The organism is Arenibacter palladensis, from assembly GCF_900129275.1.
In the GTDB taxonomy this organism is placed as follows: Bacteria; Bacteroidota; Bacteroidia; order Flavobacteriales; family Flavobacteriaceae; genus Arenibacter; species Arenibacter palladensis.
Genome location: NZ_FQUX01000009.1, coordinates 1 through 57671, shown reverse-complemented (window position 1 = coordinate 57671; position 57671 = coordinate 1). Strand labels below are relative to the sequence as shown.

The 57671-nt window shown below is 39.0% G+C and carries 62 protein-coding genes and 1 riboswitch (1 of these 63 running past the window's edge); of the genes, 36 read left to right on the top strand and 26 right to left on the bottom strand.

Going from position 1 to position 57671, the window contains the following annotated elements; all coding sequences use genetic code 11:
* The 5 genes from BUA60_RS19035 to BUA60_RS19015 all read left to right on the top strand — a co-directional run.
* Positions 1–523, top strand: partial view of a 2TM domain-containing protein gene (locus BUA60_RS19035; protein WP_072864532.1) — the end only. 815 nt of this gene lie to the left of the window's left edge; 523 of the gene's 1338 nt are visible here — the last part of the coding sequence; the start codon falls outside the window, past its left edge; it ends in the stop codon at positions 521–523.
* A 90-nt stretch (positions 524–613) separates the two neighbouring features.
* The gene (locus BUA60_RS19030; RefSeq protein WP_072864531.1) at positions 614–916 is read left to right on the top strand and encodes a 2TM domain-containing protein; all 303 of its coding nucleotides are present in this window, start codon (positions 614–616) and stop codon (positions 914–916) included.
* Positions 907–1245, top strand: coding sequence for a 2TM domain-containing protein (locus BUA60_RS19025; RefSeq protein WP_072864529.1), 339 nt, complete (start codon positions 907–909; stop codon positions 1243–1245). The genes BUA60_RS19030 and BUA60_RS19025 overlap by 10 nt, the downstream gene beginning before the upstream one ends.
* Positions 1245–1568: a 2TM domain-containing protein gene (locus BUA60_RS19020; RefSeq protein ID WP_072864527.1), complete on the top strand. Its 324-nt coding sequence runs from the start codon at positions 1245–1247 to the stop codon at positions 1566–1568. The genes BUA60_RS19025 and BUA60_RS19020 overlap by 1 nt, the downstream gene beginning before the upstream one ends.
* A 46-nt stretch (positions 1569–1614) precedes the next feature.
* Positions 1615–2370, top strand: coding sequence for a LytR/AlgR family response regulator transcription factor (locus tag BUA60_RS19015; protein ID WP_072864526.1), 756 nt, complete (start codon positions 1615–1617; stop codon positions 2368–2370).
* 91 nt (positions 2371–2461) lie between these two features.
* On the opposite strand, the gene BUA60_RS19010 is transcribed toward BUA60_RS19015, so the two are convergent.
* Complete coding sequence (locus BUA60_RS19010) at positions 2462–3649, bottom strand: LETM1-related biofilm-associated protein (protein WP_072864524.1); 1188 nt, start codon at positions 3647–3649, stop codon at positions 2462–2464.
* A gap of 175 nt (positions 3650–3824) precedes the next feature.
* Here BUA60_RS19010 and BUA60_RS19005 point away from each other — a divergent pair, with 175 nt between their 5' ends.
* From BUA60_RS19005 to BUA60_RS18995, 3 genes are all read left to right on the top strand, one after another.
* Entirely contained in the window at positions 3825–4505 is a 681-nt protein-coding gene (locus BUA60_RS19005; protein WP_072864522.1) for a DUF4331 family protein, read from the top strand.
* 26 nt (positions 4506–4531) lie between these two features.
* Positions 4532–5299, top strand: coding sequence for a DUF4331 family protein (locus tag BUA60_RS19000; RefSeq protein ID WP_072864521.1), 768 nt, complete (start codon positions 4532–4534; stop codon positions 5297–5299).
* A 246-nt stretch (positions 5300–5545) separates the two neighbouring features.
* Entirely contained in the window at positions 5546–6823 is a 1278-nt protein-coding gene (locus BUA60_RS18995) for a tetratricopeptide repeat protein (protein ID WP_072864519.1), read from the top strand.
* A 119-nt stretch (positions 6824–6942) separates the two neighbouring features.
* Here the strand turns inward: BUA60_RS18995 and BUA60_RS18990 are convergent, their stop codons facing one another.
* Positions 6943–7224 (bottom strand): hypothetical protein, encoded by a 282-nt coding sequence (locus tag BUA60_RS18990; RefSeq protein ID WP_072864517.1) that lies wholly within the window; start codon positions 7222–7224, stop codon positions 6943–6945.
* Positions 7225–7467: 243 nt separating this feature from the next.
* Positions 7468–8874, bottom strand: coding sequence for an NADP-dependent phosphogluconate dehydrogenase (gene gndA, locus BUA60_RS18985; protein ID WP_072864515.1), 1407 nt, complete (start codon positions 8872–8874; stop codon positions 7468–7470).
* A 189-nt stretch (positions 8875–9063) separates the two neighbouring features.
* Between gndA and zwf the strand changes: the two genes are divergently transcribed.
* Together zwf and pgl are read left to right on the top strand one after the other, a co-directional pair.
* On the top strand, positions 9064–10596 hold the full coding sequence (gene zwf, locus BUA60_RS18980) for a glucose-6-phosphate dehydrogenase (RefSeq protein ID WP_072864513.1): 1533 nt from the start codon (positions 9064–9066) through the stop codon (positions 10594–10596).
* A 25-nt stretch (positions 10597–10621) separates the two neighbouring features.
* On the top strand, positions 10622–11332 hold the full coding sequence (gene pgl / locus BUA60_RS18975; protein WP_072864511.1) for a 6-phosphogluconolactonase: 711 nt from the start codon (positions 10622–10624) through the stop codon (positions 11330–11332).
* Here pgl and BUA60_RS18970 read toward each other — a convergent pair.
* From BUA60_RS18970 to BUA60_RS18945, 6 genes are all read right to left on the bottom strand, one after another.
* Entirely contained in the window at positions 11329–11880 is a 552-nt protein-coding gene (locus tag BUA60_RS18970; RefSeq protein ID WP_072864509.1) for an acyl-CoA thioesterase, read from the bottom strand. The two genes, pgl and BUA60_RS18970, sit on opposite strands and share 4 nt — an antisense overlap.
* Positions 11881–11885: 5 nt before the next feature.
* Positions 11886–12242: a 6-phosphogluconate dehydrogenase gene (locus BUA60_RS18965; protein WP_072864507.1), complete on the bottom strand. Its 357-nt coding sequence runs from the start codon at positions 12240–12242 to the stop codon at positions 11886–11888.
* Positions 12243–12259: 17 nt separating this feature from the next.
* Positions 12260–13609 carry a DNA recombination protein RmuC gene (rmuC, locus tag BUA60_RS18960; RefSeq protein ID WP_072864506.1) on the bottom strand — a complete coding sequence of 450 codons (1350 nt, stop codon included), beginning with the start codon at positions 13607–13609 and terminating at the stop codon, positions 12260–12262.
* Between the two features lie 64 nt (positions 13610–13673).
* Positions 13674–14468: an ABC transporter ATP-binding protein gene (locus tag BUA60_RS18955; protein WP_072864504.1), complete on the bottom strand. Its 795-nt coding sequence runs from the start codon at positions 14466–14468 to the stop codon at positions 13674–13676.
* Positions 14469–14577: 109 nt separating this feature from the next.
* Positions 14578–15555: a FecCD family ABC transporter permease gene (locus tag BUA60_RS18950; protein ID WP_072864502.1), complete on the bottom strand. Its 978-nt coding sequence runs from the start codon at positions 15553–15555 to the stop codon at positions 14578–14580.
* 51 nt (positions 15556–15606) lie between these two features.
* Positions 15607–16752 carry an ABC transporter substrate-binding protein gene (locus BUA60_RS18945; RefSeq protein WP_245802591.1) on the bottom strand — a complete coding sequence of 382 codons (1146 nt, stop codon included), beginning with the start codon at positions 16750–16752 and terminating at the stop codon, positions 15607–15609.
* A gap of 125 nt (positions 16753–16877) precedes the next feature.
* On the opposite strand from BUA60_RS18945, the gene BUA60_RS23415 reads away from it, so the two are divergent.
* From BUA60_RS23415 to BUA60_RS18935, 3 genes are all read left to right on the top strand, one after another.
* Positions 16878–17009 carry a hypothetical protein gene (locus BUA60_RS23415; protein ID WP_262483049.1) on the top strand — a complete coding sequence of 44 codons (132 nt, stop codon included), beginning with the start codon at positions 16878–16880 and terminating at the stop codon, positions 17007–17009.
* Position 17010: 1 nt separating this feature from the next.
* A riboswitch (cobalamin riboswitch) is annotated at positions 17011–17227 on the top strand.
* A 33-nt stretch (positions 17228–17260) separates the two neighbouring features.
* On the top strand, positions 17261–19105 hold the full coding sequence (locus BUA60_RS18940) for a TonB-dependent receptor (protein ID WP_072864498.1): 1845 nt from the start codon (positions 17261–17263) through the stop codon (positions 19103–19105).
* Between the two features lie 14 nt (positions 19106–19119).
* On the top strand, positions 19120–20175 hold the full coding sequence (locus BUA60_RS18935) for a YncE family protein (RefSeq protein ID WP_072864496.1): 1056 nt from the start codon (positions 19120–19122) through the stop codon (positions 20173–20175).
* Between the two features lie 162 nt (positions 20176–20337).
* Here BUA60_RS18935 and BUA60_RS18930 read toward each other — a convergent pair whose 3' ends face one another.
* Both BUA60_RS18930 and BUA60_RS18925 read right to left on the bottom strand, forming a co-directional pair.
* The gene (locus BUA60_RS18930; RefSeq protein WP_072864494.1) at positions 20338–21810 is read right to left on the bottom strand and encodes a S41 family peptidase; all 1473 of its coding nucleotides are present in this window, start codon (positions 21808–21810) and stop codon (positions 20338–20340) included.
* Between the two features lie 94 nt (positions 21811–21904).
* Positions 21905–23398 carry a S41 family peptidase gene (locus tag BUA60_RS18925; RefSeq protein ID WP_072864768.1) on the bottom strand — a complete coding sequence of 498 codons (1494 nt, stop codon included), beginning with the start codon at positions 23396–23398 and terminating at the stop codon, positions 21905–21907.
* A gap of 242 nt (positions 23399–23640) precedes the next feature.
* Between BUA60_RS18925 and BUA60_RS18920 the strand changes: the two genes are divergently transcribed.
* The 5 genes from BUA60_RS18920 (at position 23641) to BUA60_RS18900 (ending at position 27636) form a co-directional block, all read left to right on the top strand.
* Positions 23641–24150, top strand: a complete 510-nt coding sequence (locus BUA60_RS18920) for an RNA polymerase sigma factor (protein ID WP_072864492.1) — start codon at positions 23641–23643, stop codon at positions 24148–24150.
* Complete coding sequence (locus BUA60_RS18915) at positions 24137–24559, top strand: hypothetical protein (RefSeq protein ID WP_072864490.1); 423 nt, start codon at positions 24137–24139, stop codon at positions 24557–24559. Before BUA60_RS18920 ends, BUA60_RS18915 begins: the two co-directional genes overlap by 14 nt.
* A gap of 10 nt (positions 24560–24569) precedes the next feature.
* Entirely contained in the window at positions 24570–25115 is a 546-nt protein-coding gene (locus BUA60_RS18910) for a DUF4252 domain-containing protein (RefSeq protein WP_072864766.1), read from the top strand.
* A gap of 69 nt (positions 25116–25184) precedes the next feature.
* Positions 25185–25730, top strand: coding sequence for a DUF4252 domain-containing protein (locus BUA60_RS18905; protein ID WP_072864488.1), 546 nt, complete (start codon positions 25185–25187; stop codon positions 25728–25730).
* A 364-nt stretch (positions 25731–26094) separates the two neighbouring features.
* Complete coding sequence (locus BUA60_RS18900; protein WP_072864486.1) at positions 26095–27636, top strand: GH3 family acyl-acid amido synthetase; 1542 nt, start codon at positions 26095–26097, stop codon at positions 27634–27636.
* Here BUA60_RS18900 and BUA60_RS18895 read toward each other — a convergent pair.
* Positions 27633–28241, bottom strand: a complete 609-nt coding sequence (locus tag BUA60_RS18895) for a hypothetical protein (protein ID WP_245802590.1) — start codon at positions 28239–28241, stop codon at positions 27633–27635. The genes BUA60_RS18900 and BUA60_RS18895 overlap by 4 nt on opposite strands.
* Positions 28242–28474: 233 nt before the next feature.
* On the opposite strand from BUA60_RS18895, the gene BUA60_RS18890 reads away from it, so the two are divergent.
* Positions 28475–29290, top strand: coding sequence for a mechanosensitive ion channel family protein (locus BUA60_RS18890; protein ID WP_072864484.1), 816 nt, complete (start codon positions 28475–28477; stop codon positions 29288–29290).
* A gap of 115 nt (positions 29291–29405) precedes the next feature.
* Here the strand turns inward: BUA60_RS18890 and purB are convergent, their stop codons facing one another.
* The 3 genes from purB to BUA60_RS18875 all read right to left on the bottom strand — a co-directional run bounded on the left by purB (position 29406) and on the right by BUA60_RS18875 (position 32234).
* Positions 29406–30749, bottom strand: a complete 1344-nt coding sequence (gene purB / locus BUA60_RS18885) for an adenylosuccinate lyase (RefSeq protein ID WP_072864482.1) — start codon at positions 30747–30749, stop codon at positions 29406–29408.
* Between the two features lie 105 nt (positions 30750–30854).
* Positions 30855–31349 (bottom strand): adenylosuccinate lyase, encoded by a 495-nt coding sequence (locus BUA60_RS18880; protein WP_317043217.1) that lies wholly within the window; start codon positions 31347–31349, stop codon positions 30855–30857.
* Between the two features lie 192 nt (positions 31350–31541).
* Positions 31542–32234 (bottom strand): SIR2 family NAD-dependent protein deacylase, encoded by a 693-nt coding sequence (locus BUA60_RS18875; protein WP_072864478.1) that lies wholly within the window; start codon positions 32232–32234, stop codon positions 31542–31544.
* Positions 32235–32295: 61 nt separating this feature from the next.
* Between BUA60_RS18875 and BUA60_RS18870 the strand changes: the two genes are divergently transcribed.
* From BUA60_RS18870 to BUA60_RS18860, 3 genes are read left to right on the top strand one after another with little or no spacing between them, the layout of a single operon-like run.
* Positions 32296–32952 carry a TrmH family RNA methyltransferase gene (locus BUA60_RS18870; RefSeq protein WP_072864476.1) on the top strand — a complete coding sequence of 219 codons (657 nt, stop codon included), beginning with the start codon at positions 32296–32298 and terminating at the stop codon, positions 32950–32952.
* 47 nt (positions 32953–32999) lie between these two features.
* Positions 33000–33527, top strand: a complete 528-nt coding sequence (locus BUA60_RS18865) for an SRPBCC family protein (RefSeq protein ID WP_072864474.1) — start codon at positions 33000–33002, stop codon at positions 33525–33527.
* A 7-nt stretch (positions 33528–33534) separates the two neighbouring features.
* A complete protein-coding gene (locus BUA60_RS18860; protein WP_084532691.1) occupies positions 33535–33912 on the top strand; it encodes a VOC family protein in 378 nt (125 codons plus the stop codon).
* Positions 33913–33915: 3 nt separating this feature from the next.
* On the opposite strand, the gene BUA60_RS18855 is transcribed toward BUA60_RS18860, so the two are convergent.
* From BUA60_RS18855 to BUA60_RS18830, 6 genes are all read right to left on the bottom strand, one after another.
* On the bottom strand, positions 33916–34731 hold the full coding sequence (locus tag BUA60_RS18855) for a metallophosphoesterase (RefSeq protein WP_072864473.1): 816 nt from the start codon (positions 34729–34731) through the stop codon (positions 33916–33918).
* A 138-nt stretch (positions 34732–34869) separates the two neighbouring features.
* The gene (locus tag BUA60_RS18850; protein ID WP_072864471.1) at positions 34870–36564 is read right to left on the bottom strand and encodes an alpha-amylase family glycosyl hydrolase; all 1695 of its coding nucleotides are present in this window, start codon (positions 36562–36564) and stop codon (positions 34870–34872) included.
* Between the two features lie 143 nt (positions 36565–36707).
* On the bottom strand, positions 36708–37487 hold the full coding sequence (locus tag BUA60_RS18845) for a carboxypeptidase-like regulatory domain-containing protein (RefSeq protein ID WP_072864470.1): 780 nt from the start codon (positions 37485–37487) through the stop codon (positions 36708–36710).
* Between the two features lie 76 nt (positions 37488–37563).
* Positions 37564–39369, bottom strand: a complete 1806-nt coding sequence (locus BUA60_RS18840; protein ID WP_072864468.1) for a DEAD/DEAH box helicase — start codon at positions 39367–39369, stop codon at positions 37564–37566.
* Between the two features lie 159 nt (positions 39370–39528).
* Positions 39529–40173, bottom strand: a complete 645-nt coding sequence (locus BUA60_RS18835; protein ID WP_072864466.1) for a DUF4337 domain-containing protein — start codon at positions 40171–40173, stop codon at positions 39529–39531.
* Positions 40160–40750, bottom strand: coding sequence for a non-canonical purine NTP diphosphatase (locus BUA60_RS18830; RefSeq protein ID WP_072864465.1), 591 nt, complete (start codon positions 40748–40750; stop codon positions 40160–40162). Before BUA60_RS18830 ends, BUA60_RS18835 begins: the two co-directional genes overlap by 14 nt.
* Positions 40751–40860: 110 nt before the next feature.
* Between BUA60_RS18830 and BUA60_RS18825 the strand changes: the two genes are divergently transcribed.
* The 4 genes from BUA60_RS18825 (at position 40861) to serA (ending at position 44865) form a co-directional block, all read left to right on the top strand.
* Positions 40861–41313 (top strand): methyltransferase family protein, encoded by a 453-nt coding sequence (locus BUA60_RS18825; protein WP_072864464.1) that lies wholly within the window; start codon positions 40861–40863, stop codon positions 41311–41313.
* 85 nt (positions 41314–41398) lie between these two features.
* On the top strand, positions 41399–42010 hold the full coding sequence (locus tag BUA60_RS18820) for a SatD family protein (protein ID WP_072864462.1): 612 nt from the start codon (positions 41399–41401) through the stop codon (positions 42008–42010).
* On the top strand, positions 42007–42708 hold the full coding sequence (locus BUA60_RS18815; protein ID WP_072864460.1) for a DUF3307 domain-containing protein: 702 nt from the start codon (positions 42007–42009) through the stop codon (positions 42706–42708). Before BUA60_RS18820 ends, BUA60_RS18815 begins: the two co-directional genes overlap by 4 nt.
* A 264-nt stretch (positions 42709–42972) precedes the next feature.
* The gene (serA, locus tag BUA60_RS18810; protein WP_072864459.1) at positions 42973–44865 is read left to right on the top strand and encodes a phosphoglycerate dehydrogenase; all 1893 of its coding nucleotides are present in this window, start codon (positions 42973–42975) and stop codon (positions 44863–44865) included.
* A gap of 157 nt (positions 44866–45022) precedes the next feature.
* Here the strand turns inward: serA and rlmH are convergent, their stop codons facing one another.
* Positions 45023–45496 (bottom strand): 23S rRNA (pseudouridine(1915)-N(3))-methyltransferase RlmH, encoded by a 474-nt coding sequence (gene rlmH / locus BUA60_RS18805; protein ID WP_072864457.1) that lies wholly within the window; start codon positions 45494–45496, stop codon positions 45023–45025.
* A gap of 214 nt (positions 45497–45710) precedes the next feature.
* Between rlmH and nadC the strand changes: the two genes are divergently transcribed.
* From nadC to priA, 4 genes are read left to right on the top strand one after another with little or no spacing between them, the layout of a single operon-like run.
* The gene (nadC, locus tag BUA60_RS18795) at positions 45711–46568 is read left to right on the top strand and encodes a carboxylating nicotinate-nucleotide diphosphorylase (protein ID WP_072864454.1); all 858 of its coding nucleotides are present in this window, start codon (positions 45711–45713) and stop codon (positions 46566–46568) included.
* On the top strand, positions 46569–47555 hold the full coding sequence (locus BUA60_RS18790; RefSeq protein ID WP_072864452.1) for a YihY/virulence factor BrkB family protein: 987 nt from the start codon (positions 46569–46571) through the stop codon (positions 47553–47555).
* Complete coding sequence (locus tag BUA60_RS18785; RefSeq protein WP_317043216.1) at positions 47530–47979, top strand: DUF2147 domain-containing protein; 450 nt, start codon at positions 47530–47532, stop codon at positions 47977–47979. The genes BUA60_RS18790 and BUA60_RS18785 overlap by 26 nt, the downstream gene beginning before the upstream one ends.
* Before the next feature lie 13 nt (positions 47980–47992).
* A complete protein-coding gene (gene priA, locus BUA60_RS18780; protein WP_072864451.1) occupies positions 47993–50449 on the top strand; it encodes a replication restart helicase PriA in 2457 nt (818 codons plus the stop codon).
* Positions 50450–50453: 4 nt separating this feature from the next.
* Here the strand turns inward: priA and BUA60_RS18775 are convergent, their stop codons facing one another.
* Entirely contained in the window at positions 50454–51146 is a 693-nt protein-coding gene (locus BUA60_RS18775) for a LytR/AlgR family response regulator transcription factor (protein WP_031444569.1), read from the bottom strand.
* Between the two features lie 234 nt (positions 51147–51380).
* Between BUA60_RS18775 and rpsF the strand changes: the two genes are divergently transcribed.
* The 5 genes from rpsF (at position 51381) to hisS (ending at position 54542) form a co-directional block, all read left to right on the top strand.
* The gene (rpsF, locus tag BUA60_RS18770) at positions 51381–51719 is read left to right on the top strand and encodes a 30S ribosomal protein S6 (protein ID WP_031444568.1); all 339 of its coding nucleotides are present in this window, start codon (positions 51381–51383) and stop codon (positions 51717–51719) included.
* Between the two features lie 2 nt (positions 51720–51721).
* A complete protein-coding gene (gene rpsR, locus BUA60_RS18765) occupies positions 51722–52021 on the top strand; it encodes a 30S ribosomal protein S18 (protein WP_176225701.1) in 300 nt (99 codons plus the stop codon).
* Positions 52022–52034: 13 nt separating this feature from the next.
* Complete coding sequence (rplI, locus tag BUA60_RS18760; RefSeq protein ID WP_072864449.1) at positions 52035–52490, top strand: 50S ribosomal protein L9; 456 nt, start codon at positions 52035–52037, stop codon at positions 52488–52490.
* A gap of 140 nt (positions 52491–52630) precedes the next feature.
* Complete coding sequence (locus tag BUA60_RS18755) at positions 52631–53101, top strand: DUF6495 family protein (RefSeq protein ID WP_072864758.1); 471 nt, start codon at positions 52631–52633, stop codon at positions 53099–53101.
* A gap of 64 nt (positions 53102–53165) precedes the next feature.
* Complete coding sequence (gene hisS, locus BUA60_RS18750) at positions 53166–54542, top strand: histidine--tRNA ligase (protein ID WP_072864447.1); 1377 nt, start codon at positions 53166–53168, stop codon at positions 54540–54542.
* Here the strand turns inward: hisS and BUA60_RS18745 are convergent.
* Positions 54537–55085: an NUDIX hydrolase gene (locus BUA60_RS18745; protein WP_072864445.1), complete on the bottom strand. Its 549-nt coding sequence runs from the start codon at positions 55083–55085 to the stop codon at positions 54537–54539. The genes hisS and BUA60_RS18745 overlap by 6 nt on opposite strands.
* A gap of 79 nt (positions 55086–55164) precedes the next feature.
* Positions 55165–56253: a M42 family metallopeptidase gene (locus BUA60_RS18740; protein ID WP_072864443.1), complete on the bottom strand. Its 1089-nt coding sequence runs from the start codon at positions 56251–56253 to the stop codon at positions 55165–55167.
* A gap of 105 nt (positions 56254–56358) precedes the next feature.
* Between BUA60_RS18740 and BUA60_RS18735 the strand changes: the two genes are divergently transcribed.
* Positions 56359–57045 (top strand): DUF4294 domain-containing protein, encoded by a 687-nt coding sequence (locus tag BUA60_RS18735; RefSeq protein ID WP_072864441.1) that lies wholly within the window; start codon positions 56359–56361, stop codon positions 57043–57045.
* Positions 57046–57388: 343 nt separating this feature from the next.
* Here the strand turns inward: BUA60_RS18735 and BUA60_RS23085 are convergent.
* Positions 57389–57671 (bottom strand): hypothetical protein (locus BUA60_RS23085; RefSeq protein WP_178347034.1); only part of this gene is annotated, 283 nt, incomplete at its 5' end.

Below are 57671 nucleotides of genomic sequence, written 5' to 3'. Positions count from 1 at the left end.
TAACGTGGCAACCGTTCTAAGGCCTTTGCGGATAAAAGTATATGAAGAGGAGGGTATGCTTTGTGTATCCAATAATCTTCAGGAGAAACAGGTGGTTAAAAAAACCAGTGGGGTTGGACTCAGGAATATTCAGGAACGATACCAAATGTTATCCAATAAAGATGTTCAGATCGGAAAATCTGCTACCGAATTTACGGTAAAACTCCCGATACTCAGGGAGCGGATTGGAGTTATGGAAACACATGAAGTGTTTTTGGAGGACAAACGATATCAAAAAGCTAAAGAGCAGGTAGAGGCTATAAAGGGGTTTTACGGTAATCTGATATCATATTGTGTGGTATTGCCCATCTTGGCTATACTCAACTATAAAACCACTAGTTTTCCCTGGGTGCTTTTTCCTGCCGTTGGATGGGGGTTTGGTGTGGCCCTTCATGCTATGGAGGTTTTTGGTTATAATCCGTTCTTAGGTAGAAACTGGGAAGAACGGAAAATTCAAAAGTATATGGATGATGAGAACTTTTAGGGTTACGGTACATCCTGTAAATTCAACAATTCAGAAGTTTATTTTTGAAAAACTATATGCTGTTACCGAATTTTGAATAAAATTTAAATCATGGAAAATATAGATAAGGAAAACAAATATTTCAGGGCCAAAGAAAGGGTTGGTGCCATTAAGAAGTTCTATACGAGCCTAATGTCCTATTTTGTTTTCATAGGGTTTTTGGCGGCCTTAAATTACTGGACCAACCAATGGCGATACCCGTGGTTCCTATGGGCGGCCTTTGGTTGGGGGATTGGCCTGGTGTTTCATGCCGTAAAAGTATTTGGTTTAAACCCTTTCTTTGGAAAGAACTGGGAAGAACGGAAAATTAAGGAGTATATGCAGGAGGAAGAAAGGAGGGACAGATGGAAATAATGGATTACGATAAGGAAAATAAATTGGAGCGCGCCAAAAAACAGGTGGCGGAGTTAAAGGGGTTTTATGTTCACCTTGTGGTGTATCTGGCTGTTAATGTGTTTGTTACTGTAGTTATGATTTTGGAAAATTTAGGCAATGGGGAGTCCTTTTTGGAGGCATTTTGGGACTTTGGGACTTTGGCAGTGTGGTTATTCTGGGGTATCGGGCTCCTGTTTCATGGTTTAAAGGTGTTTTCTTATAATCCATTTTTCAACAAGGAATGGGAAGAAAGGCAGATCCGCAAGTATATGGAGAAAGAAAAACGTGAAGCTGAAAAATATAAATAATGGCAATGGATAAGGGTAATTTGGAGAGATATATTAGGGCTAAAAAGCGAGTGGATATACTTAAGAATTTTTATGCACATATTGCTGTTTACTTGGTTATGAATGTGCTTCTTTTTGTTTTTAAAGGGAGGATCGTGAGTTTCTTTGTAGATAATGGAGTGGAGGATCAAGGGTTTTTGAATTGGATGGAATGGAATATGGTCTTTATTCCTATTGTTTGGGGGGTAGTCCTTTTGGTGGCCGGGATTTATTTTTTGAAATTGAAACCCGGGTTCATTAAAAAATGGGAGGAAAAGCAATTGCGAAAATACACAGAGGAATAAGAATAGGGGAATCGTACCATAAACTAAAAACCAATTAACCACTATAATGAACGCAATTATAATTGAAGATGAAAAGCCTGCCGCCAGAAGATTAGGGCGATTATTGACCAATTTAAAGGTAGAGGTTTCCATTATGCTACATTCTGTTGAGGAGGCCATTGAATGGTTTCGGGATAATAAACATCCAGACTTGATTTTTTTGGATATTCAACTTTCGGACGGTTTGTCGTTTGAGATTTTTGAGGCTGTGGATATTCAAAGTTCGGTAATTTTTACCACGGCATATGATGAATATGCCTTGCAGGCATTTAAGTTGAATAGTATAGACTATTTGTTAAAACCTATTGATGGGGAGGAGTTGGAAAATGCCGTAAAAAAGTACCTTGTTTTTAGGCCTGAAAAACAGAAATTATCGCTCGATTTCGAGGATATAAAAAAGTTGTTGGTAAACCCATTGGAGCGGGAATACAAAAAGAGGTTTACAGTGAGTGTAGGTCAGCATCTAAAAATTATTAATGCGGAAGAGATAGAATGTTTTTACAGTGAGAACAAAGGCACCTATGCTTCTACTACTGATGGAAGAAATTACCTGCTGGACCTTACTTTGGAAAACTTGGAATCGGAACTTCACCCTAACTCCTTTTTCAGGGTGAGCAGAAAATTCTACGTGAACATAAGCCATATAAAAGACATTGTTTCCTATACCAATTCTAGGTTGGAAATCAAATTAAACCGCTTTAATGGTCAGGAAATAATAGTTAGTAGGGAAAGGGTAAAGGACTTTAAGTTGTGGTTGGAGTAATGTTGGTTAATATATTGATTTTTAATATTTTAAGTTTAAAATAAAATCACTATAGGTTTTTCTTATAGTAGTGTTTTGGGGTAATTTGGGGCTATTCTTCAACCCTGTTATCGTCAAAAGAGGAAGGTAGTAATTTAGGAATTAATTTAATGAATATTGGCAAAAGAACTGCCCCTCCTGGGAGAATGAAAATTGCCAACGAAGGGATACTTTTAAAAATATCCACTAGGTGATTTTGTACTTTTTTCTTCTCTTCGGGGCTAAGATCCCTGACTGTTGATTTTGATAATAAGGTGACCAATTCCTTACTTTCCGAAAGTTCTTTTTGTAGACGTTTGCTGTTTCTTAGAATCAGTTTGTTTACTATTTTGGACATGCTATCATAAAATTGGACAGCCAAATTATGATCTTTTAGATGGGGTATTTTGTCGACATTTAATTGAAAAAATCCGGTAACATCGTGTAGCGATTTTGCTATATCATTTTGGTCAAAACCAAGGTCCGTTCCCAAGCCAAAAATAAATTCCGATTCAGTATAATCCAATGACTGATCTTCCCATACCGTCAAGCATGCCACATCCAAAAAATATCTGTTTTCCAAAGTGGAATATTTGTTGACCAGTTCATTTCTATAGGAGCCATCAAAATCCTCTTTTACACTTTCAATAAAGGTCAGAGAGGAGGCAAAAAGTTGCGCCAATCTTTCGTCACTCTTGTTTTTCTCTTTAGAATTTAAGGTGTGATATGTAATATTTATGGTAATATGTTCCAGCCGTTGGGCATACTCTTTTATGGATGTTTCACCTTCAAGATATCTTTTAAAACTAAGAACATCTATAAAAAGCAGTGAATTGGTTATGATGTTATTGAAGGTCTTGCTGATAACGTTGTCCTCCAGATATATCCTGGAATTTAATAGGTTTTCCAGTTTGGAAGATGTTTTCTTTCCTGTCAGGAATTTGTTTAAAAAGGAAATTCTGTTAATTCCCAAGTCTTTATAAAACATAAAGATGTATCCCAAAAAGGCTTCAAAATTGGATTCCTTGTGTTTAAGCTTATAGGTGAAATAGAGGGCGGTTATTAAATTGATCTTTGCTTTTTCATCTTCGGACAAGGGAACCTCCTTTATGATAAAAGGAGGGATATCCAAGTTGATCCCATAAACAAAGCCGGTACTTTTTAGAAGGGAATATAAATCTTTGAAGGAGTCAAAGTAATCATTATTGTCCTTAACAAGATACCCAAATTTATCTATCCAACCAGAGGCCGAAGGATTCATAGATCCAAATTTTAGAGGGTAAAATTAAATTAAAATATGGGACTACATTCTTAATGGGTCTTTTTTTTGGTGGATGGCGCTATTGATGCATTAACATAATATTAACAATTAAAACCAAACCCTTGGAATTGAACCTCCGTAGGTAAGGATGATTTTAATCTAAAAATAACTTATTATGAAAAAGACAAAATTATTATTTGGAATTGGCTTGCTAGGGGTAGCAGGCGCTATTTTGGTAGCGGCAGATCACATAGACGCTCCGTCCTCCATGGGCACTTCAGCGGATATTGCGGATTTTTACGGATTCGAACCTTCCGAAGGATCGGATAATACAGTTTTTGTGGTGGACCTGCAGTCCAATGTACTACCGGATTTGGCTTATGGAAGCTTTGATGAAATGGTTTTAACCGAAATCAATATCGATACGGATGGGGATTTGGTAGAGGACTTGGTAATCCAGGCCATACCTAAAGATGGTAAAATGTATTTTTTTGGACCTGTAAAGCCAACAAATACTGGATTGGACAGTCAAGTTATGGTAAACTCGCCTTTAGGAAGTGTTGAAATTTCCGGGACAACGGCCATTAAGGCATCAACTGCGAATGGGGCAACATTATTTGCCGGGCCTAGGCAGGATTCATTTTTCTTCGATTTCTTTCAGTTTAATGCCGTTATCGGCGGAATGGCGCCAGGTGGATTTAAATCAGCGGATGAGGCAGTGGATACCTTTGAAGGTAAAAACACCATGTCTATTGTAGTAGAGGTGCCAAACTCCTTATTGGGAGTGCCTACTGGCCAGAATGCATTGGGGTTGGGGGTTTATAAGACTTGGGTTACAACAAACAAAAAACAATAATCATTTAACTAATTAAAATTATAATTATGAAACTAAATACAATAAAATTTGCGTTACTGCCAATCTTAGGATTGGCTATGATGACTTCCTGTAATAATGATGACGACATGATGGATCCAATAGCTATGGCCACTTGTGATGATGGAATTATGAATGGAAGTGAAACTGGAGTTGATTGTGGTGGTTCCTGTGAACCTTGTATAACGGCAGTGGATTTTTCTGGCAACTATACACAAGTAGACCATATGGGGAGACCTGGTATAAACACGGTTTTCGGTTTTGACATGGAGGGCCAGCTCAGTGTAAAAGATGCACATAACAGGACTATTCCTTCTGAAATGGCAGCTACTTTCCAAGCAGGTTATGAAGCTCGATTGGAGCAATATTATGACGTGTATGCCGATCTTTTGGGAATTGACCCTGCCGCCCTTAATTATGAGAATAATATTTTGGGACTGGATGCCGCTACCCTTACGACGTACTTGGCGGCAGATGTATTGGAGATTTCTCCCAATTTGCCCACCACTTATTTTGATCCGAGAACAGATTTTGACAACGATGGAAGGATATTGGTTCCGGACGGGGATGAGGTTGCTTTAACTGGTAGAAAGTTGACAGACGATGTTATTGATGTGTCCTTAATACTATTGTTTGGTGGGGCTGAAGGAGATCGTTTTGACGGGTCCGATAAAAATATGGATGGTAGCCCGGACACCCCTAGGTTAACTTCGGACGGTGTTGCCTTAACAGCTACTGTCTCTGCAAGTTTTCCCTATGTGGGCAATCCGGAATAGGCTTTTATCTATGAACTTGGCCATGATAATTTTTGACAGCGCGCTATAATTAGGTGGACGAAACATTTAATGGCGAATTGCAACTGCCTGTCCGCCCGTTCCGATACGGACGGGAATGAAGAAGTCGGGCAGGTCTGATTGAAAAATAAACAATAAAATTTAAGCAGATGAAAAGGAGGATAGGGGAGGACGGTAATAGTTCTCCCTTGTTTAAAAATCATCAATTAGAAATTTAAACCTGCAACTATGAAATATACACTTCTATTAATGGTACTGCTTATGGTGGTATCCTGCTCGCAAGAGTCCCCGGAGAAAATTACGGACATCCAGGATTATAATATTTTTCTCAGTGATGTAGAATCCAAGAAAACATCTAAATATTTTGAACAATGGAATTCCATGATCAAGCCAGATAGCATGCAGCTTATGAGTTTTGGAATCGTTGCTGGGGAATATAGTAGATATTTTCAGGAGACTGGAGATATTTCTCAACTTAAAATGGCTGAAAAAGCCCTGAAAAAAGCGGTTGATATCGCAGCCATCGGAAAATCTGGATATCAGAGGGCTTTGGCCCGCAACTATATTTCACAACATCGCTTCAAGGAGGCATTGGAACTTGCCAATTCGTCCAGGAGTATTGGCAGTGGGGTTATCGAGTCGCAGAAATTACTTTTTGATGTCCATATGGAACTGGGTAATTATGTAGATGCCGAACAATATCTGGATAGTATAAAGAATATGTCCGATTTTGATTATTTGATTCGATTGGCCAAATGGAACGATCACAAAGGAGATTTGGAAACAGCCATTAATTTTATGGAGAAGGCAAAGGAAAATGCCGAATCTTCAAAAAATTCCTCCTTAATGTTGTGGTCCTATACCAATTTGGCGGATTACTATGGTCATGCCGGAAGAATACAGGATTCATATGAACACTACTTAAAATCACTGAAATTGGATCCCCAAAACGCTTATGCCAAGAAAGGAATTGCTTGGATTGTCTTTTCATATGAAAAAAATCCAGAAGAGGCATTGCGTATTTTGGATTCCATTACCAAAAATTACAGGTCTCCGGACTATTTCCTGTTGAAGGCCGAGATAGCGAATTATATGGGGGACACCTTGCAATTGACTCATAATTTGGACACCTACGCCATAGCCGTAGACAATCCTAGTTATGGCGCTATGTACAATGTTTACAATGCAGGCATGTATTTGGAACTAACGGAACAGTTCCATAAGGCCCTGAAGGTGGCAGAAATTGAAGTGGACAATAGGCCTACACCGGAATCCTATCATCTTTTGGCCTATAGTTATTTTAAACTTGATGAAAATGAGAAGGCCCTAGAGATTGTTAGAAAGTATATTGAGGGCAAAACCTTTGAACCAACAATACTTTATCGTACCGCGGAGATTTATAAGGCCACTGGGGAGTATTCCAAACTTGCGGAAATAAAGGAGGAATTATTGGGTGCGATCTATGAACTTGGTCCTTCTATGGAAAGTAAAATTTTGAATCTGTAAATACGGGAAATTGGATTGAACCATACACTTTATGTATAAGGTGGGGTTTAATCTTGTGAATGTGTGTTTAGTGGTTTTTTAGGTGGAAACACCATGGCAAATACTGTTGTGGTGTTTTTTTATTTGAGGAGTAGGATTAGCAATCCCAACAGGGCCACAACAATAAAAATATAAATATAAGTTTCCTTTGTACGATCTCTTAGGGCCCTATTTTTAATTCTTTCCTTGATTTTCTTTAATTCTATTTCGGAAACTGTTTTGAAGTTTAGTTTTGTAAGTGCGGGCACAGAATCGGAATATATATTGTCCCTATTGCTATCCCTAAACTTTGCCCTATTGGAAGGTTTTAAAGAGCGATTCTGATTCACTCTATTATTCATGTCTTGAATACTTCCGCTCATATCAAAGTTTTTGGGCTACTTTTAATTTAACTTAAAAATAGCCCAAAAAAGATTCAAATACAAAGTTTTATTAGTGAAACACAATTTTGAGAAGTCAGTAAGCCGCACTGAAAATTGCAAGTTGAACTAATCCCGCCTTTTTCGGCGGGATCTATGTTCAATACCTCGACCCTTGGGTCGATTCCTATTATTGGGTTCAGGGTTTGCCCTGAGGTTTAATACCTTTTATTTTATTCCTATAGCTTACTCCCATTCTGTATGGAAGATGCCTTCCATATCTGTCCTTTCATAGGTGTGCGATCCAAAGTGATCTCGCTGCGCCTGGATAAGGTTTAAAGGTAATCTGCCAGAGGTGTAGGCATCAAAATACGTCAATGAGTTGGAAAGACCTGGCAATGGAATGCCATTTTTGGCTCCATATGCCACAAGATTTCTGGTGGCCCCTACGGTAGATTGTACCTTGGGGACAAACTGGGACGATAAAAGTAGGTTGGGTAATTGCTTGTCCTTGGTAAAGGCTGTGGATATGTCTTCCAACAAACCGGCACGGATAATACATCCCGCTCTCCAAATTTTGGCTATTACGGATAGGTCCAGATCATAACCGTATTCCTTGGAGGCATCCGCTAATTGATGAAGTCCCTGTGCATAAGTGGTAATAAAGGAAAAGTACAGGGCTTCCTCCGCCCATTTGGCCATCTCCTTTTTATCCATTATGGCTGGTTCCGGCCTGTTATACAACTTGTCGGCCAAAACCCTTTCTTCTTTTAAGGCCGAAATTTCCCTCATGCTTACGGCTATGTCTATACTGGGAATTGGAATACCAAGGTCCATTGCATTTTGGGATGTCCATTTTCCAGTACCTTTTTGTTTGGCCTTGTCCAAGATTTTATCTACCAATCTGCCGTCGCCTTTGTCGTCTTCCTGCTTAAATATTTCTGCTGAAATTTCTATTAGAAAAGATTGTAGTCTGCCCTTGTTCCATGAATCGAATACGGCATGAAGTTCATCATTGCTGTACTTGCCTGCTTTTTTAAGGAGGTCATATATTTCGGAGGTAAGTTGCATTAGGCCATATTCAATGCCGTTATGTACCATTTTCACATAGTTTCCTGCAGATTTAGGTCCCAAATAGGCTACGCAGGGCTCCCCTTTAAATTTGGCGGAGACAGCTTCAAATATAGGTTGTACCTCCTTGTAAGCTTCTTTATTTCCTCCAGGCATTATGCTGGGACCCCTTCTGGCACCTTTTGCACCTCCAGAAACACCGGAACCAAAAAAGTGTATTCCCTTGCCTTGTAGATAAGCTTCCCTTCGATCGGTATCGGTAAAAAAGGAATTTCCACCATCTATGATTAGGTCGTTTTTATCCAAATATGGTAATAGGCTTTCAATTACGGAGTCCACAATTTTACCGGCAGGCACTAAAAGCATGATTTTTCTTGGCTGCGATAAGGATTGTACGAAGTGTTCGATATTTGTGGTTGCGTTTACTTTTTTGGTATCCTGTCCTTCTACGATCAGTGCATTTACTTTTTCATCATCAAGATCGTATCCCATTGCCGAAAAGTTGTTGTCCGCAACGTTCAAAATAAAATTGCGCCCCATCACACCTAGGCCGATCAATCCAAAATCATATGTGTTTTCCATGTTTTTTCCTTAAAGTTATTTAACAAAATAAAGTGGCTTTTGTTAAGTGTCCTTGTTTATAAATGTATAATCTAAATTAGTTTTATCTTCGCACGATAATTCAAAAATCAAAAATAGTCAATTAAACGGTTTTTAGAACCAAAGTTTTAAAATCCCAACAAATTGCACAAAACTTCCAATAATTATAATATGAACAAAACAGCAAATCAAATGCTTGTTATTTTTGGGGCATCAGGAGATTTAACTGCTAGAAAGCTGGTACCAGCGCTATTTAATTTATATAAGGCAAAACAACTTCCTGAAAACTTCGTGGTATTGGGAGTGAGTAGGAGTAACATGACCGATGGTGAGTTCCGGAGAAAGGTGGTCCAGGAAAGTACTTACTTAAAGGATAAGGTAAAGGATGCTTCCTCAGATTTTATAAACACTTTTGCCGATAAGTTTTTTTATGAGGACCTGGGCGAGGATTACAATAAGGTATACAATAAGTTGGCAACCAGAATATCGGATCTGAACAATAAATTCAGTACCGGGGAAAACTATATCTTCTATCTTTCAACCCCTCCAAGTCTATACGAGGTAATTGCAAAAAACCTTTCTGAGCAAGGTTTAAATAACGAAACCAACGGATGGAAGCGTATTATTGTAGAAAAGCCTTTTGGTTACAGTTTGGAAACGGCCAAAAAACTTAATATAGGTCTCCAAACGTACTTTAATGAATCCCAGATTTATAGAATTGACCATTATTTGGGCAAGGAAACAGTTCAGAATTTATTGGTGACCCGTTTTTCCAACAGTATTTTTGAACCATTATGGAACCGAAATTACATACACCATATAGAAATCACCAATGCCGAAAGTGTTGGTGTTGAAAAAAGGGGTGGCTATTATGATAAATCGGGTGCGCTTCGGGATATGTTCCAGAATCATTTATTGCAGATAGTCTCTTTAATTGTAATGGAACCACCAATAGATGCCAGCGCCCAAGAAATTAGAAACGAAAAGGTGAAGGCTTTAAAATCATTGCGAATTATGCGCGATGAGGAAACCTTATATAATAATACGGTAAGGGGGCAATACCTGGCATCTGTTATAGACGGTAAAAAAGTTAAAGGATATAGGGAAGAGGAAGGTGTAGATCCCAACTCCAAAACGGAGACCTATGCCGCTATTAAATTTTTTGTGGATAATTGGAGATGGAAAGACGTTCCCTTCTATGTGCGCACCGCCAAAAGAATGCCTACCAAGGTAACCGAAGTGGTAATTCATTTTAAATCGCCACACCACCAAGTATTTAAAAATTCTGATATGAACAATAAGGACAACCAGTTGATCATCAGGATTCAACCAGATGAAGGTATCCTTATTAAGTTTGGGGTAAAAGTTCCGGGACAAGGTTTTACGGTAGAACGTGCCAATCTAGATTTTTACTATTCCAATTTGGCAGATAACAATGTCATGGACGCTTATGAAAGATTGTTATTGGATGCCATGCAGGGCGACGCTACCCTTTATGCCAGAGCGGATGAGGTGGAAGCGGCGTGGGAGTTTGTAGATCCTATCCTGGACTATTGGAAGAATGGTTCGGATGTTAACATATACGGTTATTCCTCTGGAGTTTGGGGTCCAACCAATTCGGACCGTTTGTTGGAAGGGGACTTGAAGTGGAGGAATCCAGGAGAAAACTTGGCCGACGATCCAGGTTTCTGTGTTATAAAGTAAATATCAAATAAAAAAAATATAATAGATGCACATTAATATAGCGCCTACCAAAACAGAAGTTGCCAAAAATTTTTCCGATTATCTGGAAGAACTGATAAAAGAAAATAATACAACCCATATTGCCTTGTCCGGAGGCAGTACCCCTAAGGTGGTCTTTGATTATATGGCAGTGCATTATAAGGATGTGGATTGGTCTACGGTTCATTTGTATTGGGGCGATGAACGATGTGTTCCTCCTACGGATTCGGAAAGTAATTACAAAATGACGGTAGACCATTTATTGTCCAAGATTGATATACCCAAGGATAATATTCATCGTGTTCTCGGGGAAGACATACCGGAATTGGAGGCCGGACGATATGGAAAGATCCTGGAGGAGGAATTGCCCATAGTGAACAACATCCCTCAATTTGATTTGGTGATCCTTGGTATGGGTGATGACGGACATACGGCATCAATATTCCCTCATGAAATTGGTCTATGGGATTCAACAAATAACTGTGAAGTCGCAATACATCCGGATTCCGGTCAAAGAAGGATTACCATTACCGGTAAGCTGATCAATAACGCCAAAACGGTAGCGTTTTTGGTGACGGGTAGTAGTAAGGCGGAAAAAGTAAGGACCATACTCACAAAGGAGGAAGGCCATGAGAATTATCCGGCATCCTTGGTAGCACCTTCATCCGGTGAATTAATTTGGTTCTTGGACGAGGAGGCCGCTGCCCATATCAACTAAGCGGTATCCAGATTAATTTTTACATTTTCGTTGTCCAAATCCTTTAAGTGGTCATTCATTTTAAATTGGGATGATTCAAATTGACTGCTGCGGGACATTGCCTGTTTCTTTCGTTGAATACTTCGGCAGAACCTTCGAACCCCCTGTTCGTCTTCAATGATTAGGCCGGGTACAGGGGTACTGCGACCGTCCGCATCTTTGGCTACCATAGTAAAATAGGAGCTATTGCAATGTTTCTTTTTACCAGTGGTTACATTTTCAGATTCCACACGAACACCTATAACCATAGAGGTGCGTCCAGTATAATTTACCGAGGCCTTAAGTGTGATCAGTTCGCCAACTTCAATGGGATTTAAAAAATCTACCTTGTTCACGGACGCTGTTACACAATATTTTCTTGAATGCTTTGAGGCGCAGGCAAAGGCTATTTGATCCATTAGGTTTAATATGTGGCCACCGTGTACCTTGCCGCCAAAATTGGAATGGGACGGCAGCATTAACTCGGTTATGGATATTCTGGATTGTCTGGCAGTTTTAAATTTGTCCATTGTTTTTAGTTTAAGTGGGGAGAGTTTTCCTTTTCAACAGAAGTGATAAAATATTTGGTATCACCTAACCAAAAAAAGGTCCTGTAGCGCTCAATATAAGTCACTTTAACATACGACCCCTGATATTCCTTCAACTTGTCAATTACATCGTCCTTTATGACCGAGAAGGAAAATATTTGTGCCCCGGATATTCCTTGGCTAATCTCACCTTCCCATGTCTTTATGAGTACTCCTTTATGACTAATTTTAATTAGTTCCCCCGAACGGATACCTTCGCTATAAGGAACAAAATATACAAAGGAAAAATAGGCTGCCATAATTAGGACTAGGCCAAGTACGGTTAATCCGAGTATCTTTTTCATATTAATTCTTCATTAGGTTATAGCAGCGTTAAGGGTTCCTCGTTTTCGTCATCATCATCCTGTGCTCTTTTAAGTAAGGATTCGGGGATGGATTTTTTTGCCTTGGCACCCATTTTCTTTAATTTCTCAATACTGGTAATGATATTCCCTCGGCCATCTACCAATTTGTTCATAGCTCCCTTGTATTCGGATTTTGCTTCGTCCATCTTTTTGCCCACCTTCATCAAATCCCCAACAAAACCCTCAAACTTATCATATAACGCTCCGGCCTGTCGTGCAATTTCAATGGCGTTGCGCTGTTGTTTTTCATTGTTCCACATCGTATCTATAGTGCGTAAGGTAGCTAATAGGGTAGAAGGGGTAACTATAATTATGTTCTGTTCAAATGCTTTGTTGTACAGGGAGTTATCGTTGTTTATTGCAATGGCAAATGCAGGTTCTATGGGAACGAACATCAGTACAAAATCCGGACTTTCCATTTCATAAAGGTCCTCGTATTTCTTGGCCGAAAGTTGGTCTACATGTCTTCTTAAGGAATTGATATGATCTTTAAGGAATTTGTCCTTTAGTTCATCCTCGGCGTTTACATATCGCTCATAATCCGTAAGGGAAACCTTGGAATCCACGATCATTTTTTTGCCATCGGGCAGGTTAATGATAACATCGGGCAGCACTCGACTTCCATCTTCACGAGTAAAGCTTTGTTGTACCGTATATTCCCGATCTTTTTCCAGGCCCGACTTTTCCAGGACACGTTCCAATACCAATTCTCCCCAATTCCCTTGCATTTTACTGTCTCCTTTTAGGGCTTTGGTAAGGTTTTCGGCTTCTTGCGTAATTTTGAGGTTTTGTGTTTGAAGATTGGCCAATTGTTCCTTTAAGGCAGAATGCATACCTACGCTTTCTTTTTGGCTGTCCTCTACCTTTTTTTCGAAAAGAATTATTTTTTCTTGTAAGGGGGTCAATATATTTTTAATGTTTTCCCTGTTCTGTTCAGTGAATTTAGTGCTTTTTTCATCCAAAATCTTATTGGCCAAATTCTCGAATTCCTTGGTGAATTTTTCCTGTAATTTTTCTACCTCCCCTTTTTGTTCCCTGTTTTTTAGGTCTAAATTCTCTATTTCCGCCTGATAGCGGACTATCTGATTGCCCAATTGTTCCTTTTCGGATTGTAATCGTGCCTTGTACTCCTCAGCAGCCAATAGTTTCTGTTCCAGGGCGCTCAAGTTGGTTCTCAACTGTTGTTCCCGCTCCAAAAGTGCGCTTTGGCTGGATTTTGTTTTTAGATTTTGGATATAATTCCCTAAGAAATATCCAATTGCAAGGCCAACTATGGCAAGGACTGCATATACTAGCAATTCATTCATTTAATTATTGATCTTTGCTGTAAAGATAGTGGATTGTGTTAAAAAAAAGTGATGTTCACTTTTATTACTTATTAACTCTAAAAGAACCTGTTTCGGCATCGAAAGTAATGGTATTTGAGGGGAACAGATTTTCAAAACTTTTCATTCGAATCAATTCGCAAGGTGATCCAAAGGTGCTCTGGTTTTTTTCCAATATCAACATTTTGTCGCACAGTTGGATTGCAATTTCAATTTCATGGGTAGTAAAGAGAATGGTCTTTTTTGTTGTATGGGCAATAGATTTGAGCAGTTTCAATATTTGGACCTTATGGTATAGGTCCAAATGTGTTGTAGGCTCATCCAGTAAAATTAGCTGGGTGTCCTGGGCTATGGCCCTGGCTATCATTACGCGCTGCAATTGTCCATCACTAAGCTCATAGCATTTTTTGGACCTTAATTCTGAAATCTGTACCATGTCCATGGCCAAGGAGATCTTTTCCTTATCATCCTCAGTAAGGGTCCCTATCCAATTGGTGTATGGTTGCCGTCCTAAGCTGATGAGCTCCTTCACCGTTAAATTTTTGGAAGCAATGGGTTCTGTTAAAACAACACTTATTTCAGCAGCCAGTTCGGCTATAGTATGTTGTTCCAAAGGCAGCTTGTTCAAAGTGATACTACCGGATAATTTGGGCTGTACATTGCCGAGTGTGCGCAATAAGGTGGATTTTCCTATACCATTAACACCAACAATGGCCGTAAGTTCACCTTTGGCCAAGGAAAAATTGATATCCTTGGCAATGCAGGACTGTTGCTTCTTGTTGGAATAGCCAATGCTTAGGTTTTCCGTTTTTAGGGCGATATGGGGAGTACTTGTATCTATCTGAGGTGAATTTTTGTTGCTAAGTTATTGGTTTTTGCCGTTTTATTATCTCTTTATACTGAACTTATCCATAGAAGTTGCTCTACTTCTGCCCGAAATTAATCGGAAGTTAAAAAATCATTTTCCTTTTTCTTAGTAGCAGCCAAATAACCACCGGTGCCCCAATGATCGATGTTATGGCGTTGATGGGTAAAACACTGGCCGAATTGGGCATTTGGGCAATTGTATCGCAGATCAGCATCAAAATGGCACCGTAAATCAATACGGCCGGAACCAAAACTTTATGATCGGTGGTGTTAAAAATTTGTCGGGTCAAATGGGGTACCGCCAGGCCTATAAAGGCAATGGGTCCGGCAAAAGCCGTTACACCACCTGCCAACAGTCCCGTGGCAACAATGATGGAATATCTGGATCGCTTCATATTTACGCCCAGACTCTTGGCGTAACTTTCTCCCAATAATAGGGCGTTCAATGGTTTTATGGAAAAAATACTGATCAAAATCCCGATCGCTATTATCATTAATAACAACAAAAGTTGATTCCACGATAAATTTCCTATACTTCCAAAAGACCAATATACATATTGCTGTAATTTTTCGGCTGAGGAAAAATAAGACAGCACGCTCACTACTGCGGTGGTAATGCTACCGAACATTAGGCCAATGATAAGAAGGGCCATGGTGTCCTTTACCTTTGCGGCAACTACCATGACCGCCAAAAGCACCAGAAAGCTTCCTATACTGGATGCCAATGCCAAAGAAATATCATTTACCATACCCAAAAAAATACCAGAGAATAGGGCGGACCCTAAAATCAATAGGGCAGCGCCTAAACTTGCGCCGGCGCTTATACCAAGGACAAAGGGCCCGGCCAATGGGTTTCTAAATAAGGTCTGCATCAATAAACCGCTCAAGGCCAAACCACTGCCCACCAATATGGCGGTAAACGCTTTGGGAATACGGTAGTTCCAAATAATATAGCTCCAAGAATCCACTTTGGTAGTTCGGCCAATTATCGCATTCAATGTGTCCTCTAGGGGAATGGATACCGAGCCCAAGCTGATGTTCACCATGAAACAAATCGACATAACCAACAGCAGTAGGATAAAATAGATTCTATATGTCTTTAGTTGCAGCACTTAATCCAAGGGTTTAAAAAAGGTAGGTGCATAGTTCGGAAGCAGCTCCGGGTGAAAAATATATATCAGGTCTTTTAGTACCAAATCAGGTCTGTTTGGTGCCAATTCAAAATAGAGCAATCCCCCAGTTTCCCCTTTGGAATTGGCATAGGTAAAAACGTTCTTATTTCTGAAAGCGGAAAATTGGGTATAATGTCGGTTGGCCTCCCTTAGTTCCGAATAGCTACCAAACTGTGAAGGGGAGATCCAAAAATCGGCATCATGGCCTCGTTCAATTACACTTTCCAAACTTAAGGATAGACTTCCGGTTGAGGTGTTGCTGTTCCATAAATACTCGGCGTTTGCATCCTCTATAAAAGTGGAGGCCCAACTCTTTCCGCCGGGAAGGTACCATATGTCCTTATATAGTGCGCCACTTAATACCTTAGGCCTATTTTTTGCCTTTTCTGCCAAAACCTTGGCATTATTATAATTGTCCTTAATGGAATTGAAAATGCTATCCGCTTCTTTTTCCTTTTGAAAAAATGGGGCGAAAAATTTTATCCATTCTGCTTTTCCCAAAGGTGTTTCTTCCGTCCAATCCCCGTTGTATACTACCGGAATATTGGATCGTTGAATAGTTTCGTAGGCCTTGTTTTCATGGTTAATACTAAACCCTACAACTACTTCCGGATTTAAGGCAATCACCATTTCTGAATTTAGGGATTCATTGTTGCCCAATTCCTGCACCAATCCCTCATTTATTCTTTTTCTGGTCTTTGGGGATGATATGTACTTCGTATCCGGGAAGCCTATCAATTTACCGGTCTCTCCCAGTGCTTCCAATGCCGGGATATGGGTTGTAGAGGTCACAACTATGTTTTGGACGGGCACTCCAATAATGGCATTATACTCATCACTGTTTAAGATAATGGTCGACAATTTTTCTTTAGGTACCAAAGCATAGGTAAAACTTTCTTCCGATTCTGGCCAAGGTGAGGATACCCTTATAATGGTAACATCGGGCGATGTCTTTTCAATAGTAAAACCTTGGGCATAATCTATATTTGTGGGCAGCGTTAAAAAAGTACTGGAAATAGTCTCTTTTTTAGGCTGTTTGCAGGAATAAATGCATAAAAGGAATAAAAAAAGAAGGGCTTTGTTCAAGAGTCTAAAAGTTTGTTTAGGAATTCAAAAGTAGCATTAATTTCTTGAATCAAAATTTCTAAAAGCCTAACAATGGTCATAATATATTACATGTAGAGTATTTACTTTTGGGCAAATAAAAAATTATGAGAGGAGAGTCCAACACCTTAATATATATTATTGCCGCTGTCATAGCCTTGCATTTTATTGTTGGTTTTATCTGGTTGGCCTATAAGCTAAATAGAAAAAATGACAGTGGTACTTCCAAAAAAAAGTAGTAGTTTCGCAGCGAATTTTGGTTTCTATTTCCAAATATTTAGGGAATAGGATTAAAAGGGAATTCGGTGAAATTCCGAAACTGTTCCCGCAACTGTGAGCTTAATCCATATTTATTGGATGGCTATCATTTCTTCTAATACCACTGCCCTATATTCCAGGGTGGGAAGGTAAATGATAGTACGCAAGTCAGGAGACCTGCCATATTCAGCACTAAATAGAATAGATCTTCGGGAAAAGGGTCTTCTTGAATATGGAAAAAAAGCAAATATTTTTATTTTTTATTGGACTATTGGCTTTTGCCCAAGTTTTTGGGCAGAGTGACGGTGTTATTGTTTTGGACGAAGTTGTTTTGAGTGATGCCAAGCTTCTACATTTCTCCAAGGGTGCCAAAATAAGGGTTGTAAATGATTCCATACAACAAAAAAGTGGGTCGTCACTAACCGATTTATTACGCTATAATTCCAATATATATTTTAAGGAAAATGGTTATGGAATGGTTTCCTCGGCTTCATTTCGGGGTACCAACGCCCAACAGACCGCAGTAGTTTGGAATGGGATAAATATAAATTCCCAACTTACCGGTCAGACAGATTTCAATACTTTAATTCCAGGGAATTACGGCGATGTTGTTGTAAGGAGTGGCGGGGGCTCGGTGCAATACGGGAGTGGCGCAGTTGGAGGGACTGTTCTATTAAACGACAGCTTTAAGTTTAATGAAGGTTGGAGAAATAGTTTAGAGACAAGTTATGGCAGCTTTAACACCAGTAAACTGGCATTTAATACTTCGCTTGGTAAAGAAAAAACATTCTTCCATATCGGAATCAACCACATAGCTTCAGATAACGATTATAAGTATCTGGGAACAAACAGAAGAAACGAGAATGGTGCATACGATCAACTTAATTTAAATGCCAATGTTGGCTTTATTTTGTCCGATCAAAAAGTTATAAAACTGTACCACAATACCTTTAGCGGTGACAGGGATTTTTCGGGGACCTTGACGGCCCCGGCCGATGAAAATTATAGGGATTTAAATCACAGGTCCCTCATAGAATTGAGCAGCTTTAATGAACGGAAGATCGCTCGTTTAAAAGTGGGGCATTTATATGAACGTTATCGGTATTTCCCAAATAAGCAAAGGGAAGAGTTTAGCTTTGGGCAAGCCAATACCGTTTTGGCCAACTACGATTACAAATATCAATTGAACAAAATTACCTTAAATGGGATCATCGATTTTTCTTCCATTTGGGCCAAAGGGACTTCTATTGAAAATGCCCAAAGAAATTTTGTTTCCGGCACTTTTCTATTCTCCCATGAACTCTCGGATAAGTTTAATTATGGCCTAAACCTGAGACAAGAGGCGGTAAGCGATTATCAAAGCCCCTTTCTTTTTTCATTGAGCAGCAGTTATAAGGTAACGGGGAACAATACTTTAAGCTTGAACGCATCCAAAAATTATAGGGTTCCTACCTTTAACGACCTTTACTGGACAGGAGCCGCGGCTAGTGGTAATTTAGAGGTTTTGCCAGAAACCTCTTGGCAAGTGGAACTTGGGCAAACCATTCAAGTAAAAAACATAGCTCTTTCATTAAATGCCTATAGTATAACAACCGATAATTTAATTCAATGGCGACCCAATACACAAGGAATTTGGATGGCGATGAATGTTCAGGATGTTTCCCAATACGGCCTAGAACTGGGCTTTGATTGGAAATGGAAATGGGAAGATCAAGAATTGGCCTGGGAAAGTGAATATGCCTTTACCAAATCATTGGACAATGCAACAAAAAATCAATTACTGTATGTGCCAGAGCATTTGTTGAGGTCAAATGTGGCCTATCAATTTAAGAAGTGGGTAGCCTCTTATCAATTTTTATATAATGGGTCTGTCTACACCACAACCGATAATAGTGATAGCTTGCCCTCTTATACCCTTGGCAACTTAGGATTGGATTACCATTTGTCGGACATTTCCAAAATCAAATTTATTTTAGGGATGAGGGTGAATAACCTGTACAATAAAAATTATCAGAATGTGGCCTATAGGCCCATGCCCAATAGAAATTTTCAACTACAATTAATTACTAAATTTTAAAACAGCTAAAACAAATGAAGATTAGAAATGTATTTTTTTCCTTGTTGATTATCGGCCTTTCATGGTCATGTTCCAATGATGATGAGGTGATTCAGGAGCCTATGGGCGATTATGAAAATGGAATATTGGTTTCCAACGAAGGTCCCTTTAGCAACGGAACAGGAACGGTCACTTTTATTTCCGAGGATCTGTCCGTGGTAAATAACGAAATTTATAAGATGACCAACGATGAAGATCTTGGCAATGTTGTGCAGTCGATAGGTTTCACGGAGGATGAGGCGTTTATAGTGGCCAATGTCTCCAACAAAATAAATGTGGTAAATAGATATACTTTTGAAAAAATTGCGAGCATTACCGAGGGATTGAACAATCCAAGGTATTTCATTGAAGCTAATGGAAAAGGGTATGTTACCAACTGGGGCGATACCGCAGATGAGACTGATGATTTTGTAGCCATTATCAATCTTCAGAGTTATACCGTGGAAGGCACCATATCTGTGGTGTTGGGACCTGAAGCTATTTTAGCCAATGGCAATATGGTTTATGTGGCCCATCAAGGTGCTTGGGGACAGAACAATAAAGTTTCGGTAATCAATACCGCTTCCAATGAGGTAATAAAAACACTTACAGTAGGGGATGTGCCCAATTCCATGCAATTGGATGCCTCTGGGAACTTGTGGGTACTGGCATCAGGTAAACCTGCGTATACGGGGGATGAAACTGCAGGGGTGCTATCCAAGATCAATACTGGCACCAATGAGGTGGATAGCAATATCCAATTCGAAACTACGCAACATCCTGGGGGTTTAAATTTACACGGAGGTGATTTGTATTATAAATTAGGCGATAAGGTATACAAACAAAGTTTGTCCGCTACAAGTTTGGATCTGGATGTAGCATTGGAAGGCGTCAGTTTTTATACCATGGTCATAAACAATGGGAGATTATACGGTACTGATGCAGGTGATTATGCCAGTAATGGAACACTTACAGTTTATGATCTAAATACCAAATTGGCTATAGAAGAAATAACGGTGGGGATTATTCCTGGGGGAATTTACTTTAATTAGGTTAATGGCCTATTGAGTAGGTTTTCTTTGGCAAAGTAAATCCCAACGGTTATTTGACCATTAAGTATGTATAACCGAACCCCTCCTTTACATGGCAAGGACCAAGTAAAGGAGGGGTTTCTGTTTTATACTTCGTATGTGGTATTAATATAGGGGTACGGCTTATTGAAAAGTAATATCAACAGGTTTATCCAGATACATATTATCTTTTATAGCCGTAAACATTTTGGAGTTGGAAACTTCATTTACCGGTATTTTTACACTAAAGTCCCTTTTGGCAGTTACCCCGGTAATTTCTTGGATTGCCCTAGCTAATAAGGGCTCGTCTATATCCCCTAGAATTCCAAGATCCGCAAGATCTTCTGCTAACGCAACATCTGGGGTCAAGCCTGAGGTATAGTCCGAAAAACCTTCAGAATTTTCATTTCTTCCCATAAGCGGTTGCATTGCCCATCTATTGCTAGGGTTTATCTTGTTTTCCCTGTCGGACCTGTAGATGTAATCATTGTCTATGTCATCTACCATGGTAACGGAAAACTCGTTTTTGCCCCTGGTAGTTTCGCCAATATGGAAAACATTTACATAGGGTGCCAGTCCGTTCATGACCAATTCACTGGCCGATGCGGAACTTCCTGTTGCCAGAATATATACTTTGCTAAGGTTTAGACTGTTCAACGCTGTTCCAGAGTCTGTTTTATTAGCAAAATAATCTTCCAATTGCTCTTTATTCAACATGGATTGTATTTTGTCGTTCCATCGCTGTCTTACATATAATTCACTGGTGTTGGTACCATAAACCATACTGGCCAATAATCTTGAACTGTTTACCGAACCACCGGGGTTGTACCTAAGATCTAGCACCAATTCTGTTGCTCCGGCCGATTTAAACTGTCCAAAGACCGTATTTAGTTGTTCATTATAACTACTGGTAAAACCGTTGTACATTAGGTAGGCAATTTTGGTACCGTTGACCTCTACGGTCTTCGCTACCAATATAGGGTCCTCTTGCAATCCTTCAGATTTGGTCAAGGTTACTTCCCTGTCATTGTCCGTAACCACAGTGCCGGATATATCTGCCATACCTAGGGTATAGGTATCCGAACTTCCAAAAAGCAAGCTTATATAATTGGCGTCTGTGAGTTGAACTCCGTTTACTCTAGTAAAAATATCCCCTCTGGCTATATCTTTGGTAGAGGCATTGGAATTTGGGATTATATACCTTACATATCCAAAGAGATCCGTACTGCCCTCATTACGCGCCAATCCAAATTCCAGTCCATTGCTTTTGGTCACACCACTTAAGGAATTTACCAATGTTTCGTAATCATCCTCAACAAAACTGAAGCGATCAATAGCGGAACTGCTGCCAACTACATTGGAATGGTTGTAACAGGTTTGGTAGAAGAACTCCTCTGGATCGGTATAGGATTCAAGATAGGCCACGTAGTCATCATTTGTAGCGAACCTGTCGTCTCCTAAATTTGGTGCGTCCGCCTGCCAAAAATACCAAAGATTTAGGCCTTGCCACATAAAATTCTGCACCGTTGACTCCTTTGGATAGACGAATGCGTCATCATCCTTGTCCGAACATGAAAGAAATATGGTAATTAAAAGTAGGCCTAGGATTTTTTTCATAATGTAATTGTATTATTAACCGTGTCGCACATTTTACAAATTAGCCTATGTTTAATCCATGTAGGCTTAAGCGGCACCTTATACAGAGCACAGGCTACTGTTTTTTTGTCAAGTTTAAGGGTTTTTTGATATCCATAAACATATTGTCCTTGATCTTTGTGAACATTTTGGAACTACTTACCAATTCAACCGGCATATCTACCGTAAAATCCATTTTTGCGGTAATACCAGTAATTTCGGAAATGGCCTTGGCCAACAATGGCTCATCCATATTGCCCAATACTCCTAAATTGGATAGGTCCTCACTTAATAAAATATCAGGTGTAAGTCCGTCCGTATAATCGGAAAAGCCATTGGCATTTTCATTTCGTCCTATCAATGGTTGAATGGCCCAATGGTTATCAGGGTTGATATTATCCTCCCTATCGGGATCATAAACATTGCCATTGTCAAAATCGTCAACAAAGGTAACCGAAAATTCATTCTTTCCAGTCGTTGTGGTTCCAATATGGATTACATTTATGTAAGGGTCCAAACCATTCATAACCAATTCACTTGCCGATGCACTGCTCCCGGTAGCAATGATATATACCTTGCTTAGGCCTAACGTGTTTATAGGCGTATTGTTGTCCGTTGCGTCGGCAAAATATTCAATGAGGTCGGTCTCCTTAAACTCTGATTGCAGCTTGGTGTTATACCTGGCCTTCAGGAATACACTATTGGTATAAGTGCCATAAATCATACTGGATAATAGTCGGGCCGAATTAACAGACCCACCTGGATTGTACCTAAGGTCCAATACTAGGTCTGTAACACCGGCAGATTTAAACTCGCCAAAGGCATTATTCAACTGTTCGTCAAATTCGTTGGTAAAGCCATTGTACATTAAATAGCCAATTTTTTTTCCTCCAGTCTCCAATACCTTATTGATAAAGACTGGATTTTCGGTTAAGTTGGCTTCCTTTGTTAGCGAAACTTCCCTGTCCGTATCAGTAATAACATTATTGGAGATTTCTGCCATATTTAAGGTGTAGGTATCGTTATCACCAAATAACAGGTCTATATAGTTATCCAGGTTAAGGGTGGTGCCATTAACACCTGTAAAAATATCCCCTCTTTGGATATCTTTGGTAGAGGCATTGGAATTGGGTACAATGTAGCGTACATAACCATAAACATCATTGCTATTGGCAAACAAGCTTAAACCAAATTCCAAACCATTACTCTTTGATATTCCAGCGAAAGATTGCGTCAATTCCTTATAATCATCCGAATAAAAACTAAAGCGGTCTTCCGAGTAAAGTAATTTTTCGTCAAAAAATGTTCCCGGGTTTTCCTCGTTTTCCAAAAATGACACGTAATCGTCATAGGAAGCGAATCGGGAATCGGCTAAATCAGCTACATCACTTTGCCAAAAATAATAGGTATTCATGGTTTGCCACATAAAGTTTTGGACTGTTACATCTATCTCTTCTTCCGGGGTAGGATTAATTTCTTCCAATTCCTCGGTGAACGGGGAATCATCATTCTTACTACAATTGGTGAGGAACAAACTCAGTCCTAAGAAAGCTAATAAATACTTTTTCATAATTTTTATAATAATTGCCATAACATAATGGGTTGTGGCTCTCAAATATCATTCCATTAAAAAAGTATGAATCAGTTTTGGGGAACGATTTTAATTATATACGGTAATATTGCCAATTTGGTTTCCGTTGCGCTAATTTACTTACATTGTAATGAATTGAAAACTAATTGTAACAAAATTCGATGTAAGTCGTCTTGCTATTGTAAGCCTGTTATTCAGGATTATAAAACAACTAAACCAAAATGCAACAAACCGAGTTTTTAAATGTGGTTTTGCCATTTAAGGATAAACTTTATAGGTTGGCCAAGCGATTATTGGTCTCCAAAGAGGAAGCTGAGGATGCCACACAAGAAATCTTAATGAAGTTATGGTCCAAGAACAATATGATGGAAGGCTATAACAATGTGGAGGCATATGCCATGATGATGACAAAGAATTTTTGCTTGGACCGACTAAAATCCAAACAGGCTGGAAACTTAAAATTGGTACACAGTAATTACAAGGATGAAAATGTTTCACTACAAAATGAGTTAGAGGTTAGTGATAGTTTAAGTTGGATAGAAAGAATTATGGAGGAATTGCCGGAACAGCAAAAAATGGTCTTACAGCTTAGGGATGTGGAACAGTATGAATTTGAGGAAATAGCAGAACTTTTGGATATGAGTGCTACAGCGGTTAGGGTCACTTTATCCAGGGCACGAAAAACAGTGAGGGAAAAATTAGTTCAAAAGCACAATTATGGAATTAAATAATATAGAAAAATTATTGGAAAAGTATTTGGAGGCAACCACTACGGTTGTTGAAGAAGAAATGTTGAGGGAATATTTTACAAAGGAAGAAGTTCCATTACACTTAAAGGAATATGCCTCAATGTTTCAGTATTTTTCCATTGCCAAAGAAGAGAAGTTTACCAAAAAGGTTCCACTAAAACCTAGAAAAAGAAGCTATATAAAGTGGATTTCCGTTGCAGCTGTAAGCATTTTGATATTTGGTATATATTTTGGAAGAAGTTATCAAGAACAGAGAGAAGCGGAATACGCCTATCAGGAAACTAAAAAGGCATTAAGCCTTTTGGCGGCCAATCTTGGTAAGGGAACCGAGAAAGTGGCTTATTTAAGGGAGTTTGAAGAAACAAAACAAAAAATTTACAACAAAAATTAAATTGAAAAAGATGAAGAAGAATATCATAGTAGTATTAGTAGCTGTATTGCCTTTTATTGGGTTTTCACAATCCATGTTCGATAAATTTGAAGATCTGGACAATGTGAGTGCCGTAGTTGTCAATGAAAGTATGTTTAAATTGTTGAGCAAGATAAACGTTGAGGTCGATGACAAAGAGGCTCAGGATTTTATGGATATAGCCCAAAACCTAAAAAATTTAAAGGTTTTTATTACGGAGGATAAAAAGATTTCCGCGGACATGCAGGTTACCATGGAGAAGTATTTAAAATCCTCCTCCTTACAGGAACTTATGAGGGTCAAGGATAAGGATGCCAATGTAAAGTTCTACATTAAGAGCGGTAAGGATGAAGATCATGTAAGTGAATTGCTCATGTTCGTTACCGGTATCAAAAATGGGAACGTGGAAATCAATGATAGGAAATTTGAAACGGTATTGCTATCCTTGACCGGTGATATAGATTTAAACAAGATCGGATCTTTAACTCAAAAGATGAACTTGCCTTCCGAGTTAAATAAGGCGGGCAAAAACAAGTAATCGTGGGCTAGGGCAGTGGCCAATAAAAAGGCTATTGCTCTGCCTGGTCAAAACTTAATTAGAAGGGAAATGAAAACAAGAATTGGAAAACTGGTCTGGGCAATGTTGTTGATCTTTGCAATTTCTGCATGTTCATCAACACAAAGTCTACAGGAATATTATGTGGACAACGCGGATAATCCAAATTTCTTATCGGTAGATCTGCCAGTAAGCTTATTGAATATGGAGAAGGCCGATTTAACCGAAGACCAAAGGGAGGCACTTAATTCATTAAAAAAATTAAATATTCTAGCGTTTAAAATAACCGAGGATAACCTTTTGGAGTTTCAAAAAGAAAAAGCGAATATCAACGCCATCTTGAAAAATGGCAAATTTACAGAGCTGATGAAGATGAACACCAGTTTCGGTAAAGCTTCTGTAAGATATTTGGGTGATGATGATGCCATTGATGAGGTAATCATATATGGTGATAGTGAGGATAAGGGCTTTATGCTGGTCCGGGTTTTGGGTAAAAATATGAACCCTGCCAAATTGGTCCAGTTCATGAAAGCCATTGAAAAATCGGATTACAAGGGAGAAGGGCTTGGTGAAATTGGAAATTTTTTGAAAGGCTAGGCAGAAATCCTTATAACACTTTAAAACCTGTATCAAGTATTTTGATACAGGTTTTTTTTACATGTATTCCTTTCCATTGTAGGTTAAATTTATTCAGTGACTTGTGCTTTTTGGAATTATCGTCGATCAAAACCTGCAGGTTGTTCATGTTGAAATACGAAGTGCGAATAGGGGATGGTATATGCTATGGAAAGGTAATATTGGAAAAGAACAAGAGTGGATTGGAAATGGGTCAAACATTTTCTTTTTAGAAATAAAGAAATATTTTTTAAAAAGGGATATTTGGTTTTTAAACTGCTTCATATAGGGGAAGGGGAAACCCCAATTTGATGTATAAGATGCAGATAATATAAAAGTATCTACTATGGCCATTCTAGGAAGTCTTATAAAGGGCGCAATTCATTTGAAGGAAACCTTCAGTACGGAAAAGGATCATTGGAAGGAGCAGCAAGAGGTCCTGCAATACCTTTTAACTACTGCCAAGGATACTGATTTTGGCCAACATTACAAATTTGAAAGCATTTTGGATTCCGGAAATCCCTATAAGGTATTTTCCGAAAAAGTACCATATTTTAATTATGAAAAAATAAATGAAGAATGGTGGTCCAAACTACATAATGGCCATGAAAATATTACATGGCCGGGGCGCCCCTCATATTTTGCCCTGAGTTCGGGCACTACAGGCAAGACCAGTAAACGTATCCCGGTAACGGACGAAATGATTGGGGCGATCAGGGAAGCCGGGCTCAAGCAGGTTTTTGCCTTGAGCAATTTTGATTTGCCAGCAGATTTTTTTGAGAAGGAAATAATGATGTTGGGAAGTTCCACCGATTTGGAGGAAAAAAGTGATCATAAGGAGGGGGAGATAAGTGGTATTAGTGCTGGAAATATTCCTTTCTGGTTTAGAAGTTACTACAAGCCCGGGGAAGAAATCGCAAAAATTGATGATTGGGATCAAAGAGTTGCCCGTATTGCCGAAAAGGCTAAAGATTGGGATATAGGGGCTTTGAGCGGTATCCCTTCGTGGATAGAACTAATGCTTCAAAAAGTTATTGATCATCATAATCTAAAAAACATACATGAAATATGGCCAAATCTAATGGTGTACACTACGGGTGGAGTTGCATTTGGGCCTTATGAGAAAAGTTTCAACGCCCTAATGGGGCATCCAATTACCGTTATAGACACTTATTTGGCCTCGGAAGGCTTTATTGCATGCCAGACCAGGCCTGGAACCATGGCTATGCAATTAATTACGGACAATGGTATTTTTTTTGAATTCGTTCCCTTTAAACCAGAATATATTAAAGAAGATGGTTCATTGGTCCAAAATGCCCCTGCCTTAGCCTTGAATGAAGTGGAATTGGATCAGGACTATGTACTGGTGATTAGTACTGTTAGCGGTGCATGGCGTTATATAATTGGGGATACTATCAAGTTTACCGATTTGGAGAAAGCGGAGATCGAGATCACTGGGCGCACAAAATTTTTCCTGAATAAAGTGGGTTCCCAATTATCCGTAAACAAGATGGATGATGCTATGCGATTCCTGGAAGAAACATTCAATACCAAGATACCAGAATATACCATATGTGCCAAGCGTTGTGAAGATGGTGAGTTTTATCACTGTTGGTATCTGGGTTCCAATATGAAAAATCCCAATGTTGATTCCTTGTCCAATGCGCTAGACAAGTTTTTGAAAGAAGCCAATAAAAACTATAAGGTGGCCCGAGGTAAATCTTTGGAAGGGGTAAAGGTAAAGGTGGTGGGTACCGAAGTGTTTTATGACTGGAACGGCAAGAACAAAAAGAAGGGCGGTCAGGTAAAAATGGAAAGGGTCATGAACGAGGATAAATTCTCGGATTGGGAGAAGTTTGTCCAAACTACTACATCCATAGGTAATTAACGACTGCGCTCTTCAACCAATACCATGATTTCCTCCGGAGATAGGTAATATTTTTTGATCCTATTTTTATAGGATGTTGCAATGTCCGAATGGTTGAGAATAAAGTTTTTGGTTGCAAGAATATATTTTTCCATGCCTTGGGCCACTGCATAAGTGTCGGCTGTTCGTTCGGCCTCTACTATAAAACGTTCTGAAAATAGATATTTGAAGCCAAATGAGAATAAATTGGTCTTACTTCTGTTTTGATAATCCATGATGTGTCCTAATTCATGACCTATCCAACCTATCAGAATATCGGAGGGAATATCCTTTGTCGTAAATTCCTTATCTGAAATCTTAAAAGTCTCACTAATCAAAATTACATAGTTCCTATTGCTCCGTTTCTTAAAGAAACTTTGGAAAGTTGGTCTGGCCTGCATCGTAGATTTCTTGATATTCTTTTTAAATCTAAATTCAATATTACAGTCCGATAATTCGGGATAAAAAGAGAGCGCTTTTAATGCTTCACTTTTAATGGATTTTGGAATATGGTGTTGTGCGTTCATAAAAAATGGGGCAGAAATAGCCAAAATGTATATTATCGTTTTCTTATTCAATAAATTCATATCATAGTATATGAATATTTATTTACAAATAGCATTCCAAGAGCTATAATTATAAGATAAATTAAAAGATATTCATTTTAAGTGGTATAACTTCTTTTTGCAATTATTTTGGGAAGGGATGTTGTAAATATTAAACCTAATCCAAGTTTTAATCTGTTGTTGTAATTAAGCCATTTTTAAAACAAATCATATATTAGATGAATTATAATCATTAACTATAACTATATATTATCATGGAAAAAGCAGAAGAATGGCTTAATTACGGGGTGGAATTGGCAAAGGAGTTCGGACCTAAGGTGCTAACTGCATTGCTAATTTTTATTATTGGATTATGGGTTATTAAAAGGGTTATTGGAGGTGCAAAAAAGGTTATGTATAACAGTAAATACGATGAATCTTTACAACGTTTTTTACTGAGTATGGTATCCTGGATCCTTAAAATATTTTTGATCTTATTGGTCATTGGCCAATTGGGCATAAACATTACCACCTTTGCGGCTGTAATTGCGGCCGCCGGTTTGGCTGTTGGCCTAGCACTTCAGGGCTCATTATCCAACTTTGCCGGAGGGGTTTTGATTATGATTTTTAAGCCCTATAAAATTGGGGATTTAATAGAGGCACAAGGAGTGTTGGGTAACGTAAAGGAAATTGAAATTTTCACCACTAAGCTTATAACACCTCAAAATAAGCTGGCCATTGTGCCCAATGGGGCCATGGCCAATGGCAATATTATAAATTATACGGCCGAAGGTAGGATGAGGGTAGACACTACCATTGGTATTGGATATGGTGAAGATATTAAGAAAGCCAAGGAAGTGCTATTAGAAGTATTGGAAGCCAATCCCAAGGTTTTGAAAGACCCTGCGCCATCTGTAAATGTATCGGAGTTGGCAGATAGTTCCGTTAATTTTGCAGTAAGGCCTTTTTGTGCACCAGAAGATTATTGGTCTGTGTATTTTGCAACTCTTGAAAATTGCAAATTAGCACTTGATAAGGCAGGTATTGAAATACCATATCCCCATCAGGTAGAGATACAGAAGAAAGAGTAGGTATCTCCGCTATCTATTGTCCATAAAAAAAAGCAACCTAAAGTGTCATTATTATGCTCTAGGTTGCTTTTTATTCTAACAGAGTTGTTATAAGGAATGTTAAATCTGGTGTTTTTTAAATACCCGTATAATTACTAGGGGTAATTTGTTTCAATTCAGATTTTATATCTTCCGTTGTTTCCAAGGTGTCTATAAAATTGGATATGGACTGCTGTGTAATCTTCTCATTGGTCCGGGTTAGTCCCTTCAAAGCTTCATAGGGATTGGGATAGGCCTCACGCCTTAAAATGGTTTGGATCGCTTCAGCTACTACCGCCCAATTGTTTTCCAAGTCTTGCTCAAACTTCTCCTTGTTCAACAATAGTTTGTTCAACCCCTTGAGTGTAGATTGAAAGGCTATTAGAGTATGGCCAAAAGGTACACCAACGTTTCTAAGTACGGTACTATCGGTTAAATCCCTCTGCAACCTGGAAATGGGAAGTTTGGCCGATAAATGCTCGAAAATGGCATTGGCTATACCTAAATTCCCTTCGGAGTTTTCAAAATCGATAGGGTTTACTTTATGCGGCATGGCGGAAGATCCTACTTCTCCTGCCTTTATTTTCTGTTTAAAATAATCCATGGAAACATAGGTCCAAAAGTCCCTGTCCAGATCTATAATTATGGTATTGATCCTCTTGAGGCAGTCGAACAAAGCAGCCATATGGTCGTAATGTTCTATCTGTGTAGTTGGGAAGGAGTGGTGTAGGCCAAGCTTCTCCTGGACAAATTTTTGCCCAAACCCTCTCCAATCAATTTGTGGGTAGGCCACCTTGTGGGCGTTATAGTTTCCTGTGGCTCCACCAAATTTGGCAGCACTGGGAATATCGTTAAGCAGGTTAAATTGCTCTTCCAATCGAACCGTAAATACCTCGATCTCTTTTCCTAAACGGGTTGGGGACGCAGGCTGTCCGTGCGTTCTTGCCAACATGGGTACAGCTTCCCATTCCTTCACTAAAGCCGTAAGCTTGTTCAGCACCTCCAAATATTGGGGTACGTAAACCTCGTTCATGGCCTCTTTAATGGAAAGGGGAATCGCGGTATTGTTTATATCTTGTGAGGTAAGTCCAAAATGGATGAACTCCTTATGTGACTCCAAACCTAATTTATCGAATTCCTTTTTTATAAAATATTCTACAGCCTTTACATCATGGTTGGTTACCTTTTCAATTTCCTTTATGGCATTGGCATCCTCAGAGTCAAAATCAATATAGATTTTTCTTAAATCATTAAATTTAGAATTGTCAAAATTTGAAAGCTGAGGAAGTGGTATTTCGCAAAGTGCTATAAAATATTCAATTTCTACGCGCACTCTATATTTTATAAGTGCCTCTTCAGAAAAATAGGAGGCAAGGGAATCAATTTTATTTCTGTATCTGCCATCAATGGGGGATATGGCGTTTAATTTGTTTAATGACATCTTGTGCTATTTGATTGATTTTGGAAAAGCGCAAAGATAGCTATAAGTTGAAGAGTTTAAAAGTTAAGCGAAAGATTGTTCTGTTATTTGTTCAAAGGTCCATGCTCATCTTAGTTTAGCCAAGGTCATCCTTGCCCTGGCCTTATACGCTGCACTCCCATTTTGATAGTTCTGTTCCAGTATCATGCGCAATTCTGGATGGATCCAGTCGAACTTCCTGCCCAACAACAAAAGGCTGGTCATAGAATATGCCTTGGCGGCCACTTTATGGTCACCTATAAGCCAATCAAAACAGGCGGTTGTAACATTTTCCAAGTGAATTTTATTCATTGCTTCACGGGTTTCACGGTCATTGAACTGAAAGTAGGATTTCATTAAAACCTCACATATTTTTGCTATGGGCCTTACCGCTGGATCCAAATGTACAGAACCGATATTACCCGCAAAAATATCCATATTGGGAAAAATGGAGGCCAAATTTTTTTTGGCAGTAAATTCTAAAATCCAACAGGCTTTACAGGAAACAGGGTCATCTACTTTAAAGGCAATTTCCATAAGTGGTGCCATAAGGGATGGATCGTTTAGTACAAGGTTGGACATTTCCATGCGTTTGGTTCTGGAATGGTTAACGTAGTCAAGGGCCTTATAGAGTTCTAAGTAAGTCACAATTACACTTAAATATTATTTTTTATAAACCTGTTATTATACAAAGAAATTAATATAAAAAGCACTTAAAATATCCGCCTCAACGGGCAAAGTGTTTTAAGTTGATATATCTATGGACAGCCAAATTTAGGATTTTCCTTCAATTAACTCCGAAACTAATGGGGGCACCCCGTTTACGGCACTAGCCTGTATTATGGTAAGTCCATTAAAATCGGTTTGATTTATGTTGGGTTTTGGGTCTATAAAGTAAATAGGGGTATCCCTGGATACATAATGTATTAAACTAGCTGCTGGATAAACTTGCATAGAGGTGCCAATTATAATTAAAATATGGGCTGTCTGCGTAATGTTGGCTGCTTTTTCCAATAATGGCACTTCTTCTCCAAACCATACAATATGGGGGCGTAATTGATTTCCATCTTCTGAAAGATCACCTATTTTAATGTCGGTTTTCCAATCAACTATTTTACTTGGATTATGACTACACCTAGCCTTTAATAACTCTCCGTGCAAATGAATTACCTTGGAACTGCCCGCGCGTTCATGTAGGTCATCCACATTTTGGGTAATGATGTTAACATCATAATGCTCCTCCAAGAGCACCAAAGCCCTATGGGCCATATTTGGGGAAACTTTGAACAATTGCCTTCTTCTCTCGTTGTAAAAATTGAGCACTAAATCGGGATTCCTCTGAAAACCTTGTGGTGTTGCTACTTCCATGACATCATGGCCTTCCCATAAGCCGTTGGCATCCCTGAAAGTGTTAATTCCGCTTTCCGCGCTAACTCCTGCCCCTGTTAAGACCACTATTTTTTTCATTGTTCTGGATTATAGTAATATTTGTAAAATTAAATGTTTTCTTTTTTAATACCTTAGGATTATGGTCGATCAGAAGTTGCTTGATTATTTAGAGGGTTTTATTACCCCTGAGCGGAAAGCCCGTTTCTTGGATATTCTGGAAGAACGGACAAATTATATAACGGTTGCTATAGAGGATGTTTACCAAATGCACAACACCAGTGCCGTGGTAAGAAGTTGCGATGTTTTTGGTGTTCAGCAGGCCCACCTTATCGAAAGTAAGTTCGGCAAGCGACTGGACAAAGACATAGCCATGGGGGCCCAGCAATGGGTAGATTTATACAGATATAAGACTACGACAGACTGCATTGATACTCTGAGGCAAAAAGGGTATAAAATTGTGGCTACAACCCCCCATGGGGATAATTGTTCACTTACAAATTTTAAGTTGGATGGTAAGACGGCACTATTTTTTGGAACCGAACGTGATGGGCTGAGTAACGAGGTATTGGAAAAGGCAGATTCTTTCCTGAAAATTCCAATGGTTGGGTTTACTGAAAGTTTAAATATTTCTGTTTCGGCCGCAATAATTTTGCACACCCTAACAAGTCAATTACGTAAAGAGAACATAAATTGGAGGTTGACCGAAGATGAGAAACTGGAAAAAAGATTGGATTGGACCAAGAAATCCGTGCGTAGTTTGAATGATGTTTTGGCCAGATTTTATGGTACAAAATGATATTTTTATTATATTTAATACGCAACTAACCAACAAACAACAAGCTCATGGCAATTTTACTGTATATAATATTAGGGATTATAGCCTTAATTGTAGTTTTGGCTTTATTGGCCCCTAAAAATTATGATGTCTCCCGCTCTATAGAAATCTCCAAACCCAAAGCCGAAGTCTTTGATAATATTAAATATTTAAAGAAGCAGCAAGAGTGGTCACCCTGGGCCAAAAAAGATCCCAATATGGAGAAGAAATTTACAGGGGTTGATGGTGAGGTAGGAGCTATAAGTTATTGGAACGGCAACAAGGAGGTCGGTGAAGGTGAACAGGAAATCACAAAAATTATCGAAGGTAAAAGAGTTGAAGGGGAGCTTCGATTTATGAAGCCTTTTAGGTCTACCTCAGGCAGTTATATCGATTTGGAGGAATCGGGTAATGGAAAAACCAAGGTTACCTGGGGATTTAAGGGGGAGAACAAGTTCCCAATGTCTATCATGATGCTGTTTATGAGCATGGATAAAGCTGTAGGTAAGGATTTTGAGGAGGGACTTCGGAATTTAAAATCCATAATGGAAAAATAACTCGGTCGTGGAAAGTAATATGGTTGGCTGGTTCGAAATTCCAGTAACGAACATGGAGCGCGCCAAGAAGTTTTACGAGATGGTTTTTAACATAACCATCTCCGTCCATGAATTGGACGGCTTACTAATGGGGTGGTTTCCTTCTGCACCCGGTAAATCAGGTGCTATGGGGTCATTGGTGCAGCACAAGATGTATATTCCAAGTGATACCAAAGGGCCATTGTTGTACTTTTCGTGTAGGGATTTATCCATTGAATTGAATAAGGTGGAAGATGCTGGAGGATTAATTTTACAAGCTAAGAAAACAATTAGTGAAGACCATGGGTTTATGGCTTTGATAAAGGATACGGAAGGCAACAGAATAGCGTTGCATTCACGAAATTAACAACTAAATGTAGAAAATGCTTGCCTCTGCCCTTGCTCCAAAGCGTATTGGGTATATAGTAGTCCCAACTCCTTTGGAAACGTACATTTTTGAAATTTCATTGTTGTACCAGCCTTTAACATAACTTCCACTTCCATAGGGTGTAAAAAAGGGCTTTCCAAAAAATGTTACTTGGCCTCCATGGGTGTGCCCCGAAAGTATAAGTTTAGGTTTAATTTCTTGTTCTGCGCTAACAAGGTCTATTTGCTCTCTATAAGCAGGACAATGATTGAGAACGATTGTTGGTAACGATTTATCGATATTTGCTAAGGACTTTTCAAAATCAGGATGTCCATGGACCAAGTCGTCCAAACCGATAATGTTAATTTCACGGTTTTTGGTTCTAAATAGGTAGGCTTCGTTGATAAGTAGAGTGCCATTATGATTCACGTAAATGTCCTCCAGTTTTTGCAAATCCACTCTGCCCGAGGATTCCTTATTGCCTAAAATGGCTATTTTTGGAATTTTGATGTCAATTAGGTTTAAAAAATCCTCTAAAACTGGTAGGTTTTTGTTCCGTTCTATAGAATCCCCAGTAATAAAGATGACGTCCGGAAGCTCCTTGATAATTCGCTCGGCAATGGATTTATGCACGGATTTTATGCTGTGCAAATGCAGATCGGTTAGGTGGACGACTTTAATTTTGTTGGATTCCGATTCAGAAAGGTCATGCTCCGTCCACTCTATAAAATTGGTTTCCAACCAGAAAGAATCAAGTACAACAAAGCTAATAGATCCTAAAACCAATTTCAGCATAAATTGTCTTCTATTCAATTTCATTTATTCTTTGTTGGAAACATTTTTAACTTTAAAAAGGAAGTGCACGAAATTATGAAACATATTTAGATAATAGTCTTGTAAAAAAGTTAAATTGATACCTTTTTAGGCACAGAAATAATGTATGGGTTATATGGGCTATTAATTCTTGGCTAATTCAAGTAGTGCAATGTCAAAGTCATTTTCCAGGAACACTTTACCATTTTCTACTGTGACAAAGGTTTTTGAAAATGTATCATAAAGTTTGGTCCCATCACCGAAAAATCCTTTTACCCATAGGAATTTTTTGCCTTTTGGGAGATCCAATCCAACTACCACTTTGTCCTTAAATTCTCCATCAGCGTAAGTTCTGCCAAACACATATGGATTCTTGGAGAGTCGTTGATGTCTACCAGCGCCTATGGCCGGATGATGGTCTCTAAAAGTGCCCAGCTTTTGCCAATAGGACAGTACGGCTTTGTTATTCCCAATACTGTCCAATTCTCCCCAGTTCATAAAAGACCTAAGGGTGGCATCACCTTTAGTGCCTTGAATGTTTAAGCTACGGACAGATTCGTCCCCATAATAAATTTGGGAGGCACCTGGGGTAAGTAACAATACATTGGCCGCCCGATACGGTTTTTTTCTTTCCTTATCAAAGGGGTTGTTGTCATCGTGCGAGGTGAGGTAATTAACCACACTTTTTCCTTCCAATTCCGTAAACAGTAGGTCGTTATATTTACTAAATATGGCTTCATAATCCATGTTGGCATCATCCTTTAATTCAAAATTGATCAGACTGTGAAACCCATTATCAAAATAATCAACCTTTTTGTCACCAAAATCATATTCACGACCACTGGATATTCCATAACCATATACCTCCCCGACCATAAAAAAGGGATTGTCATCCAATACCTCATCTGGATGCTTTCTTTTCCAGACATTAAAGGCATAGCTGGCCTCATTGTATAATTCCTTCCATGTTTTTTCATCCACATGTTTTGCCGTATCCACCCTAAAACCATCAATTCCCAAATCGTTCACAAAATCCGTTAGCCATTTTATAATATAATAGCGAGGTGCCCTGGGGTATTTGGTACGATCAAAAAAAACTTGCAATTCGTCCAGTTCGTTGCTTAAACGCCCTTCTTCCTTCCATTTTGCCATGAGGGCATCTGGAAGTTCTACCGCAGTATCCGATTCCGTAATAATATCGGGTAAGTTTTCTACTAAAGTGCAGCTGGTTGTGGATACATAATCGGTGAAGTCACAAACCGGTTCCGAGCGTACCCATTCTTTTGGCCATATAGGATCTAATTCTGTCACCGGACCTGTGTGGTTAAGCACAATATCCATCAATATTCTGATGCCATTTTTATGTGCGGTCTTAACGAGTACTTCCAATTCCTTTCTTGTTCCAAAATTGGGGTCCAATGCCGTCCAATCCTTGGTCCAATATCCATGATAACCGTATGTACTTCCCGTTCCTTCGTCCACATTGTCATGGATTTGCTCTACTATAGGGCTAAACCATATGGCATTAACGCCCAAGTCAGTAAAATAACCATCATTTATTTTTTGGGTAATACCCTGGATGTCGCCTCCCATAAAACCCCTTAATACAGCTGTTTCCTTGGTTCTGTTGAGACTAATGTCATTCAAGGTGTCGCCGTTGTTAAAACGATCGGTAAGTAGAAAATAAATGTTGGCCGCATTCCATAAAAATGGCTGGTTCAATTCCCTTTTGTGCGCTGGCTCGGAAGTGGTGTCGGCTTCTTTCACTACCTCATTTTTATTCTCTTTACAGGATAAAAAAAACATCAAAAGCACGGCAAAAAGAAGTCCCTTTTTCATTAGCATCTATTTTGCTTAAAGCTATAAAATGATGTCGGTAAAAGAAAATTTATTTTATACCAAACCCAGCAGTGAAGCCAATCAAAAATATTGATTTAACCAGGTTAAGTGGAGCCTACCTTTTTGGGTACTGTGGACTAGGCTTATTTTTTCCTGTTTAGGACCTTGTATTCTTCGTAACAGCTGCTGATGGCATCCAAGATCTGCAGGTCATTGGCCGTAGTAATAAAGGATTTGGAGTAATTGCAGTTGTTAAGGATGTCCTCTATATCTACCTTTTCCAATTGCAGCAACTCGGTCAAAGTTTCGCGGTCAAATTTTGAGGCCAAAAGATCTCTAATTTGATCGTCTTCCTTCATTTGGCGTAGTTTCCGCATTTGGTTGGGCTTCTTTCCGAATAAATTTCTCAACAAATCTGCAGGGTTAAGTATGGCGCCCAATACCTTGGTGACGGCACTTGGGTTCTTGCTCCCGGCTTCGTAACCCACAGACAATCCGGAGATACTATATTGAAAAGCATTGTTTAGGGGTAAGTTCTTGACGTCTATTTCCAAATAACCCGTTAGGGAGTAGGGTCTAACAATTACTTCTTCCAACGCATATGCCAATTCCGTAAGGGAAATTTTTGTTTCTTTAAATTTGAACATATCATTGGTAACCCTCACTTTTTGTGATTTAAACCCCAAAAAAGTAATGTAAAGGGTGTCGTTGACCTTAGCAGGAATGTTAAACTCTCCTTTTTCATTGGTAATTGTCCCTACCACCTCATTAAGATTCACGACATGGACACTCTCCATTGGCTGGTCGGTTTGGGCGTTTAGGACAACCGCTTTTAATTGTTTTACCTCTTGTTCATTTTTGTCGTCCTGGGAATATCCAAAAGAAACAATTATGAGGAATAGGGGCAAGAAATAATTTTTCATTAAATAAATTCGATGTTATAATTGGTAAACTAACTAAAAAAATACGCCGAAGCGTATTTTTTTAATATACAATTAACTAAAAGAAATCGCTTTTTCTCTTAGTTCTTCTTTTTCCTGAACTACTGGAAGGACTTCCTTTGGATGCGCTTCTGTCCCTTCTTCTTCCTTTATTGCGATCATTGTCCCTGGAATCGCGTCCTCCGCCACTTCTACTTCTATCACGTCTTCCACGGCTTCCGCCTCCGCCTCCGCCTCCGCCAGGATTTTTAGATACTTCAACATTAACAAATCTACCATCGACCTTAAATTCAGTGAAGGTTTTTAAAATGGCTTCGGTAGCAGCTGCATCCGTATTGAAGAAAGAAAAACTATCTTTTACATCAACTTTGAAAATATCGTCCTTACCAAGATTAACCGTGTCCCTTAAGAAATCTTTCAAGGACATCCAGTCATAGCCATCCTTTTCACCAACATTGATGAAGTATCTAACGTTGCCATCAGCTGGGATGCGGCTATCCCCATCCCTAGATCTTCCTCTTTCTGAACGATCGCCAGAGTCGGAGGTGTTTAGATCTTTGGTTTTGTTGTAGTAATTAAAGAAACGCGTAAATTCTACAGAAACTATTTTTTTGATAAGCTCCTCACGGTCAATACCTTGTAGTACATCATTTATAGCAGGCAAGTAATTGTCTACTTCCTCGTTAACCTTGGTGTCTTTAATCTTATTGGCCAAATGGTAAAGCTGTATTTCACATATTTCCATTCCCGTAGGAATTTTTTTGGAAATAAAATCCTGTTGAATTTTATTTTCTATGGCCTTGATTTTCCTAAGTTCACTTCTGGTAACAATGACCATGGAAATTCCGGATTTACCAGCTCTTCCTGTACGTCCACTTCGGTGAGTATAGGTCTCTATTTCATCTGGTAATTGATAATTGATAACATGGGTAATATCGTCAACATCAATACCACGAGCCGCCACATCGGTAGCAACCAACATTTGTATTTGTTTCTTACGGAAGGAATTCATTACCAAATCCCTCTGGTTCTGACTTAAGTCCCCGTGTAATGCACCAGCGTTGTAACCATCCTCTATCAACTTTTCTGCTACCTTTTGGGTATCCCTTTTTGTTCTACAGAAAATAACGGAGAATATATCAGGGTTGGTATCTGCAAGTCTTTTTAGGGCTGGATAACGATCACGACCACCAACTACGTAGTATTCGTGTTGTACCGTAGTTGCTCCAGAATTTTTTGTTCCTACCGTAATTTCTTGCGGACTGTGCATGAATTTTTTAGCTATTACCGCTACCTCTTTGGGCATGGTTGCTGAAAATAGCCAAGTAGACTTTTCTTTTGGTGTATTGGAAAGAATATCTTTGATATCCTCCATAAAGCCCATATTCAGCATTTCATCTGCCTCATCCAGAACACAGTAATCAATTTTGGAGATATCCACCAAGCCACGACCAATCATGTCTTTCATTCTACCTGGGGTAGCTACCACAATTTGGGCACCCCTTTTTATTTGTCTGGCCTGATCGGTAATACTGGCACCACCATAGATAGCAACAACATTAACCCCTTTTTCATACTTGGAATATAATGTAAGCTCATTGGTGATCTGAAGGCAAAGTTCCCTGGTAGGGGATAGTATTAAACCTTGTGTGGTTCTACTGTCGCTATCTATTTTTTGAATTAGTGGGAAACCGAATGCTGCGGTCTTTCCTGTACCTGTTTGTGCCAAGGCAACTAAATCGGTTTCACTTTCCAATAAGATTGGAATTGCTTTTTCTTGTACTTCCGAAGGTGATTCAAATCCCAAATCGGAAATAGCATTCAATAGGGACTGTTTAAGCCCCAATGCTTCAAATTTTGTCATAATATGTATTAAATAATCGCAAATATGTATGTTGCATAGAGCGATTATTCTTTATAACCTATTTAGACTCAGCGCAACACATGCTATACCAGCGGCGTTAATTGAAGCGGCAAAGGTACTGCTTATTTTTTAATTAAAATATTTTATTTTAAGTGGGTCTTATGGAGCCAGTATAAAACCGTAAACGGAAATTAAAATTCCAATGGCGCCAAACGACAACATGAGTAGAATGAAGTTTTTCTGTAATTTTTTGTTATCCCGAATAATTATACAAACTGCTCCTAGTACAATACATATCTGAAATAGTAATTTTCCCAGGTCGAATTTCTTGGTCGCTGATTCGTATTGCTGGGTAAGTTTTTCCCATTCGTTTATTCCTATGATTTTTCCCATTTCCCCGTCAAGGTCTTGAGCCCAATGCTCTCTTGGAACATTGGATGATCCCACCAGAATTTCGGTTTTTTCCGCCTCGTATTTTAATACCATGCTTTTGGTCTGGGCTATTTTGGTATTGATATTCTTAATTTTATCCTCGGGTATTATTCCAGTTTCCGTCAATGCGTTCAAATAGTCCAGTTCACTTTCCTTTAAACTTTGTTTTATACTTTTGGATTGGTACCAATTGGAATAGTTTACGAATTGGCTATGTGCGATCATCATTTCCTCTTCCAGATTATTGTTAACCAGTTCCGCTATGGCCAATAAGGCGGCAAATACAGCAATCAGTATTCCCCCAATGGTCTCGGTGCGTTCCAATAGCTTAGGAGTTGGTGGGGAGGTTTGCTCGGGTTTATTTGTTGACATGGGGTCTGTTTTTGAAAAATGCAAGTAATTGTTCTATTGCTTTGGCTCTGTGACTTATTTTGTTTTTGATGGAAAGAGGTAATTCGGCAAAAGTCTTGTCATAGCCGTTAGGCTTAAATATGGGGTCGTATCCAAAACCTTTTCCGCCTTTTTTTTGAGTTGTTATTTCGCCTTGAACAATTCCTTTAAAAAGAAATTGTTCCTTGTTGATATTTAGGGCGATAACGGTTTTAAAATGCGCGGATCTGTTGGTTTGTTTGTCCAATTGGAGCAGTAATTTGTCCATATTGTCATCTGCGTTCTTTTGTTCGCCTGCATATCTTGCAGAAAACACTCCTGGTGCCCCGTCCAAGGCATCCACCAAAAGTCCGGTGTCGTCTGCGAAACAGGGGTAACCGTAATTTTCCGTAACAAAATTGGCTTTAATGATTGCGTTGCCCTCCAAGTCGTTTGCAGTTTCAGGAATCTCATCCTTGCAACCTATATCCTCTAATGAAAGTAGTTCTATTTCCTTGGGAAATAGGATTTGTACTTCTTTAATCTTGTTGTGGTTGTGTGTTGCAAATACCAATTGCATTTTACCTAGTTTTGTAATTCTTTAGTTCGGGTTTGATAATCTTAAGGGGCAAACTAATTTTAAAAGTCTAAAAGTAGTAATTTTATTTTCTTATCATTTTATTATATTCTATGAAGTTAAAAATCCCGCCCCTTGTTGTCACTTTTGCTTTTGGGTTGTTAATGTATCTTCTGGCTACATATTTACCAGTAGGTTATTTTGATTTTTTTGGGAGATATTATTTAATGTATTTTCTTTTCTTTCTTGCATTATTAATTGGGGTGGTTTCATTGGTTCAATTTTTTGGTTCCAAGACCAGTATAGACCCACGTACCCCTACCAAAGTATCTAAATTGGTTACCGGCGGCCTATATCAGTATTCCAGAAATCCTATGTATTTGGCATTATTGCTCCTTCTTTTGGGCTGGGGGTTGTATCTGGGAAATGCTTTTAATACACTTTTGGCAGCAGGGTTTGTTTATTATATGAATACCTTTCAGATCATACCTGAGGAGGAAGCGTTGACGAATATGTTTGGGAAGGAATATCAGAAGTACTGCGTAATGGTGCGTCGTTGGTTTTAATTGTTTTATATAATCGATATAACTTATAAGTAAAAATATTAGTGTTTTAGCTTATATTTTAATATATTAGCATTTTAACTTATATATGGTAGCTATAATTACAGGGGATATTATTAATTCCGACCGCTATGCGGCCTCGGAATGGATGGATATTCTAAAGCCATATCTTGCTAGTCAGGGAAAAACGCCCAATGATTGGGAGATTTATAGGGGAGATGAATTTCAAATAAGAACAACCCCTGAAAGGGCCTTGTCAATGGCCATTCAGATCAAGGCCCTTATTAAGTCCATCAAGAATTTGGATGTAAGAATTGGAATAGGATTGGGGTCCGAAACGTTTGTGGGCAGTAGTGTGAGTCAGTCCAACGGGAAGGCTTACCAACGCTCAGGGAGAGTTTTTGAAACCTTAAAGGAGCAGAAACTTAATTTGGCGATAGTCACTGGGTATGACGATAGGGATAAAACTTTGAACCTTATGTTGAAACTTGCATTGAATTTTATGGACGATTGGTCTGTTGTTTCGGCACAAATGGTGAGTTTAACCCTAACAAAACCAAATGCTTCCCAACAGGAAGTTGCGGACCAACTGAAGATAAGGCAATCAGCGGTAAGCCAGCGATTAAAGCGGGCCCGGATGGATTTGGTATTGGATTTACTGGCGTATTACCGTGAAAATCTAAAGGATATAAAGGTATGATGTTGTTTACCAAGCTCTTATTGGCCCACCTTTTGGGGGATTTTCTATTTCAACCTACTAAATGGGTGGTGCATAAAGAGGCCAATAAGATAACGTCCAAATATCTATACCTACATATTTTGATCCATTTTGGACTTACCATGCTACTGCTTTGGGATATAGAATTGTGGTGGTGGGCAGTCATTATTGCTCTTTCGCATTATATGATCGATTTGTCAAAGATATATGCCGGCCCCTATTTTAAAAATAAGTCCATTCCATTTTTTATAGACCAGGCATTACATTTGGTTGTTTTGTATTGCTGTGCGTTTAATTCTAATTTAATAGGGCACACCGTAGGTCTTGTACGGGAAATAAATTGGCCGTTGGTTACTGCAGTGGTGTTTGCAAGTTATCCATCCTCCATTATTATGGCCAAATTATTGGAAGGTATGTCGGACAGAATAGAATTGGACCATAAATCCCTTCCGAACGCGGGTAAGTATATTGGTATTATAGAGCGCTTGTTTGTGCTAATCTTTATAATTTTAGGTAGATGGGAGGCAATTGGTTTGTTGATTACCGCCAAATCTGTTTTTAGGTTCAACGATCTTAAGGAAAGTAACTCAAGGAAGCTCACCGAGTATATATTGATAGGTACCTTGCTAAGTTTTGGACTGGCCATCCTAACGGGATTAATTTATCTTGGGGTCCGCTGAAGGTGATTTTTTGCCAGTGTAAGTGTATAGGTAGATCTTGTCAATTCCAGATCAACATTATTTTGGTGGGGATAATCGACGTATTATAGATTGGCCTAGAGACTAGCTTGAAGGAAAATTTTATCAATTTCATAATTTTGTAGGGGTGAAAAAATCATTTTCTTATATATTCCGAAGAAAATCATGTATTGAATACTTTTCTTCTTCATAATAGGGAGTTGGATAAAATTAATTCATACTTTTGCCCCTTAAAATTCAGATTCAATGGTTGCTGCAGGCAGAAAATATGTGTTTGACTTTGATAGTACCCTAACTAGGGTAGAGGCACTGGATGTTTTAGCGGAAATTACCCTCGATGGAAGATCGGATAAGGACGATATTATTCGGGAAATCCAAAAAATAACCAATTTGGGTATTGACGGGGATATTTCTTTTACCCAGTCCCTGGAAAAAAGAATCAATTTATTAAATGCCCACAAGGACGATTTGGACAATTTGGTACAATTACTTCGTCAAAAGATTTCCAAGTCGATAGAATCCAACAAGGATTTTTTTCATAATTATGCCGATGATATTTATGTAATTTCCTGCGGCTTTAAAGAGTTTATAGACCCCATAGTTGCCGAATACAATATTCCTGCAGACAGGGTGTATGCCAATACATTTCGATTTGACGAAAATGGAAAAATAATTGGATTTGACGAGGATAACGTCTTAGCCTCGCACAATGGAAAAATTGCCTGTTTAAAAAACTTGGACTTACAAGGGGAAGTACAGGTAATTGGAGACGGTTATAGTGACTATGTAATGCGCGAAGCTGGTATTGCGGATAAATTTTTCGCCTATACCGAGAATGTGCATAGAGAAAAGGCTGCGAGAAACGCAGACTATATTACACCTAATTTAGATGAATTTTTATTTGTGAATAAGTTGCCAAGAAAGATATCCTACCCAAAGAATAGAATTAAGATTTTATTGTTGGAAAATGTCCATCAAAATGCTTTTGACACCCTTTCTGAGGAAGGGTTTTCCGTGGAGCTGTTAAAACATAGTTTAACGGAAGAGGAGCTAATCGAAAAAATAAAGGGAGTGCACGTTCTAGGAATACGTTCCAAGACGCAGGTCACCAAAAATGTGTTGGCTGCGGCGGACAAATTAATGGTGGTTGGCGCTTTTTGTATAGGTACTACCCAAATAGACCTGGAGGCCTGCAAGAAGAAGGGGGTAGTGGTATTCAATGCACCATATAGCAATACAAGGTCTGTTGTGGAACTGGCTATTGGTGAGATTATCATGTTAATGAGGAGTATTTTTCCCCGCAGTACAGAAATCCATGCCGGTCAATGGAATAAGACTGCCGCCAATTCAAAAGAGGTGCGTGGTAAAAATCTAGGTATTGTAGGATATGGCAATATCGGAAAGCAATTGTCCGTATTGGCAGAGGCATTGGGAATGCGTGTCTACTATTACGATGTGGGTGATCAGTTGGCTTTGGGTAATGCCACCAAGTGTAGTACGTTGGAGGATTTGTTAAATGTTTCCGATGTTGTAACCTTGCACATAGACGATAATAAGGCCAATAAGAATTTTATTGGGGAAAGGGAAATCAACCAAATGAAGGATGGTGCCCTCTTTGTAAATCTCTCCAGAGGTTTTGTGGTGGACATTGAAGCTTTGGCCAATGCCCTGAAAAGTGGAAAGATAGCAGGAGCGGCCATAGATGTTTTTCCTGAGGAGCCTAGAAGTAACGGTGAATTCTTAACAGAGCTTAAAGGTTTGGAGAACGTTATTCTAACTCCACATATTGGAGGTAGTACGGAAGAAGCACAACGTGATATTGCAGATTTCGTTCCCAATAAAATAATGGACTATATTAATTCTGGAAATACTGTAGATGCTGTAAACTTTCCAAATATTAGACTGCCCAAACAGAATAATGCACATAGATTTTTGCATATTCACAAGAATGTTCCTGGGGTCATGGCGAAGATCAATGAAGTTTTGGCCCGTTATGATATGAACATTTCAGGACAATATCTTTCTACCGATAACGAGGTGGGATATGTAATCTCCGATTTGGACAAAGAGTATAACAAGGATGTGTTAAAGGCCCTTAAAAAAATAGACAATACTATTAAATTTAGGGTTCTGTATTAGGATACAACCGGTAATCATAACTTAAAACTGCCTTGAATTTATTTTTTGGCAGTTTTTTTTATGTCTTTTACCGATTTTTTTTTTGGAACCGAACATATTGTGCTAAACTGATTAGGTTCTGCACTGGGTTGGTACCTACTTTTTCAATCATTTTATCCTATTGATGATGGTAAGGTTCATTCCTTAGAATGGTAAAAGCCCTATATAGTTGCTCCACCATAAACAGTCGGACCATTTGATGCGAAAAGGTCATTTTTGATAAACTGATTTTGCCCTGGCTTTTTTGATAAACAGCATCGCTAAATCCGTAAGGGCCACCAATGACGAACACGAGTTGCTTTAAGCCGGAGTTCAGTTTTTTTTGTAGGTATTCCGAGAATTCCACAGAAGTTTTCTGTTTCCCGTTTTCATCCAACAGTATAAGTAAATCCGTGGGGTTTAGTTTGTTTAGAATGGCCTCACCCTCTTTTTCCTTTTGTTGTTTTTCGGATAGATTTTTGGTATTTTTTATGTCCGGTATTATTTCCAATTCGAACTTGATATAGTGTTTCAGCCTATTCTGATATTCCTCAATTAATTGGGTTAATTGAGTGCTATCTGTTTTTCCCAGTACTAATAGTTTTATGGTCATAGGGCAAATGTAATATGCTTATTTGAATCTCCAAAAAGAAGCTTATGTCTTAAAGGAAATATCCGTGAAAGGAATTACCGGGTTTAAATATAATAATTGGTTCGTAGTTACCTTGAAGGATTGTTTTATTTGGAACACTTATGTATTTAAGGAAATATCAATGGGGGTGGAATTGGAGAAACATTTTAGTAAATTAGCATAGAAAAAATAGTGCATGATATCAGAAGAACAATTTAGGAAAGAACTCGATATAATTATAAAGAACGCGATACGAGAGGATGTGGGTGATGGGGATCATAGTTCGCTGGCCTGTATTCCAGCCTATGCAAACGGAAAAGCTATGCTTTTGGTCAAGGACAAGGGCATTATTGCCGGAGTGGATTTTGCCAAAAAGGTCTTCGAATATGTAGATAGTGACTTAGACGTGGAAGTCCTGATTAAGGATGGTGCATCCGTAAAATTTGGGGATATAGCGTTTTATGTTTCAGGAAGTTCCCAAAGTATTTTAAAAGCGGAGAGGTTGGTACTCAATGCTATGCAAAGAATGAGTGCTATTGCCACTAAGACCAATTATTTTGTGCAACTTTTGGAAGGTACCAACACCAAGATATTGGATACCAGAAAGACAACCCCGGGAATAAGGGCGTTGGAAAAATGGGCGGTAAAGATAGGTGGAGGTGAAAATCATAGATTTGCCCTATATGATATGGTTATGTTAAAGGATAACCATATCGATTTTGCTGGTGGTATCACTAAGGCAATTCGGAAGACGCAAGAATATCTGGCCGACAAAAAATTGGATTTAAAAATTATAGTAGAGGCTAGAAACCTGGAAGAAGTAGAGATTATATTGAAGTCTAACGGAATATATAGAATTTTGCTGGATAACTTCAGTTTTGCCGATACCCAAAAAGCGGTAAAAATGATCGGGGATAAATGTCTAACAGAATCTTCAGGCGGAATTAATGAGGAAACCATACGGAAATATGCGGAATGCGGAGTTGATTTTATATCTTCTGGTGCATTAACCCATTCCATTTACAATATGGACCTCAGTCTTAAAGCAGTTTAAATGTCCCAGGAAATTGAAAGTAAACTGGAGAAGATTCCCATAGTTAATTGGATCGTGGGGCTAATGAAAAGCCTTAAGCTGCCAGGCTTTGAAGGGCTTTCTATTTATGACCTTATGGAGATGTATGCACTGGGAATCGTAAAGGGGGCCTTATCTACGCGTGCAAGCTCCATTTCCTTTAGTTTGTTTTTGGCCTTATTTCCGTTATTGATTTTTTTGGTCACCCTTATTCCGTTTATAATCCCCTATGTTTCTGTGGGAAATTCGAATTTTGACACGGAATTCCTGATTTTTTTGGAATCCTTTTTACCAAGGGCAACGGGTGATTATTTTAGTGAAATATATTTGCAGATCAGTGCACAGGAAAGGGGGGATGTCCTGTCTTCCGCTATCGCATTTATAACCTCGATTTTTTTGATGGCCAATGGGGTGAATGCAATTTTTGTAGGATTTGAAAACTCCTACCATGTAAATCTCAATCGCAGTATATTTAAGCAATATGTCTATGCCTTGATGGTGGGGTTGATGCTGTCTGTACTTCTACTATTGGGGGCGGTCATATTTGTTTATTTTGAGGCTTATGTGCTGATAGGCTTACACGATATAACACATAGGGGAATGGAATTGGAGGTGGACAAAAGTGAGTTTATTTTGGTGCAATGGGGTAAGTTTTTGTTTCTAGGTTTGTTGGCCTATTTCATAACGGCTATTTTATACTATTTTGGAACCAAGGAGGGAAGGCAGGCCAGATTTTTTTCAGCTGGGGCCCTTATGACTACCTTGCTCTTTATCCTTACTTCCTATTTGTTCGGGGTATATGTGGAAAAATTTGCCCGATATAACGAATTATACGGAGCATTGGGAGGTTTATTGATATTATTGGTATTTATTTGGTTAAATTCCAATATCTTGCTACTGGGGTTTGAACTAAACGCCTCATTAAACTCTTTAAGAAAACAATATGAAAAACATGATGGGAAGGAATAAATGGGCAATGTGGGGTGTTTTTATGCTTTTTTCTTTGTCAGCTTCGGCACAAAGTATCTTTGGAAAATGGAAGACCATAGATGACAGGACAGGTAATCCCAAAGCTATTATCAGTATTTATGAGGAAGACGGACTTATGTACGGCCATGTCGTGGAGATTTTGGAGGAAGGAAGGGAAGATGCTCTATGCGAAAAATGTGACGGTGACAAAAAGAACCAACCAATAGTTGGGATGAAAATAATTGAAGAGGTGGAACACATTGGCAATGGGGAATGGAAGGGCAAAACCCTGTTCGATCCGGAACAGGCAATGACCTTTAGGTGTAAATTGTGGCTAAATCCCGATAATCCGGACGAACTAAAGGTCAGGGGATATTTGGCTTTCATCTACCGTACCCAGACATGGATAAGGGTGGAAGGATAGAATTTTAGGGAATATGCAGGATTTTATCAATGTTATTTTACCCATTCCTATAGAAAAGCTCTTTACCTATAAGGTTACCGAGGAAGAGGCGAAATTATTAAAACCTGGAATGAGGGTTGCCGTTCCCTTCGGAAAGTCGAAAATATATACGGCCTTGGTGTTCGAAATCCACAACACCCCTCCTATAGTCTACGAAGCAAAGCAGATCGATCAAATTTTGGAAGATCATCCGGTTGTGACCAAGGTGCAACTTAAGTTTTGGCATTGGTTGGCCCAATATTACATGTGTTCTATCGGGGAAGTTTTTCGGGCGGCCGTACCCAGTGCTTTGTTATTGGAAAGTGAAACTTTAATACTGAGGAACGAAAGGGCAACTATTGAGGAAAGCGATTTGCTCGATGATGAATTTATGGTTTTTGAGGCCTTGCAGCATCAATCAATATTAAGGGTTCAGGAAATAAGTGATATCCTGGACAAAAAGAATATCATTCCCGTTTTAAATAGGTTGCTCAAAAAGAATATCATCTTTCTTAAGGAAGAGATGTATGAGCAATACAAGCCCAAATTGGTGAGATATGTTCAACTGGGAAAAAGCCATAGGTCGGAAGAGAATTTGGAGGCCTTGTTGAATGGCATGACCAGAGCTCCTAAACAGAGCCAAGTGGTATTGACCTTGTTTCAATTACAAGCGGTAACTAAAAAGCCCGTTAAAGTGAGCGATCTGGAAAATGCCAGTAATAGTTCCAGTGCAATCATAAAGACCTTGATAGATAAGGGTATTTTGGAGGAACAATTTGTTCAGACAGATAGGGTGGTGTACGAAGGAGGTGATGAAACGGAAACCTTAAAATCTTTAAACGACTTTCAGAAGGAGGCTCTCAAGGATATAAAAAGCTCTTTTAAGGATAACAAGGTAGTACTTTTGCATGGGGTTACCTCTTCCGGAAAAACAGAAGTCTATGTTAAGCTGATCGAAGAATATGCAAACCAAGGAAAACAAGCGCTTTATTTGCTTCCTGAAATTGCCCTTACTACCCAGTTAATTTCTAGATTGCAGGCTTATTTTGGAGAAAAAGTGGCCGTATACCATTCCAAGTACAATGTGCAGGAAAGGGTAGAGGTCTGGAACAATGTCTTGGAAAATAAGCCGGTTGCCCAGATAGTCATAGGGGCTAGGTCTGCGTTGTTTTTGCCTTTTAATGATTTGGGATTGGTTATTGTGGATGAGGAGCATGAAAGCTCCTTTAAACAATATGACCCGGCCCCAAGATATCATGCAAGGGACGCTGCCATAGTTCTGGGTAATTTGCACGGCAGTGATATCCTTTTGGGTTCCGCCACGCCAAGCGTGGAAAGCTTTTATAATGTAAAGGTTGGCAAGTACGGCTATGCCCATATAGAAAGAAGATATGGAAATGTACTTATGCCGGACATGGAATTGGTAGATATAAAGGAGCAGTCCAGAAAAAAGAGGATGAAAGGACATTTTTCAGAGCGACTATTGGAGGAAATTACCGAAACCTTGGATAATGGGGAGCAGGTTATTCTCTTTCAAAATAGACGTGGGTTTGCGCCCATAATGGAATGTACTACCTGCGGGCATGCCCCCCAATGTCCAAATTGCGACGTAAGTTTAACCTATCATCAGCACAGAAAACAATTGCGATGTCACTATTGCAGTTATCATATAGCCCTTCAGGAAACGTGCCAGGCTTGTGGGAGCGCTACCTTGGATACCAAAGGTTTTGGGACGGAGCAGGTAGAACAGGAACTTAATACATTGTTTCCAAAGGCCAATGTTGGCAGGATGGATTTGGATACCACTAGAGGGAAACATGGTTATGAAAAGATTATCACCTCTTTTGAGCAACAGGAAATAGACATTCTTGTAGGAACCCAAATGCTTACCAAAGGGTTGGATTTTAGGAATGTAAACCTGGTAGGAATCATGAACGCGGATTCATTGCTGAATTTCCCCGATTTTAGGGCCCATGAAAGGAGTTTTCAGTTGCTTACCCAAGTAGCCGGTAGGGCAGGGAGGACCAAGAAAAGGGGTAAGGTGATTATTCAGAGTTACAATCCCAATCATAGGATATTACAGCAGGTAACTACCAATGATTATTTAGGAATGTTTCAGGAACAGATTTATGAAAGGGAACAGTATAAGTACCCTCCAATAAACAGAATTATTAAGATTACCTTTAAGCACAAGGATTACAATAAACTTAATGATGCTGCTGAATGGTTTGCCAAATCGTTGAGAAATAGTTTTGGCGGAAACGTATTGGGACCGGAATACCCGCCTGTGGCAAGAATCCGAAATCAATACATTAAGAATGTTATTGTCAAGATCGGGGAAAATTACTCCTTGGTAAAAACAAAAAATAGCATTAAAAGAATTGAAAAATCCTTTAATGCTATTTCCTATTACAGAGGTGTTAGGGTAATCTACAATGTAGATCACATATAACTATCTAAAAATTATTTAGAGCCTCTGCCAATTCAGTTTTCTTATTTCTACTTAGAGGTATTTGTTTTCCACTAACTTCTACATTTTTACTATTAAACTTCTCTACTTTCTCCAAGTTGACAATATAGGATTTGTGAATTCTCAAAAACTTGTCTTCCGGCAACTGTTTTTCAAAAGATTTCATTGTTGATAAAATTACGATATTGGCCTCATCTGTAACTAGTTTTATGTAGTCGCCCAAGGCTTCGATCCATTTTATCTCGTTCAAAATAACCTTTCTTTTCTTTAAGTTACTCTTAACAAATATATGTTCTTCGTCTTCCGTTACCTTATTGATTTGCTCGTATTTTGCTACGGCCCGCTTAACGGATGCGTCAAAACGTGAAAGGGTAATAGGTTTGTGAAGGTAATCCGTTACATCGTAGTCAAATGCCTTAAGGGCATAATCGGGTTTTCCGGTGATCAAAATTACCTGAGGACTGTTATCCAAGGACTCCAATAGGTCGAATCCAGTGATAATGGGCATCTCTACATCTAAGAAAATTAAATCGATTTCATTGTTTTTGATGCCGTTCTTGGCCTCAATGGCGTTACTGTACTCAGCTACCAAAGCCAGATTCGGATGGTTATTCACCAGTTTGGCAACTGCCATCCGCTGCATGGACGAGTCGTCCACGATAATGCTTCTTAATTTCATAAATGGTTGATTTGTGGGGTTAAATCATCGACAAAGTACTTAAAAATCACGCTGATGTACAACAAAAGTTGTAAACATTGCAGTAATTGTTGTGTAAATGGCAATGACCATAGTTTAATTGTTTTTGGTTAAGTTCGATATTATGTTTTCTCTAGGTATAACGAAGATTTTTCCATTTTCTTGTGATATGAACAAAAAATAATTACTTTTGCACACTTAAAAAATTTTAAACATATGAACAATTACGAAACTGTTTTCATTTTAAATCCCGTTCTATCTGATGTTCAGATAGAGGAAACAGTTAAGAAATTTGAGGATTTCTTAATTAACAAAGGTGCCAAGATGGTAGCCAAAGAAAACTGGGGGCTAAAGAAATTGGCCTATCCTATCCAACACAAGAAAAGTGGTTTTTACCATTTGTTCGAGTTTACAGCTGAAGGCGACGTTGTTGCCCCTTACGAATTGGAATTCAGAAGGGACGAGCGAGTTATGCGTTTTCTAACTGTGAAATTAGACAAGCACGCCGTATCATGGGCAGAAAGAAGAAGAACAAAGTTAAAAGCTAAAGCGTAAGGATTATGGCATCAATAGAACAACAAGCAAAAGGTAAAAAAGACGGAGAGATCAGATATCTTACTCCTCTTAATATAGAGACCAATACTCAAAAGAAATATTGTCGTTTCAAAAAGTCAGGTATTAAATATGTAGATTACAAGGATCCTGATTTCTTGATTAAATTGGTAAATGAGCAAGGTAAATTGCTTCCAAGAAGACTTACTGGAACTTCCTTGAAATATCAGCGTAAAGTGGCTGTTGCTGTAAAAAGAGCGCGTCATTTAGCTTTAATGCCTTATGTTGGCGATTTATTAAAATAAAAAGAAACGGACGATGGAACTTATATTAAAGGAAGACGTACAAAACTTAGGTTTTAAAGATGATTTGGTGAACGTAAAGAATGGTTTTGGTAGAAATTACCTAATCCCTAGAGGATTGGCCTCTTTAGCTACGCCATCAGCCAAAAAAGTATTGGCAGAGAACCTAAAACAAAGAGCTCACAAAGAGAAGAAGATTGTTGATGCTGCCAATAAGACTGCAGAAGCCATTAAACAATTGGAAATCAAGATTGCTGCAAAAGCTGGTGCCGGAGATAAATTATTTGGATCTATCACCAATATAGATTTGGCCGATGCTTTGGAAAAAGCTGGACATTCTTTGGATAGAAAATATATATCTATTCAAGGTGGTGCTGTAAAAAGGACTGGTCCTTACAATGCTCAAATAAGATTGCACAGAGATGTGGTAGTCGATTTTCCATTTGAAGTGGTTGCAGAGGCAAAAGGATAATCTTATCCGGATAAGTAATATGAAAGGCCGCATTTATGTGGCCTTTTTTATGTTAATTACCTTAAAATTCACAGCAAAAAAATGTTCCATATGTCCACCCTGGTTTCATGGGCAGGGCATTATTGAAATTTAGTGGCAAAATGAAATACTTAAGACTAACAAGACAGCAGCTAGAAGAGTTGCACCAAGAGTTTATCAATTTTTTGGCTACCCAGTCCATTACAGGGGAAGAATGGGAAAAGTTGAAGAAAGAAAAACCGGAGGTAGCAGAGGAGGAACTGGATGTTTTTAGCGATTTAATTTGGGAGGGAGTATTGTCCAAAGTAAAGTTTTTGGAAAATATATCCGCACAGCAAATGCATTTATTCCATACAGAAGAAAAGGAAATGAAGCTTATATCCGTAAAGGTGATGAATCCGGATGTTGATCTTAGTACCAAAGAGGGCTTTTCTTGGTTCAGAAAAAACTATCAATCAGATTTTGTGGAATATTTAACGGCCTCCAAAGCGTATTCTGCCGATAAAAACCTGGATAAGTTTAATTTAATAAAACAAGGAGCTGTGATTACCAAAGGAGAACTATACAAATGGTTCGATAATCTAATAGGTTAATTTTATGCTATCCGGCATAGGCAAAATTCTACAATCCACTATATTTACAACAGAATTATAAACAATGGCACAAAAACCATCCATACCTAAAGGAACTAGGGACTTTTCCCCTTCTGAAGTCAATAAGAGAAATTATATTTTTGATGTGGTAAAAAAGCATTTTCAGACCTACGGTTTTCAACCTATTGAAACACCGTCCTTTGAAAATTCTGAAACCTTAATGGGGAAATATGGTGACGAAGGCGATCGATTGATCTTTAAAATTCTTAATTCCGGGGATTTTTTGAATAAGGTGAATGATGCTCTATATGCTACTAAAGACTCAAGTGCCATAACCTCAAAGATTTCGGAGAAGGCACTGCGTTATGATCTTACCGTGCCCTTTGCCCGTTACGTGGTAATGCATCAAAATGAAATCGACTTTCCTTTTAAACGATATCAGATCCAACCGGTATGGCGTGCAGATAGACCCCAAAAAGGGCGTTTTCGTGAATTTTTTCAGTGCGATGCCGATGTGGTAGGGTCAGATTCACTGTTGCAGGAAGTGGAATTGGTACAGTTGTACGATGCTGTTTTTACGGATTTAAAGCTGGAAGGAGTAACCATTAAGTTAAACAACAGGAAGATATTGGCCGGGATTGCGGAAGTCATCGGGGAACGCGATAAATTGATCGACTTTACCGTGGCTTTGGATAAGCTGGACAAAATAGGGATTGATGGGGTTTCCAAAGAAATGAGGGAAAAAGGTATTTCTGATGCAGCCATTGAAAAAGCGGCCCCTTTATTTGCACTGAGTGGAAGTAACTTGGAGCAGCTTTCGGTTTTAAGTGAATTGTTAAGGGATTCCGAGGAAGGGAGCAAAGGAGTAGGGGAGTTAAGATTTATTATTGAAACTTTGGAGGAACTAGGATTACAATCTGCAAACCTAAGGATAGATGTTACTTTGGCTAGGGGACTTAATTACTATACCGGGGCCATATTTGAAGTAGCTGCTCCGGAAGGAGTAAGTATGGGGTCTATTGGTGGCGGCGGACGTTATGACGACCTTACCGGCATCTTTGGGCTTAAAGATGTGAGCGGAGTAGGGATCTCTTTTGGTCTGGACCGTATTTATTTAGTATTGGAAGAGTTGGGGCTGTTTCCTGAAACCATTGATCAATCCTTACAGGTCCTCTGCGTTAATTTCGGGGAAAAGGAAGCGTTGACTTCTTTAAAACTGGTTCATCAATTAAGGAGGGCAGGTATTAAATGTGATCTTTATCCGTCTAGTGCCAAGATGCAGAAACAAATGAAATATGCCAATAATAGGAATGTTCCTTTTGTGGTGTTGATCGGGGAGCAGGAATTGGGTAGCAATTCCTTTGTGGTTAAGGATATGGTTAAAGGAGGGCAACAAACATATAGCTTAGATACCCCTGAGCTATTTTACCAAGGCCTATAGCCGTTTCTTTATGGCGTTCAACACAGTGTTGTAATAATCCATATCATAAGGCACGTATTTCTTGGAATGTATTTTGCTTTCCAGTTCCTTTTTCAATCTGTCCATTGAAATCAGGCTAAGATCGGCCACTTCGCTTTCTTGCATTTCAAGCGTGGCCAAGGGTACTTTCAATTCACATAAAAAGGTATGGTGAAATTCACAGTCCAATAAATCTTTATGATGTTGGTGGCTGTATTTGAATACCCCTATTTTGAGCAGGTCTTTGCTTTTTGTTGGAAGTCCTATCTCTTCCTGGACTTCCCTAATGGCAGATTCCGTTACATCCTCACCGGCACCTATATGGCCTGCCACGGATACATCCCAAAGTCCGGGATGGGTATCTTTGTTTTTGGCGCGTTGTTGAATAAGTATTTCCCCGTTTTTGGTAAAAAGCCAAACATGTATACTAGGGTGAAAAACACCCTTTCTGTGTGCCTCTGATTTCATGATGGATTTGCCGGTGTAATTCCCTTCGGCATCCAATACGTCTATTAATTCATCCATGTAAGCCTATATTGAATAATTGATTGAATACATATTACAAAAAAAATCCTCCCCAAAAAGGGAGGATTTTCGGTAAAGACTATTCAAAGTAGCTAAAAGTTTCTCCTTCATTTATATTTAAAAGTGTTTCGTAGATCAACCGAATAACGTTTTCCACATCATCCTTATGTACTGTTTCAACAGTGGTATGCATATATCTCAGGGGTAGGGAAATCAATACTGACGCCACTCCGCCATTGCTGTAGGCAAAGGCATCGGTATCCGTACCGGTGTATCTCGAAGCGGCCATGCGCTGAAAAGGAATCTTGTTGGTTTCGGCAGTTTCAATAATTCGTTCACGAAGTTTATTTTGCACGGCCGGGGCATAGGAGATTACTGGGCCTGCACCTATTTCGGTATGACCTTGTTTCTTTTTCTCGATCATGGGCGTAGTGGTGTCATGGCAAACGTCCGTGACTATCGCAATGTTCGGTTTTATGGTCTGGGTAATCATTTCAGCGCCCTTTAATCCAATTTCTTCCTGTACGGCATTGGTTATATATAGTCCAAACGGGAGCGTCTTTTTGTTTTCCTTGAGGAGTCGGGCCACTTCGGCGATCATAAAACCACCAACGCGGTTGTCTATGGCGCGACAAACAAATTTATCTTTGTTCAGAATTTGGAAGGTGTCCGGGTAGGTAATTACGCATCCAACGTGTACCCCCAATTTTTCCACTTCCGCCTTGTCTTTGGCGCCTATATCTATAAAAATATTGTCCAATTTTGGGGGCTCTTCTTTGGAGCTGTCCCTAGTGTGTATGGCCGGCCATCCAAATATACCTTTTACGATTCCTTTTTTGGTGTGGATATCCACCCATTTTGAAGGAGCAATTTGGTGATCGCTTCCTCCGTTACGGATAACATAGATCAAACCGTTGTCGGTTATGTAGTTGACATACCAGGATATTTCATCGGAATGTCCTTCTATAACCACTTTATATTTGGCATCTGGATTTATGACCCCTACGGCAGTTCCATAAGTGTCGGTGATAAAAGTATCTACATAAGGTTTTAAATACTCCATCCATAATTTTTGCCCTTCCCATTCGTAACCTGTGGGGGAGGCATTGTTTAAATATTTCTCTAAAAAATCTATGGATTTTTTGGTAAGGATCTTTTTAGCGCTCATTTACGTATATTTTGGATACAAACTTAACAATATTCACTTTTAATTAATAATATCATTCTTTCTTTATCGTTAATTTTGGCAAGGCTTTTGTATTTTGTGTTGGCAATGGGAAAAAGATTATTAGTAATACTTTTTGGTGTAGTGGGATTTATGGGCTTTGGGCAGGTTGCAGAAGAAACTTTGGATTCCTTGGCCCAGCAATATATAATAATGGAGGGGGATTCCGTACTTCAGAGTTCCATTGCCTTAAATGAAGTGTATGTATTTGGCAGACTTAAATTTTCCTCCTATAATGATAAGTTAAGGTATTATATTCTTCGTAGAAAAACCATGAAGGTGTATCCCTATGCCAAATTGGCTGCAGAAAGGTTGGTAGAACTGAACGACAGTTTGGAGCATATAAAAAAGAATTCCCATAAAAGGAGGTTTACACGCAAGGTTCAAAAATTTATTGAGGACGAGTTTTCGGAAGAATTAAAGAAATTAACGCGTACCGAAGGGCAGATTTTGGTAAAGCTGATCTACAGGCAAACGGGGGTCACCGCTTTTGATCTGGTAAAAGAGTTACGGAGTGGTTGGCGTGCTTTCTGGTACAATACCACGGCTAAAATGTTCAACATAAGTATTAAGGAAGAATTCCATCCCGATTTGGTGCATGAGGATTACCTTATAGAGGATATTCTGCAACGGGCCTTTGCTGATTTTAGTTTGGAAAGACAGCCTTCCGTTTTGGAATACGATTACGCTACCCTTACCAACATCTGGAAAGAGCAGAACAAGTCCAAGGAGTAGGGGTTGAGTATTCTCTATGTTTCCTGAACAATTATAATATAATTTTTTTGGCGTTCCCTCCTTATATCGGGCCGTGTGCTTTGCCGTATCCCTTGCCCTGCTCCGGGGGTGCGGCTGCGCCCCCTGCCCTCTGCGGGCGGGCCCAGCGCGGCCTGTAGTAATTTTAACGCGTCTTTGTTTTGCGGTACGGGGAAAAAGCGTTAAATTGTTTTCCCTTTTTGCGGGTCGTCCGGTGTCGCAATATGCTTGTTGACAGCGTGTTGTGGCGTGCCCTTAAAAAAAGGCGAAAAAAGTTTCAAAAAACCCTTGTGGATTTAAAAAAGGGTGGTAGATTTGCACCCCGCTAACGAAGCAATGTCGGAGTCGGCGGAAAAGGTGTTCGGAGCGCCACGTTCATTAAAGTTGTTGTTTCCGGTCTACGGGCAAAAAGAAAAAATAATTTTTTTTCAAAAAAGCTTGGCGGATTAAAAAAAGGCTGTACATTTGCAGCCGCTTTGGGAGACAGGGCGAACGAAAAGAAGTAAACAAGTTCATTGATATATTGTAAAGACAGCGCGCCACATGCTTGGAAACGGGTATGTGGTGCAGAAAAAGAAATCGAAATAACGGGCCGGGAAAATGCTTTT

Coding starts and splice junctions, on each gene's coding strand:
- BUA60_RS19030 (WP_072864531.1), top strand. CDS start 614: ATGGAAAATATAGATAAGGAAAACAAATATTTCAGGGCCAAAGAAAGG.
- BUA60_RS19025 (WP_072864529.1), top strand. CDS start 907: ATGGAAATAATGGATTACGATAAGGAAAATAAATTGGAGCGCGCCAAA.
- BUA60_RS19020 (WP_072864527.1), top strand. CDS start 1,245: ATGGCAATGGATAAGGGTAATTTGGAGAGATATATTAGGGCTAAAAAG.
- BUA60_RS19015 (WP_072864526.1), top strand. CDS start 1,615: ATGAACGCAATTATAATTGAAGATGAAAAGCCTGCCGCCAGAAGATTA.
- BUA60_RS19010 (WP_072864524.1), bottom strand. CDS start 3,649: ATGAATCCTTCGGCCTCTGGTTGGATAGATAAATTTGGGTATCTTGTT.
- BUA60_RS19005 (WP_072864522.1), top strand. CDS start 3,825: ATGAAAAAGACAAAATTATTATTTGGAATTGGCTTGCTAGGGGTAGCA.
- BUA60_RS19000 (WP_072864521.1), top strand. CDS start 4,532: ATGAAACTAAATACAATAAAATTTGCGTTACTGCCAATCTTAGGATTG.
- BUA60_RS18995 (WP_072864519.1), top strand. CDS start 5,546: ATGAAATATACACTTCTATTAATGGTACTGCTTATGGTGGTATCCTGC.
- BUA60_RS18990 (WP_072864517.1), bottom strand. CDS start 7,224: ATGAGCGGAAGTATTCAAGACATGAATAATAGAGTGAATCAGAATCGC.
- gndA (WP_072864515.1), bottom strand. CDS start 8,874: ATGGAAAACACATATGATTTTGGATTGATCGGCCTAGGTGTGATGGGG.
- zwf (WP_072864513.1), top strand. CDS start 9,064: ATGAACAAAACAGCAAATCAAATGCTTGTTATTTTTGGGGCATCAGGA.
- pgl (WP_072864511.1), top strand. CDS start 10,622: ATGCACATTAATATAGCGCCTACCAAAACAGAAGTTGCCAAAAATTTT.
- BUA60_RS18970 (WP_072864509.1), bottom strand. CDS start 11,880: ATGGACAAATTTAAAACTGCCAGACAATCCAGAATATCCATAACCGAG.
- BUA60_RS18965 (WP_072864507.1), bottom strand. CDS start 12,242: ATGAAAAAGATACTCGGATTAACCGTACTTGGCCTAGTCCTAATTATG.
- rmuC (WP_072864506.1), bottom strand. CDS start 13,609: ATGAATGAATTGCTAGTATATGCAGTCCTTGCCATAGTTGGCCTTGCA.
- BUA60_RS18950 (WP_072864502.1), bottom strand. CDS start 15,555: ATGTCGATTTGTTTCATGGTGAACATCAGCTTGGGCTCGGTATCCATT.
- BUA60_RS23415 (WP_262483049.1), top strand. CDS start 16,878: ATGAGAGGAGAGTCCAACACCTTAATATATATTATTGCCGCTGTCATA.
- BUA60_RS18940 (WP_072864498.1), top strand. CDS start 17,261: ATGGAAAAAAAGCAAATATTTTTATTTTTTATTGGACTATTGGCTTTT.
- BUA60_RS18935 (WP_072864496.1), top strand. CDS start 19,120: ATGAAGATTAGAAATGTATTTTTTTCCTTGTTGATTATCGGCCTTTCA.
- BUA60_RS18930 (WP_072864494.1), bottom strand. CDS start 21,810: ATGAAAAAAATCCTAGGCCTACTTTTAATTACCATATTTCTTTCATGT.
- BUA60_RS18925 (WP_072864768.1), bottom strand. CDS start 23,398: ATGAAAAAGTATTTATTAGCTTTCTTAGGACTGAGTTTGTTCCTCACC.
- BUA60_RS18920 (WP_072864492.1), top strand. CDS start 23,641: ATGCAACAAACCGAGTTTTTAAATGTGGTTTTGCCATTTAAGGATAAA.
- BUA60_RS18915 (WP_072864490.1), top strand. CDS start 24,137: ATGGAATTAAATAATATAGAAAAATTATTGGAAAAGTATTTGGAGGCA.
- BUA60_RS18910 (WP_072864766.1), top strand. CDS start 24,570: ATGAAGAAGAATATCATAGTAGTATTAGTAGCTGTATTGCCTTTTATT.
- BUA60_RS18905 (WP_072864488.1), top strand. CDS start 25,185: ATGAAAACAAGAATTGGAAAACTGGTCTGGGCAATGTTGTTGATCTTT.
- BUA60_RS18900 (WP_072864486.1), top strand. CDS start 26,095: ATGGCCATTCTAGGAAGTCTTATAAAGGGCGCAATTCATTTGAAGGAA.
- BUA60_RS18895 (WP_245802590.1), bottom strand. CDS start 28,241: ATGAATTTATTGAATAAGAAAACGATAATATACATTTTGGCTATTTCT.
- BUA60_RS18890 (WP_072864484.1), top strand. CDS start 28,475: ATGGAAAAAGCAGAAGAATGGCTTAATTACGGGGTGGAATTGGCAAAG.
- purB (WP_072864482.1), bottom strand. CDS start 30,749: ATGTCATTAAACAAATTAAACGCCATATCCCCCATTGATGGCAGATAC.
- BUA60_RS18880 (WP_317043217.1), bottom strand. CDS start 31,349: ATGTCCAACCTTGTACTAAACGATCCATCCCTTATGGCACCACTTATG.
- BUA60_RS18875 (WP_072864478.1), bottom strand. CDS start 32,234: ATGAAAAAAATAGTGGTCTTAACAGGGGCAGGAGTTAGCGCGGAAAGC.
- BUA60_RS18870 (WP_072864476.1), top strand. CDS start 32,296: ATGGTCGATCAGAAGTTGCTTGATTATTTAGAGGGTTTTATTACCCCT.
- BUA60_RS18865 (WP_072864474.1), top strand. CDS start 33,000: ATGGCAATTTTACTGTATATAATATTAGGGATTATAGCCTTAATTGTA.
- BUA60_RS18855 (WP_072864473.1), bottom strand. CDS start 34,731: ATGAAATTGAATAGAAGACAATTTATGCTGAAATTGGTTTTAGGATCT.
- BUA60_RS18850 (WP_072864471.1), bottom strand. CDS start 36,564: ATGAAAAAGGGACTTCTTTTTGCCGTGCTTTTGATGTTTTTTTTATCC.
- BUA60_RS18845 (WP_072864470.1), bottom strand. CDS start 37,487: ATGAAAAATTATTTCTTGCCCCTATTCCTCATAATTGTTTCTTTTGGA.
- BUA60_RS18840 (WP_072864468.1), bottom strand. CDS start 39,369: ATGACAAAATTTGAAGCATTGGGGCTTAAACAGTCCCTATTGAATGCT.
- BUA60_RS18835 (WP_072864466.1), bottom strand. CDS start 40,173: ATGTCAACAAATAAACCCGAGCAAACCTCCCCACCAACTCCTAAGCTA.
- BUA60_RS18830 (WP_072864465.1), bottom strand. CDS start 40,750: ATGCAATTGGTATTTGCAACACACAACCACAACAAGATTAAAGAAGTA.
- BUA60_RS18825 (WP_072864464.1), top strand. CDS start 40,861: ATGAAGTTAAAAATCCCGCCCCTTGTTGTCACTTTTGCTTTTGGGTTG.
- BUA60_RS18820 (WP_072864462.1), top strand. CDS start 41,399: ATGGTAGCTATAATTACAGGGGATATTATTAATTCCGACCGCTATGCG.
- BUA60_RS18815 (WP_072864460.1), top strand. CDS start 42,007: ATGATGTTGTTTACCAAGCTCTTATTGGCCCACCTTTTGGGGGATTTT.
- serA (WP_072864459.1), top strand. CDS start 42,973: ATGGTTGCTGCAGGCAGAAAATATGTGTTTGACTTTGATAGTACCCTA.
- rlmH (WP_072864457.1), bottom strand. CDS start 45,496: ATGACCATAAAACTATTAGTACTGGGAAAAACAGATAGCACTCAATTA.
- nadC (WP_072864454.1), top strand. CDS start 45,711: ATGATATCAGAAGAACAATTTAGGAAAGAACTCGATATAATTATAAAG.
- BUA60_RS18790 (WP_072864452.1), top strand. CDS start 46,569: ATGTCCCAGGAAATTGAAAGTAAACTGGAGAAGATTCCCATAGTTAAT.
- BUA60_RS18785 (WP_317043216.1), top strand. CDS start 47,530: ATGAAAAACATGATGGGAAGGAATAAATGGGCAATGTGGGGTGTTTTT.
- priA (WP_072864451.1), top strand. CDS start 47,993: ATGCAGGATTTTATCAATGTTATTTTACCCATTCCTATAGAAAAGCTC.
- BUA60_RS18775 (WP_031444569.1), bottom strand. CDS start 51,146: ATGAAATTAAGAAGCATTATCGTGGACGACTCGTCCATGCAGCGGATG.
- rpsF (WP_031444568.1), top strand. CDS start 51,381: ATGAACAATTACGAAACTGTTTTCATTTTAAATCCCGTTCTATCTGAT.
- rplI (WP_072864449.1), top strand. CDS start 52,035: ATGGAACTTATATTAAAGGAAGACGTACAAAACTTAGGTTTTAAAGAT.
- BUA60_RS18755 (WP_072864758.1), top strand. CDS start 52,631: ATGAAATACTTAAGACTAACAAGACAGCAGCTAGAAGAGTTGCACCAA.
- hisS (WP_072864447.1), top strand. CDS start 53,166: ATGGCACAAAAACCATCCATACCTAAAGGAACTAGGGACTTTTCCCCT.
- BUA60_RS18745 (WP_072864445.1), bottom strand. CDS start 55,085: ATGGATGAATTAATAGACGTATTGGATGCCGAAGGGAATTACACCGGC.
- BUA60_RS18740 (WP_072864443.1), bottom strand. CDS start 56,253: ATGAGCGCTAAAAAGATCCTTACCAAAAAATCCATAGATTTTTTAGAG.
- BUA60_RS18735 (WP_072864441.1), top strand. CDS start 56,359: ATGGGAAAAAGATTATTAGTAATACTTTTTGGTGTAGTGGGATTTATG.